The 56888-nt window shown below is 62.0% G+C and carries 53 protein-coding genes and 1 tRNA gene (1 of these 54 running past the window's edge); 29 read left to right on the forward strand and 25 right to left on the reverse strand.

Features of this window, described 5'->3' with window-relative positions:
- The 9 genes from tuf to HY921_05090 form a co-directional block, all read left to right on the forward strand.
- Positions 1 to 141 (forward strand): elongation factor Tu (gene tuf, locus HY921_05050; protein ID MBI5630232.1); only part of this gene is annotated, 141 nt, incomplete at its 5' end.
- A gap of 5 nt (positions 142 to 146) precedes the next feature.
- Entirely contained in the window at positions 147 to 299 is a 153-nt protein-coding gene (gene rpmG, locus HY921_05055; GenBank protein MBI5630233.1) for a 50S ribosomal protein L33, read from the forward strand.
- A 50-nt stretch (positions 300 to 349) separates the two neighbouring features.
- Positions 350 to 422: transfer RNA gene (locus tag HY921_05060), tRNA-Trp, on the forward strand.
- A gap of 22 nt (positions 423 to 444) precedes the next feature.
- Positions 445 to 630, forward strand: a complete 186-nt coding sequence (gene secE, locus HY921_05065; GenBank protein ID MBI5630234.1) for a preprotein translocase subunit SecE — start codon at positions 445 to 447, stop codon at positions 628 to 630.
- Positions 627 to 1166, forward strand: coding sequence for a transcription termination/antitermination protein NusG (gene nusG, locus HY921_05070; GenBank protein MBI5630235.1), 540 nt, complete (start codon positions 627 to 629; stop codon positions 1164 to 1166). Before secE ends, nusG begins: the two co-directional genes overlap by 4 nt.
- Complete coding sequence (locus HY921_05075; GenBank protein MBI5630236.1) at positions 1163 to 1498, forward strand: hypothetical protein; 336 nt, start codon at positions 1163 to 1165, stop codon at positions 1496 to 1498. The genes nusG and HY921_05075 overlap by 4 nt, the downstream gene beginning before the upstream one ends.
- 13 nt (positions 1499 to 1511) lie before the next feature.
- Positions 1512 to 1940 (forward strand): 50S ribosomal protein L11, encoded by a 429-nt coding sequence (rplK, locus tag HY921_05080; protein ID MBI5630237.1) that lies wholly within the window; start codon positions 1512 to 1514, stop codon positions 1938 to 1940.
- 53 nt (positions 1941 to 1993) lie between these two features.
- Positions 1994 to 2677, forward strand: coding sequence for a 50S ribosomal protein L1 (gene rplA, locus HY921_05085; protein MBI5630238.1), 684 nt, complete (start codon positions 1994 to 1996; stop codon positions 2675 to 2677).
- Positions 2678 to 2764: 87 nt separating this feature from the next.
- Positions 2765 to 3208 carry a hypothetical protein gene (locus tag HY921_05090; GenBank protein MBI5630239.1) on the forward strand — a complete coding sequence of 148 codons (444 nt, stop codon included), beginning with the start codon at positions 2765 to 2767 and terminating at the stop codon, positions 3206 to 3208.
- Between the two features lie 57 nt (positions 3209 to 3265).
- On the opposite strand, the gene HY921_05095 is transcribed toward HY921_05090, so the two are convergent.
- The 7 genes from HY921_05095 to secA form a co-directional block, all read right to left on the reverse strand.
- Positions 3266 to 3784, reverse strand: a complete 519-nt coding sequence (locus tag HY921_05095; protein ID MBI5630240.1) for a hypothetical protein — start codon at positions 3782 to 3784, stop codon at positions 3266 to 3268.
- A 137-nt stretch (positions 3785 to 3921) separates the two neighbouring features.
- Positions 3922 to 5055 carry a peptide chain release factor 2 gene (gene prfB, locus HY921_05100; protein ID MBI5630241.1) on the reverse strand — a complete coding sequence of 378 codons (1134 nt, stop codon included), beginning with the start codon at positions 5053 to 5055 and terminating at the stop codon, positions 3922 to 3924.
- 4 nt (positions 5056 to 5059) lie between these two features.
- Positions 5060 to 6898, reverse strand: a complete 1839-nt coding sequence (locus HY921_05105; protein MBI5630242.1) for a hypothetical protein — start codon at positions 6896 to 6898, stop codon at positions 5060 to 5062.
- A gap of 55 nt (positions 6899 to 6953) precedes the next feature.
- Positions 6954 to 7859: a nucleotidyltransferase gene (locus HY921_05110; protein MBI5630243.1), complete on the reverse strand. Its 906-nt coding sequence runs from the start codon at positions 7857 to 7859 to the stop codon at positions 6954 to 6956.
- A 142-nt stretch (positions 7860 to 8001) separates the two neighbouring features.
- Positions 8002 to 8877 (reverse strand): histone deacetylase, encoded by an 876-nt coding sequence (locus HY921_05115; GenBank protein MBI5630244.1) that lies wholly within the window; start codon positions 8875 to 8877, stop codon positions 8002 to 8004.
- Positions 8877 to 10364 carry an apolipoprotein N-acyltransferase gene (lnt, locus tag HY921_05120; GenBank protein ID MBI5630245.1) on the reverse strand — a complete coding sequence of 496 codons (1488 nt, stop codon included), beginning with the start codon at positions 10362 to 10364 and terminating at the stop codon, positions 8877 to 8879. The genes HY921_05115 and lnt overlap by 1 nt, the downstream gene beginning before the upstream one ends.
- Positions 10365 to 10424: 60 nt before the next feature.
- A complete protein-coding gene (gene secA, locus HY921_05125) occupies positions 10425 to 13124 on the reverse strand; it encodes a preprotein translocase subunit SecA (GenBank protein MBI5630246.1) in 2700 nt (899 codons plus the stop codon).
- A gap of 142 nt (positions 13125 to 13266) precedes the next feature.
- Here secA and HY921_05130 point away from each other — a divergent pair, with 142 nt between their 5' ends.
- Positions 13267 to 14085, forward strand: a complete 819-nt coding sequence (locus HY921_05130) for a hypothetical protein (GenBank protein ID MBI5630247.1) — start codon at positions 13267 to 13269, stop codon at positions 14083 to 14085.
- Here HY921_05130 and HY921_05135 read toward each other — a convergent pair.
- Complete coding sequence (locus tag HY921_05135; protein ID MBI5630248.1) at positions 14065 to 15633, reverse strand: hypothetical protein; 1569 nt, start codon at positions 15631 to 15633, stop codon at positions 14065 to 14067. The two genes, HY921_05130 and HY921_05135, sit on opposite strands and share 21 nt — an antisense overlap.
- 147 nt (positions 15634 to 15780) lie before the next feature.
- Between HY921_05135 and HY921_05140 the strand changes: the two genes are divergently transcribed.
- Both HY921_05140 and HY921_05145 read left to right on the forward strand, forming a co-directional pair.
- Positions 15781 to 16581: a hypothetical protein gene (locus HY921_05140; GenBank protein MBI5630249.1), complete on the forward strand. Its 801-nt coding sequence runs from the start codon at positions 15781 to 15783 to the stop codon at positions 16579 to 16581.
- The gene (locus tag HY921_05145) at positions 16557 to 17252 is read left to right on the forward strand and encodes a hypothetical protein (protein ID MBI5630250.1); all 696 of its coding nucleotides are present in this window, start codon (positions 16557 to 16559) and stop codon (positions 17250 to 17252) included. Before HY921_05140 ends, HY921_05145 begins: the two co-directional genes overlap by 25 nt.
- Before the next feature lie 6 nt (positions 17253 to 17258).
- On the opposite strand, the gene HY921_05150 is transcribed toward HY921_05145, so the two are convergent.
- Together HY921_05150 and HY921_05155 are read right to left on the reverse strand one after the other, a co-directional pair.
- Positions 17259 to 18845: an insulinase family protein gene (locus HY921_05150; GenBank protein MBI5630251.1), complete on the reverse strand. Its 1587-nt coding sequence runs from the start codon at positions 18843 to 18845 to the stop codon at positions 17259 to 17261.
- Between the two features lie 4 nt (positions 18846 to 18849).
- On the reverse strand, positions 18850 to 20238 hold the full coding sequence (locus HY921_05155) for an insulinase family protein (GenBank protein MBI5630252.1): 1389 nt from the start codon (positions 20236 to 20238) through the stop codon (positions 18850 to 18852).
- Positions 20239 to 20282: 44 nt separating this feature from the next.
- Between HY921_05155 and HY921_05160 the strand changes: the two genes are divergently transcribed.
- The 6 genes from HY921_05160 (at position 20283) to HY921_05185 (ending at position 24386) form a co-directional block, all read left to right on the forward strand.
- Positions 20283 to 20732, forward strand: a complete 450-nt coding sequence (locus HY921_05160; GenBank protein MBI5630253.1) for a hypothetical protein — start codon at positions 20283 to 20285, stop codon at positions 20730 to 20732.
- Positions 20729 to 21643, forward strand: coding sequence for an aspartate kinase (locus HY921_05165; GenBank protein MBI5630254.1), 915 nt, complete (start codon positions 20729 to 20731; stop codon positions 21641 to 21643). Before HY921_05160 ends, HY921_05165 begins: the two co-directional genes overlap by 4 nt.
- On the forward strand, positions 21640 to 22425 hold the full coding sequence (locus tag HY921_05170; protein ID MBI5630255.1) for a cyclase family protein: 786 nt from the start codon (positions 21640 to 21642) through the stop codon (positions 22423 to 22425). Before HY921_05165 ends, HY921_05170 begins: the two co-directional genes overlap by 4 nt.
- Before the next feature lie 3 nt (positions 22426 to 22428).
- Positions 22429 to 23574, forward strand: a complete 1146-nt coding sequence (locus HY921_05175) for an HRDC domain-containing protein (GenBank protein ID MBI5630256.1) — start codon at positions 22429 to 22431, stop codon at positions 23572 to 23574.
- A 141-nt stretch (positions 23575 to 23715) separates the two neighbouring features.
- The gene (locus tag HY921_05180; GenBank protein MBI5630257.1) at positions 23716 to 23967 is read left to right on the forward strand and encodes a type II toxin-antitoxin system Phd/YefM family antitoxin; all 252 of its coding nucleotides are present in this window, start codon (positions 23716 to 23718) and stop codon (positions 23965 to 23967) included.
- Positions 23964 to 24386 (forward strand): type II toxin-antitoxin system VapC family toxin, encoded by a 423-nt coding sequence (locus tag HY921_05185; GenBank protein MBI5630258.1) that lies wholly within the window; start codon positions 23964 to 23966, stop codon positions 24384 to 24386. The genes HY921_05180 and HY921_05185 overlap by 4 nt, the downstream gene beginning before the upstream one ends.
- On the opposite strand, the gene HY921_05190 is transcribed toward HY921_05185, so the two are convergent.
- From HY921_05190 to HY921_05200, 3 genes are all read right to left on the reverse strand, one after another.
- Positions 24383 to 26419, reverse strand: coding sequence for a hypothetical protein (locus HY921_05190; GenBank protein ID MBI5630259.1), 2037 nt, complete (start codon positions 26417 to 26419; stop codon positions 24383 to 24385). The genes HY921_05185 and HY921_05190 overlap by 4 nt on opposite strands.
- A gap of 70 nt (positions 26420 to 26489) precedes the next feature.
- Positions 26490 to 27026 (reverse strand): type 1 glutamine amidotransferase, encoded by a 537-nt coding sequence (locus tag HY921_05195; protein MBI5630260.1) that lies wholly within the window; start codon positions 27024 to 27026, stop codon positions 26490 to 26492.
- Entirely contained in the window at positions 27023 to 28021 is a 999-nt protein-coding gene (locus tag HY921_05200) for a D-glycerate dehydrogenase (GenBank protein MBI5630261.1), read from the reverse strand. The genes HY921_05195 and HY921_05200 overlap by 4 nt, the downstream gene beginning before the upstream one ends.
- A 77-nt stretch (positions 28022 to 28098) precedes the next feature.
- Between HY921_05200 and HY921_05205 the strand changes: the two genes are divergently transcribed.
- Positions 28099 to 28965, forward strand: coding sequence for a hypothetical protein (locus tag HY921_05205; protein MBI5630262.1), 867 nt, complete (start codon positions 28099 to 28101; stop codon positions 28963 to 28965).
- A 31-nt stretch (positions 28966 to 28996) separates the two neighbouring features.
- Here HY921_05205 and HY921_05210 read toward each other — a convergent pair whose 3' ends face one another.
- The gene (locus HY921_05210; GenBank protein ID MBI5630263.1) at positions 28997 to 29887 is read right to left on the reverse strand and encodes a DUF5009 domain-containing protein; all 891 of its coding nucleotides are present in this window, start codon (positions 29885 to 29887) and stop codon (positions 28997 to 28999) included.
- Here HY921_05210 and HY921_05215 point away from each other — a divergent pair.
- Positions 29886 to 30056 carry a type II toxin-antitoxin system RelE/ParE family toxin gene (locus HY921_05215; protein MBI5630264.1) on the forward strand — a complete coding sequence of 57 codons (171 nt, stop codon included), beginning with the start codon at positions 29886 to 29888 and terminating at the stop codon, positions 30054 to 30056. The genes HY921_05210 and HY921_05215 overlap by 2 nt on opposite strands.
- A gap of 79 nt (positions 30057 to 30135) precedes the next feature.
- Positions 30136 to 31158 (forward strand): tRNA dihydrouridine synthase DusB, encoded by a 1023-nt coding sequence (gene dusB / locus HY921_05220; protein ID MBI5630265.1) that lies wholly within the window; start codon positions 30136 to 30138, stop codon positions 31156 to 31158.
- A 5-nt stretch (positions 31159 to 31163) separates the two neighbouring features.
- Here the strand turns inward: dusB and HY921_05225 are convergent, their stop codons facing one another.
- Both HY921_05225 and HY921_05230 read right to left on the reverse strand, forming a co-directional pair.
- Entirely contained in the window at positions 31164 to 31856 is a 693-nt protein-coding gene (locus tag HY921_05225; protein ID MBI5630266.1) for a glycosyltransferase, read from the reverse strand.
- Complete coding sequence (locus tag HY921_05230) at positions 31853 to 33010, reverse strand: DUF1015 domain-containing protein (protein MBI5630267.1); 1158 nt, start codon at positions 33008 to 33010, stop codon at positions 31853 to 31855. Before HY921_05230 ends, HY921_05225 begins: the two co-directional genes overlap by 4 nt.
- Positions 33011 to 33075: 65 nt before the next feature.
- Between HY921_05230 and yqeK the strand changes: the two genes are divergently transcribed.
- Genes yqeK through HY921_05260 form a run of 6 tightly spaced genes read left to right on the forward strand, consistent with a single transcriptional unit; the run spans position 33076 to position 39008 of the window.
- A complete protein-coding gene (gene yqeK, locus HY921_05235) occupies positions 33076 to 34212 on the forward strand; it encodes a bis(5'-nucleosyl)-tetraphosphatase (symmetrical) YqeK (GenBank protein ID MBI5630268.1) in 1137 nt (378 codons plus the stop codon).
- Positions 34191 to 35048 carry a LytR C-terminal domain-containing protein gene (locus HY921_05240; GenBank protein MBI5630269.1) on the forward strand — a complete coding sequence of 286 codons (858 nt, stop codon included), beginning with the start codon at positions 34191 to 34193 and terminating at the stop codon, positions 35046 to 35048. The genes yqeK and HY921_05240 overlap by 22 nt, the downstream gene beginning before the upstream one ends.
- Complete coding sequence (locus tag HY921_05245; GenBank protein ID MBI5630270.1) at positions 35039 to 36124, forward strand: type IV pilus twitching motility protein PilT; 1086 nt, start codon at positions 35039 to 35041, stop codon at positions 36122 to 36124. The genes HY921_05240 and HY921_05245 overlap by 10 nt, the downstream gene beginning before the upstream one ends.
- Before the next feature lies 1 nt (position 36125).
- Positions 36126 to 37040, forward strand: coding sequence for a cyclic nucleotide-binding domain-containing protein (locus HY921_05250; protein ID MBI5630271.1), 915 nt, complete (start codon positions 36126 to 36128; stop codon positions 37038 to 37040).
- Complete coding sequence (gene rsfS / locus HY921_05255) at positions 37024 to 37374, forward strand: ribosome silencing factor (protein MBI5630272.1); 351 nt, start codon at positions 37024 to 37026, stop codon at positions 37372 to 37374. The genes HY921_05250 and rsfS overlap by 17 nt, the downstream gene beginning before the upstream one ends.
- Positions 37371 to 39008, forward strand: a complete 1638-nt coding sequence (locus HY921_05260; GenBank protein MBI5630273.1) for an arginine--tRNA ligase — start codon at positions 37371 to 37373, stop codon at positions 39006 to 39008. The genes rsfS and HY921_05260 overlap by 4 nt, the downstream gene beginning before the upstream one ends.
- 13 nt (positions 39009 to 39021) lie before the next feature.
- Here the strand turns inward: HY921_05260 and HY921_05265 are convergent, their stop codons facing one another.
- The 6 genes from HY921_05265 to HY921_05290 form a co-directional block, all read right to left on the reverse strand.
- Positions 39022 to 40398: a hypothetical protein gene (locus HY921_05265; GenBank protein ID MBI5630274.1), complete on the reverse strand. Its 1377-nt coding sequence runs from the start codon at positions 40396 to 40398 to the stop codon at positions 39022 to 39024.
- Positions 40399 to 40660: 262 nt separating this feature from the next.
- Positions 40661 to 42277: a hypothetical protein gene (locus HY921_05270; protein MBI5630275.1), complete on the reverse strand. Its 1617-nt coding sequence runs from the start codon at positions 42275 to 42277 to the stop codon at positions 40661 to 40663.
- A gap of 286 nt (positions 42278 to 42563) precedes the next feature.
- Complete coding sequence (locus tag HY921_05275; GenBank protein ID MBI5630276.1) at positions 42564 to 44522, reverse strand: hypothetical protein; 1959 nt, start codon at positions 44520 to 44522, stop codon at positions 42564 to 42566.
- Between the two features lie 349 nt (positions 44523 to 44871).
- Positions 44872 to 46425: a tetratricopeptide repeat protein gene (locus HY921_05280; protein ID MBI5630277.1), complete on the reverse strand. Its 1554-nt coding sequence runs from the start codon at positions 46423 to 46425 to the stop codon at positions 44872 to 44874.
- Positions 46422 to 49343 carry a DUF3488 domain-containing protein gene (locus tag HY921_05285; GenBank protein MBI5630278.1) on the reverse strand — a complete coding sequence of 974 codons (2922 nt, stop codon included), beginning with the start codon at positions 49341 to 49343 and terminating at the stop codon, positions 46422 to 46424. Before HY921_05285 ends, HY921_05280 begins: the two co-directional genes overlap by 4 nt.
- Before the next feature lie 15 nt (positions 49344 to 49358).
- Entirely contained in the window at positions 49359 to 50315 is a 957-nt protein-coding gene (locus HY921_05290) for an AAA family ATPase (protein ID MBI5630279.1), read from the reverse strand.
- Positions 50316 to 50487: 172 nt separating this feature from the next.
- Here HY921_05290 and HY921_05295 point away from each other — a divergent pair, with 172 nt between their 5' ends.
- Positions 50488 to 53064 (forward strand): hypothetical protein, encoded by a 2577-nt coding sequence (locus HY921_05295; protein ID MBI5630280.1) that lies wholly within the window; start codon positions 50488 to 50490, stop codon positions 53062 to 53064.
- 21 nt (positions 53065 to 53085) lie between these two features.
- Here the strand turns inward: HY921_05295 and HY921_05300 are convergent, their stop codons facing one another.
- The 3 genes from HY921_05300 to HY921_05310 are packed head-to-tail and all read right to left on the reverse strand — an operon-like array spanning position 53086 to position 56752.
- Entirely contained in the window at positions 53086 to 55284 is a 2199-nt protein-coding gene (locus HY921_05300; GenBank protein ID MBI5630281.1) for a DPP IV N-terminal domain-containing protein, read from the reverse strand.
- A 14-nt stretch (positions 55285 to 55298) separates the two neighbouring features.
- Positions 55299 to 56042, reverse strand: coding sequence for a hypothetical protein (locus HY921_05305; protein MBI5630282.1), 744 nt, complete (start codon positions 56040 to 56042; stop codon positions 55299 to 55301).
- A 29-nt stretch (positions 56043 to 56071) separates the two neighbouring features.
- Entirely contained in the window at positions 56072 to 56752 is a 681-nt protein-coding gene (locus HY921_05310) for a hypothetical protein (protein MBI5630283.1), read from the reverse strand.
- A gap of 69 nt (positions 56753 to 56821) precedes the next feature.
- Here HY921_05310 and HY921_05315 point away from each other — a divergent pair, with 69 nt between their 5' ends.
- On the forward strand, positions 56822 to 56888 hold the 5' portion of the coding sequence (locus HY921_05315) for a cytochrome c biogenesis protein CcdA (GenBank protein ID MBI5630284.1). The gene runs 665 nt beyond the window's last position; the window shows 67 of its 732 coding nt (coding positions 1-67); the start codon lies at positions 56822 to 56824; its stop codon lies off the right edge, out of view.

A 56888-nucleotide genomic window follows, 5' to 3' on the forward strand; every position in this document is an offset into this window, starting at 1 on the left:
GAGATGGTGATGCCAGGCGACAACATAGACATAGAGGTAGAACTCATCGCCCCCATCGCCATGGAGAAGGGCCTGCGCTTCGCCGTCCGCGAGGGCGGCCACACGGTCGGCGCAGGCGTCGTCAGCGACATTATCGCGTAACGGCCATGGGAGATCGAGTCATCGTCACCTTGGGCTGCCCCGAGTGCAAGAACAAGAATTATCACTATCAGCGCGGAAAGAAGAAAGAGTACAAGGTTGAGATCAAGAAGTTCTGCAGATGCTGCGGAAAGCAGACAAGTCATAAAGAGGTCAAGTAAGAAATGATCTAATGACCCGCGCGCGGAGGCTTCGCCTCCGCTTACAACTTGGGGGTGTCGGTTAATTGGTTAAACCATCGGTCTCCAAAACCGAGACTCCAGGTTCGAGTCCTGGCACCCCCGCGCGGGACGTCTTGTCAATAAAATGAACACAGCGACACAGTTCGTCAAGGAAGCTTATTACGAGTTGCGCAAATCCTCCTGGCTCTCGCGCAAGGAGGCGGCGGACTCGACCCGAGCCGTGCTCCTGCTCGTGATCCTCATGTCCCTCTACGTGGCCGGAATCGATTTCGTCCTATCCATCATACTAGGAGCCCTATTAGGCCGATGACATTGCTACAACGCGGCTGGTACGTCGTTCACACGCAGTCCGGCTTCGAGGATCGGGTGAGAACCCTCCTCCAGCAGAAGATCGACACGGACAAGCTCCAGGAAAAGATTTTCAACGTCCTGATCCCCACCGAGGACGTCGTGGAAATCAAGAAGAACAAGAAGAAGATCTCCAAGCGAAAGTTCTTCCCCGGCTACGTCCTCCTCGATATGATGGTCGACGAACAGACTTATTGGCTGGTCAAGGCCGTCCCGGGAGTCACGGGATTCCTGGGCGAGCCCCGCCCCACCCCGCTTCCCGAGGAGGAGATGGGTGCCATCATGGAGCTCACCAGCACCTCCGCCGCGGGCAAGCCCCGCCCGGCGGTGCAGTTCGAGAAGGGAGAGAACATACGCATCATCGAGGGCCCCTTCCGCCATTTCGTGGGCATCGTCGAGGAAGTCAACGAGGCCAAGGCCAAGATCAAGGCCATGGTCACCATATTCGGCAGGCCCACCCCGGTCGAGCTCGACTTCCTGCAGGTCGAGAAGCTGTGAACGGCGCCCTGGAGGCCGAGATCATTTCCCCAGAAAACGAGGGGCCCAAGGCCCATAGCCGCGTCGAGAAGGCGCGCGTCCTCGGCCTCTTCGGCACGGTCCTAGCGCTTCTCACCATGGTCGCGGCCTTCGGCTTCGGCTTCATGGCTTTTTTCAGCACCACTTTGGCCTCGGCGGCCCTCTTGTGGGTGGTCTGGCCGCAGATATTCAGCCCCCAGTTCACGGCGTGGCTGTTCGGCTCGGAGCAGGTCTCGTTTTGGAAGCTGTTCCTGATCTTCCTGGCCCTTGGAACCATCGTCAGGCTTTTTCGCCCCATAGCAAAGGGGCGCTAGTGGAGGCCGTATCATGGCAAAGAAAGTAAAGACTCAAATCAAGCTGCAGATTCCGGCCGGGGCCGCGAACCCCGCGCCGCCCGTGGGCCCCGCTTTGGGACAGCACGGCGTCAACATCATGGATTTCTGCAAGCAGTTCAATGAGCGCACGAAGTCCGGCGAGGCCGGGATGACCATCCCGGTCGTGATCACGGTATACGAGGACCGCTCCTTCACCTTCATCACGAAGATGCCCCCGGTTTCCTCGCTCTTGAAGCGCGCGGCGGGACTGGCCAAGGCCTCCGGAGAACCCAACCGCAACAAGGTGGGCAAGGTGACCTTGAAGCAGGCCGAGGAGATCGCGGCGCAGAAAATGCCGGATTTGAACACCAAGGACCTGCAGGCCGCCGTCCAGATGGTGAAGGGCACGGCCCGGTCCATGGGCATCGAAGTCATACAGTAAACGGGAAGACCGAGCTCCGCTTTAGGAGCGCTTGAAGGTCAAGGAGAATTAGAATGGGAAAAAGACTCGCCGCAATCGCCAAGGAAGTCGACTTAGAGAAGCTGTACTCCCTCGAGGAAGGGGTGCCCCTCGTCAAGAAGTGCGCCACCGCCAAGTTCGACGAGACCGTCGAGCTCCACGTCCGCCTCGGCGTGGACCCCAAGCAGGCCGACCAGCAGGTCCGCGGCACCGTGGGCCTCCCGCATGGACTCGGCAAATCCAAGAAGGTCGCGGTGGTGACGAGGGGCGAAAAGCAGAAGGACGCCCAGAACGCCGGCGCCGATCTCGTGGGCGGAGACGACCTCCTTGAGCAGATCGCCAAGGGCGAGCTCGATTTCGAGATCCTGGTGGCCACCCCCGACATGATGAAGGACCTCTCCAAGCTCGGGAAAGTCCTCGGCCCCAAGGGCCTCATGCCCAACCCCAAGAGCGGCACCGTCACTTTGGACGTCGCCAAGACCGTCAAGGAACTCAAGGCCGGCCGCGTGGAGTACAAGGTGGACGACTACGGCATCATCCACGTCCCCGTGGGCAAGGCCTCCTTCGAGTCCACCAAGATCTTGGGCAATGCCAAGACCGTCTTGGAAGCCATCATAAAAGCCAAGCCCGCGGCCTCCAAGGGAACGTATCTCATGAGCGTCACCCTCTCCTCCAGCATGGGGCCCGGAATTCACCTCGATCCAAGCCAGAAGTTTTGACGAGTCATCAACAACAAGAAAGCCCTCCTGATGGAGGGCTTTCTTGTTGGCCTTGACAGATTGCCTTTTCAGGACAATAATTGGGCTATGAAAATACTCCTTGCGCTTTTCTGCCTTGTCTTATGCCTAGGCTCGGGCCACGCCGCAAGCAATGCTTCCAGCCTTTTACAATGGACGAAGACGCTTTCCTCTGAACTGTCGGTTAATTCCGTGGTAATCGCCAAATTAGGATTAACGGCAGATTCTAACAGAGTAAAAAAATGGCTCGAAACGGCGACTGAACAAATTAATAAAAAGAGTTTCTCAGAAGCCGAGCATCTTTTGGCTGTCGCCCAACAGGATTATGATCAGAACATCAGACCGCCGGTGGAATCTTTCCTTCGGGATATGAAAAGGAAAGAATGTAAAAAAATACACGAACGATTCGTATTGAACCCCTCGCGTGGCGTGGACTGCATAAGAGGTCAAATGCTCTACAATATTACCGACCAGCCAACCTATCCAGAAACAATGCCGGACGTTAAAGATTAACTGCCACAGGCCTAGAAAGCCCCCCGTCAGGAGGGTTTTCTCTGTTCGTAGCGAGTCTTATTTCGGCCAATACGCGCGCTCAAGCACGAAATGCCTGCTCTGCGGGTCTCCCTTGATGCTCGCCTTGCAGACGAGGTTCTGGACGACGGTCCGGCACTCCAAGATGTAGTGCCCAAAGAAAACATCGCCCATGGTGAAATCAAGGACCAAGGAGCGCGCGCTCTCGAGGATGGGCAGCGGCCCCGCCTCCCCCTGATAGGCCACGTACTGGACCAAGGCCGTACCGTCCTGGCTGATCACGATCTGGCAGGGCTTGCCGTTCATGGTGTAGCCCTTGGGAACGTAATTGAAGCCGTCGTCCACCCATTTCCAGGTCCCAACCACTTTCGCAAGCTCGGGCTTGCGCCCGAGCGCGTCAAAATTCTTGACGATTTGCTCGTAGCGCTCCGGAAGCTCGTCCTCTTTCTGGCTTGCGGCCACCAGTTTCTTTGAAACGGCGGGAATAGCTTGGCCGAAGGACGGCAAGGCCAAAAAAGCGGCGAAGGCGGCGAGCACGGGCATTTTCATGGTTTTCATGAGAGTATTAGACCAAGTGCGCGATGGGAGTGAATGGGACTTAAGCGCAGTTTGGCGCAGGATTAAGGCCTAGAAATACCTGGGCCTAAGGACCCATGCCGGCCAACTTGGTCCGTCAGCCGCGGAGCCGCCCTCGGCTATTCTTCTTCCGCCTCGCGCGAGCGCGGCGGGCGGCCGGCCGCGTCCCAGGCCAGATAAGCCTCGATGAAGGAATCGAGATCCCCGTCCATGACTGCCTGGATCTGGGAGGTGCTGTGGCCGGTGCGCAGGTCCTTGACGAGCTGGTAGGGCATGAAGACGTAGGAGCGTATCTGATGGCCCCAGGCGATGTCGCCCATCTCGCTGTAATGCTTCTCCATGGTGGAGCGCTTCTTGTCGAGCTCGATCTCGTAGAGCTTTGCCTTGAGCATGCGCAGCGCGTTCATCCGGTTCTGCAACTGGGAGCGCTCGGTCTGGCAGGCGACCACGAGGCCCGTGGGTATATGGGTGAGCCTGACCGCCGTCTCCACCTTGTTGACGTTCTGCCCCCCGGCCCCGCCCGAGCGAAAGGTCTCGAGCTTGATCTCGGAGTCCGAGACCTGTATGTCTATGGTGTCCTCGATGTCGGCGAGCACGTCCATGGAGGCAAAAGAGGTGTGCCGCCTCTTGTTGGAGTCGAAGGGCGAGATGCGCACCAGGCGATGCACCCCCATCTCGCCTTTCATGAACCCGTAGGCGTTGTCCCCCCGGACAAAGGCCGTGGCGCTTTTGACCCCGGCCTCCTCTCCCTTCAAGATGTCGGTGACGGCGAACTCAAAGCCGTGCGCCTGGGCCCAGCGCGTGTACATGCGCAGCAGCATCTCCGCCCAATCGCAAGCCTCGGTGCCCCCGGCCCCGGCGTGGAGGCTCACGATCGCGTCGAACTTGTCGAGCTCACCCGAGAGCTTGAGCTTCATGTCCATGGCCGAGAGGGCCTTCTCGGTCTCGCGCAGGCCCTTCTGAACCTCGGAAAGCTCGCCGGAGTCCCCGGCCTCCTGGGCAAGCTCCAAGTGCGCCTTCAAGTCCTCAAGGGCTTTCCCGGCCTTTTCCCAATCGCCGAGGCGTCTCTTCAAACCGTTCAGCTCCTTGGATTTCTTCTTGGCCTGGGAGGAATCGGCCCAAAAATCGGGCCGGCCGGCCTCGGTCTCGCGGCGCTCGATCTCCTGGCGGAGCCTGCCCGGGTCGAGAAGCTTTCCGATTTTTGCCAAAAAAGCCTTGCCGGCCTCGATCTTATCCGCGGTTTCCTTGAACACTCGCTTATTTTAGATTTTCTGGGATCGGCCAGCCCAGGCTTTTTATCCAGGACTTGAAGCTTTCCCCCGAGGCGAACCTCGCGGCATCGCCCTGCTCCACCGGGAGATCCCGCAAGATCCGGTCAACGACCGCCTTCCAAGCCGCTTCCAACTCCCGGATGTCGCGGGACAGGGCCGCGGCGTTTGCTCGCGCCGCTATGAGGCCTTGATCCATCACCTCGGCGTCATGTATCCGGATCGCCGGCGCGGCGAACTGCTCGGGCCGCGGCCCCCATCCCCAGCGGGCCAGGCCTCGAGAGAACATATAAAACGGATACGCCTCGGCAAGGCCCAAGCCGGCACGGTCGGCGCGCAGGCTGAGCTGGGCCAACTCGGCCAGGCGGCCCAAAGTCCAGACGAGATTGGCGTTTCTCCGGTCAGCCCGAGCCCTTTTAAAGGAGGAAAAGAGCCCCCGGCCCGCGGCCCATATCTCCCCGAGCCCGAACAACGGAAGATTCTCCTGAACGTCGAAAAGAGCGGCCGCCACCGCATGAGGCTGCAGGAAGCCGTTCTCGTTCTGGAAGCCCATCAAATCCTCCCGTCCGTCCCGGAGGGCGCGCAAATGCGCCGTCAGGCCCCGCTCCAAAGTCCCGGCCGCCCGCGGGGAAAGCTGGGACGGATCGTGACGCAAAGCACCCAGAATTCTCACCGCGGCCGCGAGGCGTCTCGCCTCCCAAACATGGGCGTCCGCGAGGTTCTCGGCCTCCCGGTCCATATCCGGGAGGGGGCGGGTGCAGCACTTCTCCCAGTCGGGAAGAAACAACTGGTGCAGGGCCAAAACCGGATCGCCCCTATCGAAGCCCGCGCGGGAAACAAGCTCCCCGTCCTTGAAGGCCATGGGCGGCAATATCTCCAAATGCCGGGCGTCGGCTTGGCCGCGTTCGAGGAGGCGCAAGCCCTCCTGCCAGCCGGAAACGCGGTGCACTCGGAGCGTCCCGGCCCGAACGGCGTCATAGCTCCCGCGGCTAAGCTGGCCCAGGTACAGATTCGAGACATATTGGGGGATAATGAAATCCCAAGCCTGGCCGGAGGCGAAAAGCTCCTCGATATAGGCCCCGGCAAAGCGCGAATAGCGGTCCTGCTCGCTCTCCATGCCGGCGTTCTTGCCGAGACGGCCCAAGCTCCGGCTCACCCACGCGCTTTGCCGGCGGGAACCCATGAACCGCTCGGCGGGTCGGCGTAGGCCTTGCCAAAGGCGAGTAGCCACCCCCCGGGCGGCGGCGGAGCCCGGGGAGGAGCGCACCGGGACTTCCCAGGTGCGGCTCATGCCCGCCAAGACCTCTTCCTCGGTCATGCCGCGCCCCTGGGCCGCATGCCCGGCATAAATCCTCAAAAGCGCGTCATAGGCTTGGGGCAAGGCCCGGCGATTGGCGCGGTTCAAGAACTCAGGATGGGCCATGAGCGCCCATATCTGCTCCGTGGACTCCCAAATCCCGTGCTCCTCCAGGAGAGCGGGTTCTCGCGGCACCCGGACATAAAGGCCGGCCCTTTGGTTGATGGACCCGGCGAACGACGCCTCGGCGGCCTTGAATAGGCGGGGCTGGGTCTCCAGCTTCTGCACCAAGTTGTCCGCCGTAACGCCTTGGGCTTCGAGCTCCGCCAAGAAATCCTGGGCGCAGGACAGCCCCAGGGGGCTCCCGCCCTGCATCATCTCCACGACCTTCGGCCCGAGCGCGGCCTGGAGAGCGCGGGAGCGGGCCAAGCCCCAAAAAGTATCGGCAAGAAGAGGGTCAACACCCCGAACCGAGGCCCAAGCGGTCGGGGCGGCTAAAATCGCCGCCGCCAGAAGCGCGGATTTCATCATTTATATGATATACGCTCGCCCCTGCGGGGAGCAGGGGCCTTCGGCCCAGGCGGGCCTAGGAGAAAAGACCTAGGTAGAATTCCAGAATTTGTGGCCGGCCCAAGTCCTCGGCCATGGCCTTAATGAGAGGGTCGAGATAACCTCGGTCGAGGCGCTTGCCCGCAACCCGGACGATGCCTTTGACATCATCAAGATCCTTCACCCTTTCTGATATGATTTTGTGGATGATCAGGTCCTCGGGAGAGCAGACCTTCACCGAAACCCCCGCCAGCTCGACGCTCTGAGCCCTCCCTATGGCGCGCTGCTCGTATGGCAGCCCTCCAAAAATCACGTCTACCCGGAAGTCCAGCACGCGCAGAGGCAGAACCCGCGTTTCAAGAACAAACTGAGCCGGAGAGGAAACCAGGCATGAATATCTTTCGGCCAATCTTTCCGCCAAATCCTGCTCTTGGCCGGGATCCACCCAAATGGTCACGTCGATATCCAAGGTCGCCCTAGGCAACCCCCAAACCAAATTCGCGATGCCGCCGATGACCATGTAGGGCAGGCGTTCGGCGTCGAGAAAAACTACGAGAGCCTCAAGGGACCTTTCCAACGCGGTCCCGGAGTCGGCAAGCAAAGAGACCCCTTCCTGCCTGGAATGAAACAGCTGCGCCAAGGCGCCCGCCTGGGCCAAGGCCTGCGCCGGGCTTAAGCCATCACGGAGGGATTCCTCAAAAGCTGAGAAATTCCTCCATTGAAGAGCTCTTCGCTCGCAAGCCGCCTTGAAATTCATCTCCTTGAAAACGATCTCGCATCCCAAGGCGCTCAACACCTTTTCCAAGGTCCCCCATTCCGCCTTGATTTTACGGTTTTCAATAAGGGAAATATGCTGTTGGCTAAGCCCCGCCCGCTCAGCCAGAAGCCCTTGGGACCAGCCTTTGCTCTCCCGAATTTCTTTTATTTTTTTGCCAATTTCCACTCAACTAGTATAGCAGCCTCAATAGTAATTTTCAATACATAATTTAATATGTAAACTAAACACAAACGCCTCAAAACATCTCCTGCACAAATTGATAAAATGGGCGCCGGTCACATGGCCTGCCGCGTGTGGTATATTCTTGTTACGCGCAAAGGAAGACTGACAACGTCTGTTCGTGAAGTTCGGCCGTAACCTCGAGACGCGCGGCGTAGCCTCCCCCCAAGGTAACGGCCACTGGCATGCAGCGCCGGCGGCACTCCTCGAAGATGATTTCGTCGCGGCGCTTAAGGCCCGCCGCGGTCAGCTTGAGCCCACCCAGGAGGTCTCGCTCATAGCAGTCCACCCCGGCTTGGTAGACCACGAGCTCGGGCTCCAGTTCGAAAACCCTCCCCACATTCTGGCCGAGCAAGGCCAGATACTCCTCGTCGCCAGTTCCAGCCCTCAGGCCGACGTCGAGGGAACTCTTCATTTTCACCTCGGGGTAGGCGTCCTCCTGGTGCATGGAGAAGGTGAATACGTCGGGATCCCCGGCGAAAATGGAGGCGGTGCCGTTTCCTTGGTGCACGTCCAAGTCAATGACCGCAGCGCGGCTGATCCTTCTCTCCTGGCGCATCTTGAGTATGCCCACCGCGATGTCGTTCAAGACGCAAAAGCCCTCGCCGCGGTCCGCGAAGGCGTGGTGCGAGCCCCCTCCGATGTGAAGCCCCACCCCTGTATCCAGCGCCTCGCGGCAGGCCAGAATCGTTCCCGACGCCGATAATTGATGGGCGAGTGAAAGCTCCTTCGAAAAGGGAAGCTCCATCAAGGTCTCATCGTTGAGGACCATGCGACACTGGAGCACTTTCTCCACCCAAATCTCATTATGAGCCAGGAGAAGCTCCTCGCGGGAGGGCAAAGCTGGCTCCGCAAACTCGCACTTGCCCTTGAGCCTATCGGCCACCATGGCAAACTTTTGGGTGGGAAAAACGTGCTCCCCGATATTCACCGTGTATTTCGGGGAGTAGAAAATGCGCCGCATCAGGCCCGCCGAAGCCTCAAAAGAGCCAAACCCGCCAAGCCCCATAGGCAAAAAGTCCCCAGCAAATCCCCGTGCCGGGAGTAGAAAGAGCCTTCTGGAAAGCTCCCCGTCGCCATTTCCACGTCGAGCCGGCCGCGACGGTTCAAATCCAGGCGCGCCAAGACCACGCCCCAGGGGTCTATCACCGCGGAGATCCCAGTGTTGCCGACTCTGATGACCGGAACCCGGTTCTCGATGGCGCGGAATATATTGGCGTAAAAATGCTGGTAAGGGCCCCAGGTGTCCTTGTACCAGCCGTCGTTGGTGAGATTGACGATAAGCCGGGCCCCGCGCGCGGCGTCCCGCCGGGAGAGGGTTGGGAACATCGCCTCGTAGCAAATCGTGGCCGCGGCCGGACCCAAGGGGGTGGGCAAAAGCTCCTGATCGAGATTTCCCGGGGACAAGTCACCCATCTGCTGTAGAAGGCCCACGAATTTTTTTAAGAAAGGGAAAGGAAGGAACTCTCCAAAAGGCACCAACTGCCTCTTGTGGTAGATCCCCCTGACAGCACCATTGGGGCCGAGGAGGAAGGCCGAATTGTGGCTCTCCCCCTCTGCGGAGCGCGACACAGCGCCCACGAGCTGGAAGGCTTGAAGGGCGGGGCTTCCCGCTTCCCGAATTGGCGTCCCTTCCCGGACCCAGCGCGGTAGGGCCGATTCCGGCCAGACCACGAGGTCCGGCTTATCGGCCCGAGCCCCATCCAGGAGCTCGCGGAAATTCGCCTCTATGGCTCCTGCCCAGGCCTCGTCCCATTTATGGTACTGGTCCACCGCGGGCTGGAGAATCTCGACGCGCGCGCGCGGCAGGGATTCGCGCGGCTCCAGGAAGCGCCAGGCCAAAACGATGGTCCCATAGCCCCATGCCAGCAGGAACAGGAACGCGGCGGCGGCCGCGTTCCTGGCGAGAAATGGGTCCTGCCTGCGGCTTTCCAACCCCTCCCAGACCTGGGCCAACACCGCGTTGCAGGCGACGATCAGCAATCCCAAGCCGAAAGGCCCCAGGATGGAGCCTATTTGCAATAGGTTCAAATTTCGGTATTGGGTGTAGGCCAGCAAATCCACGGAAAGCCGCGGGGTCCAGCGCTCCCAAGCCGCCGAGAGGGCGATCCAAACCACGGCCCAGGCCCACGGCTTGAGCCACTCGGGGATGGGCTTTAAGGCCCAGGTGCCGACCCCGCCGACCAAAGCCCAATGCAAAGCCAGAAAGGCGGCCAAGGCACCCCAAGCTAAAATGGCCAGAGGAATGGGGATTAAAGCGAATCGGCAGGTGCTGTAAATCCAGTGAAGCGCCAAGCCGTGAAAGCAGAATCCCGCGGCGAACCCAAGCCCCGCGGCTTGGCGCGGGCGCGAACGGCTCCAGGCTCGAAATAAGGGCGCCAAAGCGAACCATGCCAGAAAGCAAAAACCGGGGCGGGGCAGGCACAGGGCCAAAAGGAAACCCGACGACAACGAGAGAGCTACGACGTTACCCCCTCACGGCTGCGCGCCTCCCCACGGGGAGGCTTACGACTAGCCATGGCACTTCTTATATTTCTTCCCCGAGCCGCAGTAGCAGGGGTCGTTGCGGCCGATTTTCTGGATGTCGGGGACGGTCGCAGCCGCCTTCTTGAGAGCCGAGGCTTGGCCGTCGCGGCCCGCCGGGGCCGAGCGCGCCTGGCCCGAGGGCGCCTCCATGTCCGGCCCCTGTAAGGACATGGGCGGCGGCGGGGGAGGCTGGCGCGGGGCCTGGACCCTGAAAACGTACTCGACGGATTGCTCCCGGATGCGGGAGAGCATGGCCTCGAAGAGGCCGAAGGACTCCTTTTGGTACTCGATCTTGGGGTCCTTCTGCCCATAGGCGCGAAGGCCGATGGACTTCTTCAAATGGTCGAGGTCGTAGAGGTGGTTCTTCCAGGCCCTGTCTATCATCTGAAGGAGAACCATTTTCTCGATCTCGCGGAAATCGTAGCCCTCGAACTCCTTCTCGCGATGAGCGTAAAGCTCCTTGATGGAGGAAAGCAGGGCCTCTCGCAAGGCCTCCCGGTTAAGTTTAGACACCTCCTCCTGGGCGGGATTCCACTCGAGACCGAAGGTCCTCGATAGGTATATCTTGAGCGCGGAGATGTCCCAGGCCTCCGGGAAGGAGTCCGGCGGGGCCGCGGCCGCGAGCTTGTCGTCCAGGTCCTCCGCGATCATCATCTGCATGCGGTTGGAGACCGCGTCGCCGTCCAGAATCTCGTTGCGCAGCTTGTAGATGACCTCGCGCTGCTTGTTCATGACGTTGTCGTAGTCAAGGAGTTGCTTGCGGATGTCAAAATTGTGGGTCTCGACTCGCCTCTGGGCCCCGGCGATCTGCCGCGATACCAGACGTGACTCGATCACCTCCCCCTCCTTCATGCCGAGCTTCTCCATGAGGGGGGCGAGGCGATCCGAGCCGAAAAGCCTCATCAGCTCGTCGTCCAAGGCCAAATAGAAGCGAGAGGAGCCGGGGTCTCCCTGGCGGCCGCAGCGGCCGCGCAGCTGGTTGTCTATGCGCCGGGCCTCGTGGCGCTCGGTCCCAAGGACGTGAAGCCCGCCCAGAGAAACCACCTGTTTGTACTCCTCGGAATCCTGGGGGTTGCCGCCGAGAAGGATGTCGGTGCCGCGGCCGGCCATGTTGGTGGCGATGGTGACGGCACCCTTATGCCCGGCCTGGGCGATGATCTGGGCCTCCATCTCGTGGTACTTGGCGTTGAGGACCTTGTGGGGGATCCCCTCCCGGCGCAGAAGCGCCGAGAGCTTCTCGGATTTCTCGATCGAGCGCGTGCCCACGAGCACGGGCCGGCCCTTCTTCCACAACTCCTTGACCTCGCCCACGATGGCGTCGTACTTCTCCCGCTCGGTGCGGTAGATGAGATCCGATTCGTCGATGCGGACCATCTTGTTGTGGGTGGGAATCTCGCAGACCTCCAGGTTGTATATCTCCTGGAACTCGTCGGCCTCGGTCATGGCCGTGCCGGTCATGCCGGCGATCTTGTTGTAGAGCTTGAAGAAATTCTGGAAGGTAATGGTGGCCAAAGTCTGGTTCTCTTCCTTGGGAGCCAGGCTTTCCTTGGCCTCGACGGCCTGGTGCAGTCCGTCCGACCAGCGCCGGCCGGGCATGAGGCGCCCCGTGAACTCGTCGACGATGATGACCTCGCCGTCTTTCACCACGTAGTCCACGTCGCGATGGTAGAGGTGGTGGGCGCGCAGGGCCTGGGTGATGTGGTGCACCCACTCCCCCTCCAGGTCGTCGTAAAGATTCGGGATGCCGAGAAGCTTCTCCGCCTTCTGGACGCCGTCCTCGGTGAGAACCGCGCAATGGTTCTTCTCGTCTATGATGGCGTCGTAGCCCTTGCCCAAGTCGTCGCCGGTGTACTTGGCCTGTATCTCCTCCTCCTCGGTGATCTTGCGCACGTTGAAGAGGGGCATGAGGCGGTTGATGATGGCATAGCGATCCGTGGATTTCTCCGCGGCCCCGGAGATGATGAGCGGGGTGCGGGCCTCGTCCACCAGGATCGAGTCCACCTCGTCCACGATCGCGTAATGGAGGGGCCGCAGCACCCGGTCCTCGCGGCGCACCACCATGTTGTCGCGCAGATAATCGAAACCCACCTCGTTGTTGGTGACGTAGGTCACGTCGCAGAGGTAGGCGGCCTGCCGGTCCTCGTTGGACATGTCATGCTGGACGTAGCCCACGGTGAGCCCCAGGAAGCGGTAGACGGGGCCCATCCACTCGCAGTCGCGCTTGGCCAGATAATCGTTCACCGTCACGACATGGACTCCTCGCCCGAGAAGACAGTTGAGGTAAACCGGGGCCGTGGCGACCAAGGTCTTTCCCTCGCCCGTGCGCATCTCCGCGATGCCCACGTCGTGGAGTATCATGCCCCCCAAAAGCTGGACGTCGTAATGGCGCAGGCCGATGGAACGGCGTCCCGCCTCGCGCACCAAGGCGAAGGCCTCGGGGAGGAGTTCGTTCAAGGACTCCTGCCAAAGCTTCTTGCGCTCCGCCTCCGGAACATCGGCGGGCAAGACGGATATCTTCTCCCGCAGGCGAGCCCGGAAAGCCTCGGTTTTAGCGGGGAAATCTGCGTCGGAAAGGGCCTTGACGCTCTCCTCAAGGGAGTTGATGCGCTCCAAGACCGGACGATAAACCTTAAGCTTGCGTTCGCTGGACGTGCCGAAAACGGCCTCGAATAGTTTCTTGATCATGACCGAAGCCCTGATTTTAGCATTTTGGATTACTTCCGGCGGGCTGCTGCCCGGAGGATGCGTTATGCCGGATCATGCTAGATTATATATTCTTCTTCCGATGGCGAATAGGTTGCGGGTATTAAACAAAAATAGGTTTTGCTTGACGCTCTTGGCAGGAACAGCGCTCCTGGCCTCCTGCGTCTCCTTGGAGGAGGCGCGCCTGGCACCCGGCGCCGTGCGTCCGGGGCAAAAAACCGTTCTCCTTCTTTACGCCGGACCCGGGCCCCTCGTCTCTGCCGCCGACAGCAACGTCGAATCCGCCGCCAAGATCGTGCCCGGCCTCGGCCTGGTGGTGCAGTCCGCCCAGGACGACAGGGACCTGGCCGCCTCCAAGGACCTGGCCCGCTACCTGCCGGCCTGGACGCCCGAATCCGCGTTCTACCCCCGCCTTCAGGAGGCCCTAGCCGTAAGCGGACATCCCGGCGCCTTTATCGCTCAGGAACAAACGGACGTTCCGGCCGACAGCTTACGCAAGCTCAACGAGGCGCGGGACGCCTTGGACTGGAGGAACCGCTACTTCCTGCCCGGCTTGGAAGGCGCTCACGGGCGAAACTACGCCGCCTTCCTCTCCCTAGATGACGCGCTCATCTTCGAGGTCAACCTCCTCTACGGCGTGGCAAGCGACGAGCAAGGCCTCATGGTCCCGATCTTGGGCGCGGCCGTCAAGCTCCTGCGGCCCGCCACGCTCAAGACCTTGTGGAGGCAGGAATTCCTGGCCGAGGACAAGCCCGCGGCCAAATCCCTGTACGATTTCAAGGCCGGGCCGGCCCAGCTCACGGCGAATTGGGAGAAAATGATGCCGGAACTCGCCCAAAAGATCGCGGCCGGCTACCGCGACAATCTGCAGAAGGCGGGGGCCTATAAGGCCCCCGCCGTCGCCGTGCCGGCGCAACAAGGCCTACCGCCGGGCGGTGATTAGGATATTCCTGCCGTAGTTCTTGAATGCGTAGGGCTCCAGAAAGGCCTCGATTTTAGGAATCAAGGCCTGGGCCTCGAACAAAACCCCCCGCTTCACTGAGAATTCAAGCCTTGCCTTTGGATCGTCGTCCGTCCGGGAATGACCGAATTGCCTGATGTTATTCCAGCCGAGAGCCGGGGCCAAGATTTGCCGGATTATGGTCTCCTGCAGCGCCGCCACGTCCACCTGGCGGATGAATTGCACGCGGGAGCTGATTCCCATGCTTCTGATATCGGACTCCAATTTTTCTTCGTAACCGCGCATAGTCCCGAGGCGTTTGACCCCCGCGACAACGTCCAGCTCGATTTCTATCCCGCCCAAAGGGCCTCCGTCCACGCTGACAATCTCGGGACGGTCCAGAATCAGCAGATCAATGCCGATGACGGCCTCGATTTCCTCTAGGGAAAGGATTCCCCTCACCTCCGGCTGGGCCGCGGCCAAGGCCGCGGCCGCGATGGCCCGGGACTTCCCGCCCAAAAAATCCTTGAACCTGGACGTCTCGAAATACCAGCGTCGGGACGCGGCCTTGAACCTGGCGATGCTCTCGGCCATCCGAGGCAGAGCTTCGCTTTTGATGCCCCGCTTGATATGGTCCAGCTCTCCCGGGCCGATGGTCCCGACTTTCGAGGCATGTATCATCAGCTGGAAAATCTCCAAGTCGCGGAAAAGGGCATCGCTCATCCGCCGGGCTTCGCGCGCGAATTGCTCGAGGGCCTGCGCCGCCGCGGGCTCGGGTTTGGCCCGGGACGGAGCCAAAGCCGCCGGGCCCCGCGTTTTGACGGCTTTCGCGCCGGCAATTTCCACGGCCTCGGGAGCCTGCCCGACCGCGAGGGACCTCAAACGCGGCTCAAGAATCGCCGCCAGGCGCAGATTGCGCAGATCCCCGAGCTTGTTTGAAATCCAGCCCTCTTCCTCGGCGAATATCTCTCCGCCGTATATCCCGAACTTTAACACCAGGTCCCGCGCCGCCTCGACCTCGCGCAGGCGGGCTTCCAGAGCCCGAAGATCGCCACGCGGCTCGTCCTGGCCGTTGCGGTAAACCACGTCCCGCATGGCTTGGCGGACAGTCCCACGGATCAAGCCGGAGCCCGCGGCCTTGGCCCTGTCCATCCGATGCGCCAAAGCCTGCGCCTGCTCCAAGGTAGTCGCGTCGCGGCCCTCAGAATCGAGCGCAGCCAGCATATTCCTCTTGAGCGCCTGGTCGCGCCCAAGCTCAGCGGCTAATGGGGCCAAAAGCGCACGGTCCGAGGCCTTGCGGAGATCAAGGCTCGCCCAAAAACGCCTTTCCTCGTAAACCCGCGCGGTCCCCGCTGCCCAACGGGTGTAAACCTTGAGAGGCTCCAGCCACCCCGATTTTTCCAAAGCGGCGGCGCTGAAGCTCTGGGCGGCAAGCGCGATCCGCACCGCGCCGCTTTGATTGACCCTGAGCACGCGCACCTGAGCGCCGGCGGAAGCGGCAAGCAGGCACGCGCACAAGCTCAAAAAAAGGCGGAAGCAAACTCTCTTCATGAATCCTCCCGAACTCCAGGGGATTCAATCACTTGCGCTGAAAAGCCGAATGGGACTTTCAGCTTAGGCGGGCCCATTCTTTGGGCCTAGGCCGTATTAGGCCCTTTGGCTCATGTAGAAGCCGAAAAACGCCTTTAAAATAGGGGAATGCCTCGGCTCCGGACGTCGCTTGGCGCGATCCTGATCTGTCTTTGCGCGAGTCGCTCTCCAAGCCTCGCCGGCGGAACGCGGCTCGGGGACTTGTCCCCCGCGGAGCGCCTGCAGTTTGTCTCCCATGTGAGCCAAATGGTCGCGGGCTCAAACTTGACGCACCCGGCCGCCTTGGTTTCACTTGTGAAGCCCGTCATAATCGAGCCAGGCGCCGCGCCGATGCAGGTGGCGGCGGCCAGAGCCATCCTCGGCACGACGGCCGATCCTGAGGCCCTAGCCCCGCTGATGAGCGCGGTCAGGGACTCTGCGTTCACCTGGCACCAAGCTCTTTCCAGGGACGCGGCAAGGGGTCTCGAGCGCTTGGGACGCCACTACCGCCGCCGCGAATCGGCCCGGGCCGAGCTCCTGCGAGCGGCCGACAACGCCGGCATCCTCATACCCAGATCGGATTCCGCGGTCTTCGATGGGCTTAAATTCGACAGAACCGGGGCCGACCTATCCGAGGCGCCGCAGCCTTTCCTCAGAGCCCCGAGCCTATCCGTGGACCCCGCGGTAAGATTCTCGGACCCTTGGTGGAAAGGCGACACGACCCGGAACTGGTCCAAGATCACCTTCCTGGGTTTTACCCGGCATTTCTTAACGGATCCCCCGGTCACCGCCGCCGTGGCGGCGCAAATGGGCCTATATCCCGGCGGGGCCTGGAGCTTGAAGTTCCGCGTGCTGGGAAAAAGCCCAGTTCCGGACATCATCGCAACACGGTCAAGGTGGAGGCCGTGGCCAGATCGGGACGGGAGCTAAGAAGAGCCTATTTCGCGCTCAAGATGTTCTTCACCAGCGACGGCATGAAGCCGGACGACGCCTGGGTGGAGCTTCAAATCAGCCGGCGATTCTCCAAAGAACCTTTTTTCAACGAACATTTTTCCTCCAATCACGCATTTAAAATATTCGGCCCAAACTCCGAGGTCATTCTTCAACTGGACCGCTGGGTGGAGGGGCCGACCGTCCAGGCCTGGCTCGGTGATCTCGCGAAAAGCAGCCTTCCCCAGGAACGAAAGAGGGAGCTCGCCTCGAAAATGGCCGAGAACATCCTCCGGACCGCTCTGCAGGGCCTCTCGCGCCTCACCAACGGCTACCGCGGCTTGATATACGATCTGGGAACCGACGATATCATCCTGGAGGGCGCCGCCGGCCTGGACCCGGAGAAGGCCGTCGAGGAAGGGCGCATCGTGTTCATAGACGCCGACGGCGGAAAGAAGCGCGGCAGCCCTGACTTGGTATTCACGCGAATGCTCATGTTCTTGGAAGAGTTCGCTCTTGAAGCGCCGAAGGATAATTTCTTCGACCTAGTACTGGAAGTTTTTGGCCCAGACAAGGGCCTGGCACTTATCCAAAAGATAGCCGCGGATACAACCCTCGCCGGACTTGAGGCGAGATCTTTTCTAAGACAGCGCTTCCCGCAAAAGCTCTAGAGCGACCTACCGCGGCAAGTCTGAGATCTCGAACATCTTCTCGGCGGGTACCACGCGCGCCCGGTCGCGGGATATCCCCAAGGAATAGTCAGCCCACAGGGCGTCGCGGCGCAGGATGTCGAGCTTGGGTTCGGGGACGAGGTATAGCTTGCGCCCGTCCTCTTCCTTGACGTCTATCTGGTAGTCGGCGGGGGTCTTTCCCCAGACCGGCGCGTCGGAGACGATTTGCTCGATGATCTTGGGGGCCTGGGCCGAATGGGTGACGATCAGGTACTTGAGGTCCCGGGCCTGCAGGTACTTCTTGATGGCGGCGTTGACCTCCGAGCACTTCACGGCCTCGATGCGCGAGAGATACCCGGGCAGATAACCGGGGGACATGCCGTAAAATTCGTCGTCCAGGCGGCTGGCGAGCATCCGATCCGCGGTCTCTGCCAGGCTCAGGTAGAGCACCTTGGCCTTGTTCTTGGCCAGCGCGCATTCCTCCTCGCTCATGCCCCGGCGGATGAAATTCTCGAGCTCCCATGTGATCGCCCTCAGGATATGCCCCGCGTAGGCGTGGCCCACGGGTCTGACCCAAACGCTGAAGCACTGGGAACGGCGCGGGGTGTTGAAGGGCGGAAAAAGGTTGGCGGGCCGGCCCTCGAAATGCTCGATGTAGGAGTAGTCCCCGTAATTGTAGCCGCGCTCCTCGCGCACCACCTGGTAGAGGTGCGAGAAACTGTCGCGATGGGTCCCGAACCAGACGTTGCCCACGTAAAGGGGCCAGAAGTCCTCGTCCTTGCGCGTGAGCGGCAGGGGAAAACCGGCGTGGATGCCGGTCGAGATGGCGTTGGGCAGGCCCACGACCAGGACCTGACGCCCGGAAACCGGTGCGGGGACGGCCGCGGGCTCCGCCGGAAAGGGGCCGGCCTCGGCCTCGCCCATGCCCACGGCGATTTTCTCGAGCCGCGCCTTCAAGCCCGAGTCCTGTATGCTCAAGCCGATGACCACGTTCTCGGGCCGGTAATAGGTCCGGTAAAAGCGCATGAGGCCGTAGCGGTCCACGGTCTTGAGCCCCGCCTCGGTCCCCATGTCGGGGTGGGCGTAAGGAGTGCCCTCGTAAATGTAGTTGTCCAAGGCCACGAGCCCGAGATTCTCGATCTGCTGGAAGCGCAGGTCGGAACGCAGGCTTTGGAGGAACTCCTGTCGCACCCGGTCGAGCTCCTTGGCGTCGAAAAGGGGCTTGGTCATGAGAGGGGCCAGGACTTGGTCCAAGTATTGGCTCAAAGCCTCGCGAGGAATGGTGAAGGAGAACACCGTCGTTTCCTTGGACACGGAAACCGTGGGATAGGCCCCCGAGCCCCAAGGCCGGGTGATCTCCGCCAGTCTCTCCTTGGTGAGGGGGCGGGCGGGGTCCCCGGAGTTTCCCTGGATGGCCAAGAATCCCGTGAGCGCTGCCGCTCCCTCCAGTCCCTTGGGATCCTGGGCCGAACCGGCCTTCACCATGATCTTAATCTTGACCAGAGGGGAGGGCGAGTCGAGAGCCACGGTGGAAACGGCTCCCGAACGGGAAACGGCTCCGCTGAGGAAAAGGCAAAGAATCAGATTTTTCATGGGACTATTTCCCCTTCTCATACGCCAAGGTCAGGATCGCCCGGTTCTCCGGGATAAACCACGCCTGCGCGAACTTGTCTATGTCCTCGGGCTTCAAGGCCTCCACCGAGTCCAAGAGCTGATCCAGGGCCGAGGGGCTGCGGTTGAAGCGGTAATACCAGGAGAAGGCGCCGGCGATGTTCCCCGGGCTCGAGAGCACGGCGAGGAAATCGTAGCGGTACTTGTTCTTGAGATTTTTCAAGAGCTCCTTGGCCTTGGGGTCCTTGGAAAAGCCCTTGAGGGCGTCGAGCTCGGAGACGATCTCCTGGGCGACCTCGCTGAAATAGGCCTTTCCTTTTTGGGCGTGCTTCTCCTTATATAGCTCGGCGCTCACCACTAGGGCGCGTGGGTCGAAGCTCTCGAAACCGCGGGTCCCCTCCTCGAAGCCCAGCGAGCTCGCCAATTGCTTCTCGTAGCGCAGCCTCTTATAAAGGGGTGCCGCTGGAGAGACGAGAAGCTCGCTCAAGAGCTCGGCCGCGGCCGCGTTTTTGGAGCCCAGCTCGAAGGCGGGCATGCGGTAGGCAACCCAGACCAGGGGTGCCACGTCCGCGTCCCAGGCGACATGTTCGCGCAGTTCCTCTTTCTGGGAACCGCGCGCCTGTTTGACGGTCGGGATGGGCTGAGGCTTCCACTCCTTGTAATAAGGCTCGACCGCTTTGAAAATCTCCCCGGCCTTCACGTCCCCGGCCACGATCAGGGCGCAGTTATTGGGGCGGTAATAAGTCCCGTAGAACTTCTTGGCCGCCTCGAAATGGTTGGGCATGTCCGCGACGTCTTCGTAGTAGCCCATGGTCGTGTGGCCGTACGGATGGTTCGGAAACATCAACGCCGCGAGCCTCTCGGACATCTTCTCGGAGGGAAAGGAGGCCAGCCGCCGGTATTCCCCAAGCACGGCCCCGGATTCGGTCTTGAAGGTCTTCTCCGAGAAATCGAGGGCCGTGAAGCGGGATGACTCGAGCTCCGCCAAGCCGGGAAGTCCGGCCTTGCCCCGGCGCTCCAGGTTGCGGGTGAAGGTCAAGGGGTGGTAATAGGTGACGTCGAACCAGGTCCATGCGTTGTTGTCGGTGCCGAGCTTGCCCATGCGGTCGTCGTAGCCGCCCTCCTCTGCCGCGTAGCGGTGCCGGAACAGAATGTGCTCGAAAAGGTGGGCCAAGCCCGTCTTGCCCTTTTCCTCCTCGCGGCCCGAGCCGGCCATGACCATGGTGTTGTAACTGAGGACGTCCTTGAACTCCGGGGTCTCGATGACGACCACGTCCAGCCCGTTGGGCAAGGTCTTCTTATGGACCGGGTAGGGGAACACCCCGGCCGAAGCCAGGCAGGCCAAGAACAGGAAGAGGGTTGCCGATAATTTCATTGCGCTATTATAGAAATTTCACTTGCTAGTTGCTAAGATGACGTATGCGCATTCCCTGGGCGAGGGTCTTGTTTTTGGCTCCCGCTCTCCTTCTGGCCGGCTGCCGGCACATCAGTTTCCAGCAGAAGGTGGGCACGGACGCGTACATCCTCGAGGAGGAGGTCAAGGCCTTCTTCAACGAGGTCAAGACGGCCTTCGCGGGAGGAAACGCCCAGGCCCTCGCCTCACTGTTTTCATCCTCCATCACCCATCCCATGACTCAAGCCCAAATCCTGTCCTGGGGCCAGAAATTCTTCGCGGAGAACAAAAGCGCGCGCTTCGTCGTGGAGAAACTCTCCTTGGACTCCCTGGGCCCCTTGCAGGCCACCGTCACCATGGCCTACCGCGTGGAGACTCTTGACGGGAAGGGGAACTTCGGCGGCGTGGAGCGGGATTCCCTGGTCAAGAAAGGGGGGCGCTGGTATATTTCCGCTTGGGATAAGACCGGCGATTGACCCACATGCGCGTCACCGTCATGAAATTCGGCGGCACCTCGGTGGCCGACCCGGAGAAGATCCTGCGCGCCGCGGACAGGGTCGTGGCGGCCCGCCGCAAGGGGCTGGCCGTCGCGGTGGTGGTCTCCGCCCCGGGCGAGATGACCGATGAACTCTTGGCCCTGGCCAGACGGGTCTCGCCTCGGCCCGAGCCTCGCGAGCTCGACCAGCTCCTGGCCACGGGAGAGCAGGTGAGCATCGCGCTTTTGGCCATGGCCTTCCGGGCCCGCAAGGTCCCGGCCCTGTCGCTCACGGGCCCCCAGGCCGGGATCGAGGCGCGGGGGCCGCATACCTCGGCCGAGATCTCGCGCATCCGCCCCGCCAAGGTCTTGAAAGAGCTCTCCCGGGGCCGCGTGGCGGTCATAGCCGGCTTCCAGGGGCGCGATCCCCAAGGGGACGTGGCGACCTTGGGCCGCGGCGGGTCGGATCTCACGGCCGTGGCCGTGGCCGCAGCCCTCAAGGCCGAGTCCTGCGAGATCTTCACGGACGTGAAGGGAGTCTACACCGCCGACCCCCGCTTGGTCCCCCAGGCCCGCAAGCTCTCCCAAATAAGCTTCGAGGACATGCTCGCTCTAGCCAAGGCCGGAGCCCAGGTCATGCAGGCGCGCTCCCTTCAGGTGGCGCGGCGCCACAATCTCCCTTTGCACATCCGCTCCGCCTTCCACCCCCAGCCGGGCACCTGGGTTTTGCCCCGCCAGTCCCTAAAGCGCCCCGCCGGCAAGGTCACAGCCTTGGCCCTGGAAAAAAACGGCCGGCGGGCCCGGATCGCGTTGGTGGGGCGCGGGCTCAGCCGCCACGTCCATGTCCCCGCGGAGAACGCCGAGGCGGAGCTTCGCTCCCTGCACAGGGCCTATTTGGGGAGCCCGGGATGACGCCGGCTTTCCTCGTTTTCCTGGCCGGCCTTGGGCTGGCCGCCCCCTCCCCGGCCCCTTGGCCCCGGGGTCCGGTCCTGGATCTGACCTATCCCTTGGATGACAAAACCCCGGCATGGCCGACCGAGGCCGGGTTTTCCCTCAAAAAACTCCACGCGAGCCTCGCCCCTGGGGGCTACTATTACGCAGCCAATTCCTTCTCCATGCCGGAGCACCTGGGCACGCACCTGGACGCTCCCCGGCATTTCCGCGCCGACGGCCGTTCGGTGGACGCGGTCCATTTGGAAGGCTTGCTCGGCCCCGGCGTGGTCCTGGACGTTTCCGAGGCCTGCCGCAGGAACCGCGATTATCAGATACGCCGCGAGGATTTCCTGCTCTGGGAGAAGAAAAACGGCCGGATCCCCGCGGGAGCCCTGGTGTTCCTGCGCACGGGCTTCGGCCGCAACTGGCGGGAGCGGAGACTGTATCTCGGCACCGCGGCCCTGGGGGAGAAGGCCCTCTCCCAGCTCCATTTCCCGGGGCTCGGCGCCGACGCGGCCAGGTGGCTGGCGGAAAGCCGCAGGATCGGAGCCGTGGCCATAGACACGGCCAGCATAGACCACGGCCCCTCTCGGAATTTCAAGACCCACCAGGTCCTGGCCGAGAAGAACATCCCAGTCATCGAGAACGCGGCGCGCCTCGAGGACTTGCCGGCTAAGAAATTCACCGCGATAGCGCTTCCCCTCAAAATCAAGGGAGGGACGGGCAGCCCCATCCGCCTGATCGCGGTCCTGGATAAATAACAGATGAGCCAACACCATTCCATTCCCGAGCCGGTCATCGTCACGGCCCGCGAGCACCTCGAGGAGCTCGGAGCCGAGCTGCGGGAAACCCGCCAGCTCGCCCTCGACATCGAATCCAATGGGTTCTACGCCTACCGGGAGAAGGTCTGCCTTCTGCAGATGTCCACGCCCTCCTCGGATTACATCGTGGACCCCGTCGCCATCAAGGATCTCTCACGCCTGGCCCCCCTCATGGCCGACCCCGCCATAGAGAAGATATTCCACGCGGGGGAATATGACGTCCTTTGTCTTAAGCGCGACTACGGCTTCACCTTCGCCAACGTCTTCGACACCATGATCGCGGTGCGCCTGCTCGGGATCAAGGAGATTGGTCTCGCCGCGACCATAGAGAAGTACTTCGGAATCAAGCTTTCCAAGAAGCTCCAGCGCTCGGATTGGGGGCGGCGGCCGCTTACCCCGGAGCAGCTGCGCTACGCCCAAATGGACACTCATTACCTCATCGCCTTGACCAGGCTCCTGAAGGCAGACCTCGATCAAAAGGGGCGCGGGGCGGACGCGGCGGAGGCTTTCGCGGAACTCGCGGCCCTCGAGCCGGAGGAAAAGGCCTTCGATCCCGAGGGATACTGGCGCCTGTCCGCGGGGCACAAGCTCGCCGGCGACCAGATGGGCGCCTTCAAGGCCCTCTACCTCCTACGCGAGGAGAAGGCTCAGTCGCGAAACCGCGCCCCCTTCCGCATTCTCCCCGAATCCCTGATGCTGCACCTGGCCCAAGGGCTTCCGGAGGACATGGATTCCTTGAAAAACGCCAAGGGAATGACTCCCTACCTTTTCCAAAGATACGGGCGCGAGCTTCTGGAAGCGATCGAGAAGGGGCGCCACGGCCCTCCCCCCACCGAGCCGCCGCGCCGGCGGGGTCCGAGCCGCAACAGCCAGGAGTGGAAGCTCTTCGAGGCCCTGCGCCTTTGGAGGAAGGAACAGGCCCTGCGCGAGGATGTCGAGCCAGTGGTGATCATTTCCTCGGAAACCCTGCGGCGCATCGCCCGCGCGGCCTGCGAGGAAGCCGACCCCCTCCAGTCCCTGAGTTCCCTCAAGCGCTCCCGCTACGGGGCGGCCCTGGAAGGGGTGCTGAAGAAGAAGGACTCCCTATGAAATGTCCCATTGGAGCCTGGACGAGATTAACGAAAAAGCCGTAGCGGCTCTGAAAGAAATTGCGGCAAACTAGCTCTTGACTTAAGCGTTTGGCCCTGTTATAATAAGTCTAGACAGTCTAGCTATATTGGAGGCGGACCTATGGACTCCGACTGGCAGCTTCAAAACGCCAAAAACCGCTTGAGCGAGCTCGTCGATCGGGCCCTGCGCCAGGGCCCCCAGACCATTACTCGGCACGGCAAGCCGGCGGCCGTCGTGCTTTCGTTCCAGGATTACCAGCGGATTAAAGGTGCTCAAAACAGCCTCTCCTCCTTCTTCTCGCGCTCGCCTCTGCGAAGCCAAACGCTGGACCTGGAGCGCGCCCGCGACCCCGGACGGGACCTGACGTTGTGAAATACCTGCTGGACACGAGCGTCATCTCGGAGCTCGTAAGGCCCAAGCCTGAAGCCGGGGTCGTGCGCTGGCTCGATGAGAGAGATGAGGAGAGCCTATTCCTGAGCGTTCTCACGCTTGGAGAGCTCCACAAAGGCGTGGTCCGCTTGCCAACGGGACCTCGCAAGAACAAGCTGCAGTATTGGATTGACGAGGATTTGTCGCGGCGCTTCTACGGGAAAATTCTGGACATTACCGTGGAGGTCGCCGCCGAGTGGGGCCACCTCCAGGCTCACGGCCTCAACCGCGGAGAGCCTATTCCCGTCGTAGACAGCCTCATCGCGGCCACGGCCATCGTCAATCACCTCACCGTGGCTACGCGCAATACCAAGGATCTCGAGCGCTGCGGCGCGCCCGTTTACAATCCTTGGCCCGCCTAACGCCTTAGGCCCTTTAACCGCCTCGCGGCGGCCAAGGCTCCCTGGAAATCCTCTCCCCCCGGCCCGGCCGCGGCCCGCTCGAGGCGGGCGATGGCCGCGGCGTAGGCGTGCCGGCTCATATCCGCGGCGAGCCAATGCTCGAGCCTGGCCCGGGAGGGCGCTAAGCGGTGGGCCTTCTCGAAGGCGAGGCTCGACCGCTCGAGGGAGCCCTTGACGAAAAAACCGAGCCCCGCCCGGTCCCAATCCTCGGCCTTCCCGCCGGGTGTTGGCACGCGGGCCTTTTTTTGCCGCAGGGCGGCAAGCCCGCGCTCGGCCCGAGCCCTGTAAACCCATGCTCCGGGCGGACGACCTTCCTGAAAATACCAGGAGTACCAGAGCGCCGCCTTGCCATCGTCACCCCGCTCGGACAAGACATCGGCGTAGTAAAAAGGGGCGTGGACGTTTGCCGGGTCATGGGACACCGCCCATGCGAATTCCTCTTCGGCTTTACGGTCCTGGAAGGACAGGTAATAGGCCATGCCCAGCATGTTCCGGATCCTCGCGTTGGCGGCGTTGGCGGACTTGGCCTTCTCCAGCATCACGATAGCCCGGGGAAATTCCCCACGCGAGAGGGCCTGGTGGGCCGCGCCCAAAGGCGAGGCCGGGTCCAGAACGCTTTCGTAGAGCCTCAGGCGGCCAAGGGCCGGGCCGGCTTTAAGGCCGGACACATAGTTCCAGATTCCCGTCCTCTCCAGGGCTTGGCGGGCCTGGGGCTCGTCTTGAGCCAGGACGAAATAACGGCCGCGGGCAAGATACGGGTAATCGGCGTGAGGCATCAGCTGCCAATAAGGCTCGAGATTAGCCTTGAAGCCGTAATAATCCCAGTTCACCTCTCCCGCCAGCCCCGGCTCGTCGCCGCGGTCGGAATAGATCGCGCAAAAATCGTCCGTGTCCGCGGCCTTGGAAAGAACCTCTTGAAGAGCCCGGCCAGGGTCCAGGCCCCTGTTCCAGCTCAAGAATCGCCGCATCTGGGGCAAAGCCGCCAGCGCCGTTAGGAGACAGGCCACAGTCCAGGCCCTGCCCCGGCACGCCCGCTCCGCCGCCAAGGCGTAGGCCAGGGCCCAGAACGGGAGCGTGCTCATGTACACCCGAGCCGGAGGCGCGGTGCCTTGAAGGGTGAAAACGGCCGTGGGCAAGCCCAAGTAAAGAAGGATGAGAAAACCGACCATCCTCCTTGAAGGAACAAGCAGTGAGAACGCCAGGCCGGCAGCCGCGCCAAGGCCCAGGATCAAGGGAAAGAGTCGGCCATAGCCCAAGACATGGAAATATTCCCCTAGCCTCGGCCCCATCCCGGCCCAGGCCCCGACATGGGCCAACTGCGTGCGGGAAGATTGGAGGAGCTGGGCCCTCACCGGCCAATAACTCAGGCCGGCCAGGAAGAATCCTCCCAGAACCGCGGCCGTTAACATTCTCCTCTCCCGGCCTCGGCCCGCGGCCAAGCCCCACCCGAGCAAGGCCAGGCTGTACACGGCGTTGGTGGGCATCAAATAGTGAGCCGCCCATGTCCCGGCGGCGAGGAGGAGGAGTTCCGTTCTGCTCCCGTACCGCAGGAAGCGCAGGACTAGCCAAAGATTGAATAGGTTGAGGTACAAGGAAAGGCTGTAGCCCCTCAGCATGTGGCTGTAGAGGAGTGGCCAAAAAGAAATGCTTAGGACGACGGTCGAAAGAAAAGCCGCGGCGGGCCCCGCGAGTTCTCCGGCGAGCGAGGCCATGAGAAAGAGGGAAAGCCCAGCCCCCAGGATGGAGGGCAGTTGGAGGACGCGGATATCGGCCGGCCCCAGGGCGTGCAGGATCAAGGAGAGGAGCACGTGGTTGTTGGCGAAATCGTAGGTGGCGGCGATGTCTAAGGGGGAGAGGGGCGCGTAATGGCGCAAGGTATAGGCCTCATCAAAGGTGAGCGGAGCCCCCCAATGCCAGAAGCGCAGGGCCGAGCCCAGGACCGCGGCCGCCCAGATCGGCCAAAGGCGCTTAGCGCTGGAAATAGTGGCTTGCATTCCCTTGATTTTGGCATTTTGGAAATGGGACTGCTCGGCCCGAAAATCTTCCCGGTGTTCGCGAAGGGGCTTAATCTGCGGGCGGCCGCGGCGAAGGCGCCGAAAGGCGATTGACGATCGCCGCGCAGAAGGCGGGAATGTCCTCCGGCTTGCGGGACGTCACGAGGTTTTCGTCCACCACCACCTCTCGGTCCACATACTCGGCCCCGGCGTTTTTGACGTCGTCGGCGATGGCGTAAAAGCAGGTGACTTTCTTCCCCTTCAAGATCCCGGCCGAGCAGAGGACCCAAGCCCCGTGGCAAATGGAGGCCACGAGCTTGCCCGCTCTGAACATGTCGGCCACGAGCCGGGCTGGCTCGGGGTAGCGGCGCATGAAGTCCGGAGCGAAGCCCCCGGGGATGATCACGGCGTCGAGGCTTTCTGCCCGGACCTGACCGTAAGACAGCTCGGCCTGGGCCGGGTAGCCGTATTTGCCCTTGTAGACCTTGCCCGCCTCCTGGCCGACGAAGACGGCCTCCACCCCGGCCTCCTTCAGGCGAAAGTAAGGGACCCAAACCTCGAGTTCCTGGTACTGTTCCTCGAGCAGGACGGCGGCGCGCTTTTTCATGAGGCCGCGGCGCTTTTGTCCCAGGCCTGGGGATTGACCAGATAGGCCGGCTTTCGCCGCCGGGCCAGGACGTCCACCAGCCCCTCGGCCGCCATCATCCCCATGCGCGTGCGCGTCTCGTGAGAGGCGCTGGCGATATGGGGCACGATCACGGCGTTGGCAAGCTTATCGAGCCCGGGGGCCATTTTAGGCTCGTTCTCGTACACGTCCAAGGCAGCGCCCCGGATGCGGCCGGCCTTGAGCGCGCGCACCAAGGCCTTCTCATCCACGATGGGCCCGCGCGCGGCGTTGACGAGATAGGCCGAGCGCTTCATCAAGGCGAAGGCCTTGTCGTCGATCAAGTGGTGCGTGGTCTGGTCCAAGACCGTGTGCAACGTGACGAAATCGGACTCGCGCAGAAGCTCGTTAAGCTCCCGGAACTTCGCGCCGAACTCCTTTTCCACCTCGGGGAACAGGCGCTGGGTGTCGTAGTAAAGCACTGCCATCCCGAAGCCCATGGCGCGGCGCGCCACGGCCTGGCCGATGCGGCCAAAGCCCACGATCCCCAAGGTTTTCCCATGCACATCGGTGCCGAGGAGCATTAGGGGATCCCAGGCCTTGTATTTCCCCGCGCGCATGAAACGGTCCCCTTCGGCAACGCGTCGGGCCGCGGAGAGCAGAAGCGCCCAGGTGAAATCAGCCGTGGTCTCCGTCAGCACCCCCGGAGTGTTGGTGACCGCGATCCCGCGCTCCGTGCAGGCCTTTACGTCCACATGATCGAAGCCCACGGAGTAGGTGGAAACCGCCTTGAGCCTCGGGGCCCTCTCCAACAGCTCGGGGTTTATCTTCTCGGTAAGCAGGCACAAAATCCCGTCCTTGTCCTTGATTTTCGAGAGCAGCGCCTTGCGGGCGATAGAAGTGGGTTTATTGTGATGCTCGATCTCGAAATGCGGCGAGAGAAGCCTTAACGCTTCCTCAGGGATGCGGCGAGTGATCAGAATACTAGGGCGCGCCATAGCTAATTATAACTTCCGGGCTCTTGACAAATCAACGGGAACCGTTAAACTATGCCAATCCTGGAAGGAGCCATGACATGACAACAATGATTGCCTTCGTCTCGTTGCTCACTTGCGCATTTTCTCACGCGCCACAAGCCCGCGCTCAAACACGTCCCTATTACAACGAGGAACACAAGGCCTGGATTATCGCTTATCCGGATGATGTCCGTCAGGGCTATGTCGTAAGCACGAAGTGGTACTGGGGATATGCGGAAGATTACAATTTCCAGGAATTTGACCCACAGCCGCTTGGAATCAAGGAGAATGGGAATCGCCTCACTTTAGACTGCCCCGAAGACCATCATCTGACTTTTTCGATTGGATCGAAGCATCCTTCCAAAAAATGGAGGGACCAAGCCGCTAAAGCGCCGGCCGCCGGGGGCTGGGAACAGTATTACAAGGGTCTAAGAGGAGACGACAACAACCCCGAGTACCTCGGAGTTTTCCGATGGTCGGGACAGGGCCCAGCGCCAAATGGGCATGCTTACAGGGGGGATTTCGTGGTGGCACGGGCGAAAGGGCGAACGACAGATGGGGTAACGCGCATACAGACGATCGACGGGAACACCACGGTACACGCTTTTGATACGTCTTACGTTAAAAATCCAAAGATCACGGCGGATGGACTTAACTTGGCCTATTATGACTCCGGCTTGCAAAGGTATAGGTACATTACGATCTTCCATGAGAAGGGGACGTTCGGTAAAGTTAAGGTATTCGAGGGAGATGTAGATCCCAATCAACCGGGGCAGATCATCAATATGAAGCCGGCGGATTACAAGGCTCTTGATTCAAGGTTGGCCTTTGAAGCCGGACGCTATGACCCGATCAACAACGCTTTTGGGAAACGAAAAGTACAGCACAACCCTTGTGACGTTTTCACTTCGGGGAAGGAACCGTGATTAAAAATCCGAGCGCGCGATCCGTGTCGAGCTAGAAAATAAAGCAGAAGCCAAGATCATAGCGACAAGCTCTTTTCTTCCCCCAGTCCTTCACGTCGCACAGCCAGTAAAACGCCGCGAAAAGGGCGCAGGCTTCTCCGGCAGTCACCAAGGCGAAGCTCGCGGTGGCCTCGTCCTTGCTGATGCCCTGCCAGGGCCGAAGAAGCGAGCCCGACAGCCAAAGCCCTAGTCCCAAAAAGACCATGAAAGAAAACTTTGCGGCCGGAGAACGGCTTCTTTCCGGCACGAAATGACTGCCGACCAACACTCCGGCCATGGCGATGGCGGCCTGCGAGCCCAAGAGATCTCCCAGGGGCGTGCGCGCCAGGTAATAAACCAGCATGAGGATGAGCGCCCCAAATAAGACTTGAGTTTTTCCCTTTGCCGCGACATAAACCGCGGCGCAGACTCCATACGCCCAGCCGATAATGCCCAAAATCCCCAGTCCCAAGAGACGCGAGCCGCGTCCGGAGCCAGCGCGCCACAGCAGGATCACGCCCGCGTAGAAAAGAAACGTCCACAGAGGCTGGCTCATGCCCGAGGCCTGCTCCGAATAATTCTCCAGGCTCGCGGTGACGGCGCCTAGGAAAAGCAGGGAAAGAACGCGGATAGTGACTTTCCCCAGGATCGCGCTACGGGGTTCTTCTCTCTTTAAGCGCGGGCCCAAGGACAAGGGGATGGCCAGCCCCGACATGAAGAGGAAGGCCGGGAATACGAGGTCCACGGGAGTATAGGCGTCTCGCCCGGGCGGGGCGTGCTTGAGCCAGTAAGGGATCGCCTCCAGGCCCGCGCAGTAATTGACAAACACCATGGCCGCGATGACAAAACCTCTGAACAAATCCAAAGCGGCCAAACGCGGAGGCTTGCTATTGTCTTTTTTCATGATCGCCGCCCTTGCGGAATTTCCCGAACTCGGCGCGCCCATGGCCGGTCCTTTCGCGGGCTACCGGGCCTTCGTGGTGGACAACTATCGGGTGATATATCATCTTCACCCCGGCCCGGCCATAGAGATCGCCTATATCCGAGACTGCCGCCGAAAACCATTGGCCTAAGGAAATAGCAGGTAACTGACTTATACGGCAATTGCCTGTTATTTAAATTCCCAGTCTGCTTATCTTGGTAAAATATAACATGCCTTTAAAGCTCGGCCATTTGGAGCTGTCCTTGAGCATTATCCAGTCCCCCATGGCGGCCTGCACGGACCTGCCTTTCCGGCTCATCGCCCGGGAGAAGGGGCTGGGCTTCTCCTTCCTTGAGATGGTCTCGGCTCAGGCCCTGGTGCGGGAAAGTGAGAAGACTTTGCGCCTCCTTCAAAAAACCCCGGAGGACAGACCTCTCGGGGCCCAGCTTTTAGGCTGCGACCCAGACAACATGGCCGAGGCCGGGCGCATGATCGAGGGCCTGGGCTTCGACCTTCTCGACCTCAACCTCGGCTGTCCCGTTAAGAAAGTGGTCTCCAACGGCGAGGGCTCGGCCCTTCTTCGCGATCCTCGCAAGGCCGGGGCCGTGTTCTCGGCCGTGCGCAAGGCGGTCAAGAAAATCCCGGTCACCGTCAAGATGCGCAAGGGCTACCAGGACGAGAGCGGGGAAGAAGCCGTCATCCTCGCCAAGGTCGCCCAAGACTGCGGCCTCGACGCCGTGACCGTGCACGGCCGCACCCAGGCCCAAGGCTACTCCGGGAAGTCCGATTACGCGGCCATCGGCAAGGTCAAGGCCGCCGTCTCGATCCCGGTGATCGGCAACGGAGACGTGATCGCCCCCGAGGACGCCCGGCGCCTCAGGCAAACGAGCTCCTGCGACGGAATCATGATCGGCCGGGCTGGGCTCGGGAACCCCTGGATATACAAAAATCTCGATAAAGCCATGGCGGGAAATGCGGAGCCCGCCTACCTTCCCAGCGTAGAGGAGAGGTGCCGCACCGTGCTCAAGCACCTCGAGCTTGAGATCCTCCACCAGGGCGAGCGCCAAGCCGCGCTCAACATGCGCCGCATCGCGCTATGGTACACGGCGGGGCTGCCCAACGCCAAGGCCCTGCGCGTGGCCGTCTGCCGCACCATGGATGTGTCCGAGATCGGGCGCCTCATCGAGGACTTCTTCGCGGCTCTTCCGGCCGACGCCCCCCCGCCCCGCGCTCCGCTGCTTCTCGCGGAATAAACCTTCTACAGCCCGTTGTAGCTGCGCCAGAGGGACTCGGGCGAGGCCCCGAGCTTATAGCGCAGCTTGAGCCAGGCCTGGCTCGCCGCGGAATTGAGGGGACCCAGGCGGCGCAGGCGCCGGGCGGCCGGATGCAAACATTCCTTTAGAAGGACCATCTTGCCGTGCTTCTTCAGGCACTTGCAGAAGGCGTGGTCTTCCTGGAAAGCCAGCGGAGGGTACCCTCCGCTGGCGCGGTAAACCTCCGGGGTCAGGCACAGGCCGTGCTCGCTGGAGAAAAGCCCACGGGCCTCGGCCCAGGCGTTGGCGAGCTTCGCGGCCCAACGGAGCGTCCGGCGCGAGCCGTAATCCACTCGGAAGGCCGTGGCGGCCACCTTCCTCGGGTGTGGAGACAGCCAAAAATGCTCGAGGGCCTGCTGCCAATTCTCAGGAGGCTGGCTGTCGGCACGCAGGAAAAACAGGAGATCCCCGGTCGCGATTTTCGCGCCCGCGTCGAGCTGGAGTCCGCGATTGGGCTTTTCCTGGGACACCACCTGATCGGCCCAGGGAGCGGCGAGCTTGGCCGTGCCGTCATCGGAGCCCCCGTCCACCACGATGATCTCAAGCGCGCTTGAGGTCGAGACCTGCCTCAGCCTTTTCAGGGAGGAGGCGATCTGGACCCCTTCGTTGACCGCGGCGATGACGACCGAGAATTTCACAGGCTTTTGAAGACGAGCCCTGTCGCAATCTTCGGAAAGAAGTAGGTGGATTTGGGAGGCAGAAGCCCCACGGCCTTGACGGCCTTGCGGACTTGCGAGATCGGGGCTGGCTTCACGAAAATCGCCGTCTTGCCGCCATGGGCCAAGGCCTCGGCCTTCTCCGGATCCGGAGTATATTGAATTTGGTCCGGCGTGATCGCCCCCAAAATATTGCGCCCCAACCACTCCACGCAAAGCCCGCTTTTGCAGCCGCCGGCGCTCTTGGGCTTGGCTAAGTTAAAGCCCCTATCGGCGATCCCGAAGGCGTAGGGGCTGGGTGAGCGCGCCAGCTTCTTAAGCAGGACTTCCCGGGAGGGGCACGGAATCAACCGGCAGAGCTTGAGAGAACCCTCTGCCAGCGGCTCGGAGACCACGCGATGGGTGGGCAGCATGATGAGGCCCGCATCCTCCTCGGGGCAAAGATAGGCCAGCACCGTCGAGGCTGCGGCGGAGCGGGTCTCCTCGTAATAGGCGCGGCTCACCTCGTAGCGGTGATGACCGTCCGCGATGAGGATGTTTTTCGAGGCCAGAACTCCCTGCAGGGACTTCACCAGCGCGGGATCGTCAACGCGCCAGAGCCGATATTCCACCCCAGCCAAAACCCCTTGCGCGATGGGTTTCCCCTCCAGGGCGCGCTTCAAAACGCGGCGCGCGCTCCCGCTGGAGTCGGGGAAAATCCCAAAAATGGGGCTGATATTGGCGCGCACCGACCTCAGCAGGTTCAGGCGGTCGGTTTTGGGCTTTGAGAGGGTCCTCTCGTGGGGGATGACGAAGCGGGCGGCCTGAGGCGTAACACCGAGCGCCGCGAGAAATCCCATGCGGCGGTGGGCCCGGCCGTTCAAGGAGAAGCGCTCCTCACTGGCGTAAAAGGCCGGCTCCGGGTCCTGGATGAGAAGGCCGGACTCCTTCCACTTCGTCCACAGAACGGCGGCGCGGGCGTATTTCTCCGGCCCTTCCCCCTCGGGAAGCTCGAGGTGAATGGCGTTGCAAAGCTCTCCCCTTAAACGCGCGGCCTCCTCGGCCGGGATCACGTCGTAGGGAGGGCAAAGGGCCCGGGAAAGCCCCGTTCGCGCCGGATCGAAGCGTAGCCCCCTAAAAGGGCTGATTTCCGCCATGATTTATAGTCCCGCATTTAGCCCCACTTTGTCAAGGACGGCCGATAAAGCTAGAATCTGTAGCCATGAAAATCCTGGTCATAGGGGGGTCCTTCGACCCTCCCCACCGCGGGCATTTGGCCCTGCTCTTGGCCGCCGCCGGGAGGATAAAACCCGAGCGCATCCTTATCCTTCCCGCCTACCAGACCCCGCTCAAAAGCCATGCGCCGGGATCCTCGGCCGCCGAGCGCCTGGCCATGGTAAATCTCGGGCTCGTGGCACCCCTTCCCCGGCCTTGGAAAAATCGAGCCAGCGTCGAGCGCTTCGAGCTCTCCCGGCGACGGCTAGTCTACACTTTGGAAACCCTCCGGCACATCAGGAGAAAATACCCGGCCTCGGAAATCCATTTCGCGGTGGGCTCGGACTGCGCCGCCTCCTTTTATAAGTGGAAAAATCCAGAGAAACTCCAGGCGCTCTGCCAATGGTGGGCGGCTGAGAGGGCCGACCGGCCCGGCGCCATTCCTGATTTCTTCAACCGCATCAATGATCCCATGCCGGAGATTTCCTCGACAAGTCTGCGGAGCATGCTTTTCTTGGGAGAAATCCCCGGGGACGCCGTCGTCCCCGGAGTAATGGCGTTCATAGAAAAGAAAAAGCTGTACGGCCGCGGTCTCCTGGATTCCCTTAAAAAAAGCTTAAGCCCTGTTCGCTTAGCTCACTGTCTGGCCGTGGCCCGCCTGGCCGAGGCCTTGGCCGAGCGCTGGAAGCTCGACTGCGACCGAGCCCGCCTGGCCGGCCTTCTCCATGACTGCGGCCGCGCCGTGGCCGTGCCCAAGATGCCGGCCTACGCCCGCAAGCATGGACTCGAGGTTCCGGAGCTCGATCAGGCGATACGGTTTGCGCCCCTCATCCTCCATGCCTACATCAGCGAGCACCTGGCCCGGACCCGCTACGGCGTCCGGGATCCGGCAATCTTGAGCGCGATACGCAAGCACACCTTGGGCGACCTCTCGATGTCGGCCTTGGACAAGGTTCTCTACGCGGCCGACGCCGCCTCGGAGGATCGCCTCTACCCAGAGGCCGCGGAGCTGCGCCGCGCCGCCTTCGAGGACTTGGACAAGGGATTCCGGGAGTGCGTCCTGAACAAGCTCCGCCACGCCTTGAACGCATCGCATTGGCTGCACCCCCTCACCGTGGGCCTATGGAACAGCTTGCAAGAATAGAGCGCGGCCTGGCCCTGGCCCTCCTCCTTGCTTTAGGCGGGGTGGCCTGGCTCGAGAGCCGCTCGGAACTCGCCTCCTGCATCCGCGGCGGGTCGGCCTGGAGCTATTGGCTCTCCCTCGAGGGAGATGGAGCGGCGAAGATTTTTCTCGCCCTTTACCACCCGGCGCGGCGCACCCTTGATCTCGTGTATTTCCCCAAAGCCACGGCCGAGACGGCTCGGGCTTGGCTGGCATCCTCCGGACTCTCCCCGGCCGGACCCGTTCGCGTCGAGCGCTGGAAAGCCGGCCCCCCCGCCGGGCTCGAGCCGCCTCTCGAGGCCAAGGAGCGCTTCGCCCGGCAGAGCCGCGGGCTCGGATTCTTGAGGCATCTTGCGGGGCTGAGGCGCCAGGCAAGCGCCCTGCCCCTCCTTGACCGCCTTCTCCTGGCCATCGAGCTCGAGCGCCTTTCCCCGGATTCCCTGCGCGCCTCCTGGCTGCCCGACACCGAGTATGCGCGCGCCTTCCTGGGGCGGCTTTTGAGCGGTGCCGCCCCCCTCCCCGCCCCCGAGACCGTCACCGTGGAGATATTCAACGCCTCGGAGCGCAAGGGGTTGGCCTCGCAGGCGACAAAAGTTCTAAGATCAAAGGGGGCGGACGTCATCAGCGCCGCCAATTTCGACTCGCGCAGAGCCAAAACCATGATCTATGACCGGACGGGCAGAATCGAGAACGCCCAGGCGGCGCGCCGCTGGCTTGACTGCCCCGAGGCGGAAACCGTGACTCAAGCCGATCTCAAGAAATTGATAGACGTGACCGTCGTCCTGGCCGGAGACTGCGGGGGGGCCTCATGGAATTAGTGGACATACTCAAGGCGGCCGTGCAATCGGGAGCCAGCGACGTCCACATCGTCGTGGGCAAGCCCCCCATGATGCGCTTGAACGGCGAGATCGCGGAGATCCCGGGAGGGAGCCCGCTCGACGCGGACCAGGCCAAGCGCCTGGTCTACTCCATACTCTACGAGGAGCAGAGGGCGAAGTTCGAGGACCATTGGGAGCTCGACTGCTCCTTCTCGGTGCCAGGCCTCTCGCGCTTCCGCGTCAACGTCTTTCTGCAAAAGAACGGGGTCGAGGCGGTCATGCGCGTGATCTCCTCGAAGATCCCGACCCCGGACCAGCTCCGCCTTCCGCCTCCCGTCGTTGGCTTCGCGGACCTCCCGCGGGGCCTCATCCTCGTGACCGGGCCGACGGGCTCGGGCAAGAGCACGACCTTGGCCTGCCTCATGGAGCTCATCAACCAGAAAGTCACAGGCAACGTCCTCACCATCGAGGACCCGATCGAGTTCGTCTACGAGTCCAAGAAAAGCATTTTCCGCCAGCGCGAGGTGGGGCAGAACACCAAGTCCTTCAGCGCCGCCCTCAAGAGCGCGCTCCGGCAGGACCCCGACGTGATCCTGGTGGGGGAGATGCGGGACCTAGAGACCATTTCTCTGGCCATCACCGCGGCCGAAACCGGGCACCTCTGCTTCGGCACTTTGCACACCCAGGACTGCCCCTCCACCATAGACCGCATCGTGGACGTGTTCCCCCCCCACCAGCAGGCCCAAATCCGGGTCCAGCTCGCCATGGTCCTGCAGGGCGTGGTTTCGCAAATCCTCCTGCCGCGCAGGGACGGGCAGGGACGGGTGGCGGCCCGCGAGGTCATGGTCATGACCCCGGCCATCTCCAACCTCATCCGGGAGGGCAAGACCCACATGATCTACGGCGCCATAGACACCGGAGCCAAGCACGGCATGGTCCCCATGGACAAGTCCCTAGCCGACCTCGTGCGCCAGGGCCTGGTGGCTCCCGAGGAGGCCCTCATGCGGGCCCACAACGCGGACAGCTTCAAGATCCTCATCAGCATGGCCGCCAAGAGCTCGGCCAGCATGATGTAGCATGGCTTCCACCGCGGCGGAAAAGCTCAAGCTTCTCAAGTCCCTGCGCCTCTTCGACCGGGTCCCGGAGAGGCAGCTCGAGGCCTTGGCGGAGTTCTTGAAGCCCAAAACCCTCGGGGACGGCGAAGTGATCTTCGAGGAGGGGAGCGTCGGGACGAGCCTTTATTTCATCTCCCAAGGCTCGGTGAGAATCTCGAAAGAAACCTCGGGCGGGAGCTTCAAGGACCTGGCCTTCCTCCGGCTGGGGGATTCCTTCGGCGAGATGGCCCTTCTCGATGAGGTCAAGCGCTCGGCCAGGGCCTCGGCCGCCGGCCAAACCGTGATCCTAGAGCTCGACCGCGAGGAATTGCGGCGCTGGCTCAAGTCCCGGCCGGAACTCGCTGTGGATTTTTTTTCCCAGCTCGTCCAACTCCAGTCCCGGCGCCTGCGCACGACTTCGAGAGAGCTCGCACTCCTATTCGACCTTGCCAATCTTTTCTTGGAGCCCATCCCTTCCCAGACCGAACTGCTTCAGAAAGCCCTGGACCGCATACTCCCCCATCTCGAGAACCCGTGGTCGGCGATCGCTTGCCTCTACAACATATTCAACGAGGAGATGGAGCTGGCCGCCGCTTTCGGAAGCCTGGATCCGGCGGCGCTCGCGCCCAAGCTCCCTCCCCCCACGCACATGACCACCACCTGGATAGAGCCCAACTGCTGCTACTCGACCTTGCCCGGGCCCGAGCGCCCGCAGGGCTACCTCGTGCTGCGCTGCGACTCGCCCTTAAGCGACGACGAAAGAAGCGAAATCGGCCAAATTCTGGGCACCGCGGCCAAGCTCCTGGGCTCGGCCCTGGAGAACATCCGCTTCAGGGCCGAGGAGGCCATGAGGGCGCGCCTCGACAAGGCCTCGCAAAACTATGGCACGAGCATTTAAAAGCGTCGCCCTGGCCGCGGCCCGGGCCGCCCAGGACAAGAAGGGCGAGGCCGTAACACTTCTCCACGTTTCCCGCGAAAGCCCGATCACGGACTACATGCTCATCGTGACCGCCCTGTCACGCCCGCACCTGCAGGCGCTCGAGCAGGCGGTGGAAGAGGCCTTGGAAGCCCTGGGCGCGCCCTGCCTGCACCGGGCCAAGCCCCAAAGCGACCAGTGGCGGGTCCTCGACTTCGGCGGGCTCCTGGTCCATGTCATGAGCCAGGAAACGCGGGAGTACTACGCCCTGGAGAAGCTCTACCACGGCTCTCCCCAAGTAAAGCTCAAGCCATGATCCTATCCGCCTTGCGCGAGGGCCTTGCGCGAAGCGCCCGGGCCTGGGCCAAAACCGCGGGGCTCCCTCCGCCCGAGAGCTTCCCTCTTGCAGCGCCCCCGGCCCACGTGCGGGCGCATCTGAGCCTGCCCTGGGCCATGGCCTTGGGCAAGGTCGCGCGCAAGAACCCGCTCGAGCTCGCCAAGGCCCTGGCGCGGGCCTTCGAGGGCCTGGCGGAGATAGAAAAAGCCGAGGCCGTGCCTCCGGGATTCGTCAACCTCACTTTAAGGCCCGAGGCCCTGGCCGCCAATCTCAAGGCCCTCATCGCCGCTCCCGCGGCCTACGGCCGCGACGGAAACTTGGCCCAGCGCCGCATCCTCTTGGAATACGTCTCGGCCAATCCCACGGGGCCTCTCCACATGGCCTCGGGGCGGGGGGCCACCTTGGGCGACTGCTTGGTCCGGATATTGCGGCGGATCGGGCATGAGGTGCAGACCGAGTACTACGTCAACGACGCCGGAGGGCGCCTCGAGATGCTCGGCAAATCCCTCCACGCGCGCCGGCATGGAGCCGAGCCTCCCGAGGGCGGCTACCACGGCCAGTACATCGCGGATTTGGCCAAGTCCTTCCCACCTGAAGCGGATTCCTGGACCCCCGAACAGTTCCAGAGGCCTGGAGTCGAGGCCTTCCTCGCCGGCCACAAGGCGGACATTGAGGCCTTCGGCGCGAGCTTCGATCTCTGGCTTTTCGAGTCCGAGCTCCACGCCCAAGGGGCGCTCGAGGCGGCCATGAAGCGCTTAAAGGAGCGCGGCATGGTCTACGAGAAGGACGGGGCGGTGTGGCTCGGCACTGCCGCGGCCGAGGGCTCGGAGGATGACAAGGATCGGGTCCTCATCAAGGCCGGGGGCCAACCCACGTATTTCCTGGCCGACATCGCCTACCACGAGAATAAATACGCCCGGGGATTTTCCGAGGTCATAGACATATTCGGCGCCGACCACCACGGCTACGTCCCGCGCCTGCGGGCGGCGATGGCCGCCCTCGGCCACCCGCCGGAGTCCTTCCACGCCATCGTCCACCAGCTTATCCACCTCTATCGGGGCAAGGAGCAGGTCAAGATGTCGAAGAGGGCGGGAGAGTTCGTGCGCCTGCGCGAGGTGGTGGACGAGGTCGGAAAGGACGCCTGCCGCTTCTTCTTCGCCATGAGGACCCCCGAGGCGCACCTCAACTTTGACTTGGAGCTGGCCAAGAAGCAGAGTTCGGAGAACCCGGTCTATTACTGCCAGTATGTCCACGCGCGGATTTGCTCGATCTTTAGGGAAGCAAAAAAGCAGGGGCTCATCCAGTCGGCGGATGAAGTCACAGAGTCAAAAGGAGCACTTCTGGCCGCTTCTGAAGAAGCGGCCCTGCTGATGAAATTAGCCTGGTTTCCGGAAGTCTTGAAGACTTGCGAGGAGGTCTTATCCCCGCATCCCCTGGCCAATTACATCCTGGAATTAGCCGGGCTCTTCCATCCCTTCTACGAGAAATGCCGGGTGGCGGATGCGGCCGCACCCGAGCTCTCCAAGGACCGGCTTCTCCTTTGCGCGGGTGCCCGCGACGTCATCGCCCAGGGCCTGGGGCTTCTGGGAGTGTCGGCCCCGGAGCAGATGTAGCGGCAGAAACATCTTATCGGAGCAGAGAATTTCTCAGGAATAAGATTGCCGCATCGGCAATCCCAGCAATTCTTGATGACACCAGGCCGCATAGACAGCCCGAACCTATCGCCACTATTTGAGCTAAACTAAAAGGCCTCAAGAAAAAGATTCCCCACAACACGAGCATGAGAAATGCAATATAGGTCAGAACCATAAAAAATCCTAAGGCGGAAACTGCCGAACCAAAGACAACGATCTTAATCGGGCGCATCCACGGCCTCGGGATCGCGAGACGCCGTTGGCGCGCTGGAGTCGCGGCTTTGGCGGTCTTTGGCGCAGGAACATCTGTATCGAACGATTTCTCGCCTTCTCCGGCCATTCCATACTGGTCAAGAACCTCCCCGAGCTTCCTCGAATAGGAGCTCTTCTCCCCCGGATCCTTGGAATGCTTGGCAATGGCTCCCATAATTCCTGGCGCCGGCATCGTTAACTCCCGCGGGAAGACTTGGGCGGGCCGAAGCAACCGCTCCAAAAAATCGGAGAAGAGAGCCCTCTCCGCGACCGGGCTTAATTGCCTGCTTTTCACTACACTGTCGACAACGCCCAGCGTCAGCGCGGCCCGCTCCGGCTGCGGTCCTGTCCTCGAGAAATCCCAGGACGAAGCGACCAATCTCCGCATCACGGCAGCTTGGCCTTCATTGTCCTCCCCTTGCAGCTCCCTTCCCGTCAAATCCTGGAGGGCGGGGCTTCCGTGCCCTCGAACGGCCAACCACAGATCCTCATTCCGCGGTCCGCCTGCAGGCTCCTTGGCTTGAACGCTATTGACGGACGACCGGCCTGCGAAAGCCGTCCACGCATCGTAGAGCTTCCCCTTCACGACCATGGCCTGGTCCTTTCGCGCCTGCTCGGCCAAGGCCAGGCCCGGCGCGACCACGTCCCGAAACTCGTCCGTGCCCGCAAGCGGATCGAGGCCAAGAGCGTTGACCTTGCTCAGAACGTCCTCGGGAGAGAGCTCCCCGCGCGCCGTGGCCCTAGAAATCCTGTTGATCCTGGCGCTGATCATGCGCCTGATCCGGGGCGAGGCCCCTTGACAAGCCTGCTCGGCCAGACTGATCAGCAGCTTGAGGTTATTATGCTTATGCCGGCCCTCGGCGGCGGCCAGTCGAGCCGAATACTCCTCCAAACCCAGGGGTATATTGCGCCCGACAATTTTGCCTATCCCTCGAGAGAGAGAAGAATTCCGCTCAAGAGCCTGTAACGCCGGAATCGGGGCTCCGCCCAGTTGGGCGTTGAGCCGGGAGACATCCCTCAAAGTGGAATGCCATGATCTTCCGGCCCAAGCCCGGCCAGGAGCCAGGGCTGCGGCCAAGGCGAGCGAAACAAGCGCGATTCTGAAAATCGTTTTCATGAATTCTCCGTTATCAATAGTTCTGAAACTCCCTCAAGGCATCCTGCAGGTGCCGCTCCAAGCCGTCCATGTGCTGGAGGAACATCCGCGCGAAAATCGAAGAGGGCCAGAGCCGAGAAATGCTCGGAGCCTTTCAGGGCTTGGCGAAACCCAGCCGCCATCTCGGGTTTCCCATTTCCTAGGAGGAAGGAGCGCACGTCGGGAGCGGCTGCCGCTCGACCTCGGCCCGAGACGGACAACGCAAGGCAGAGGAGAATGGCTCTCACAACACGAAAGGCGGCCGGCGGAACTCCACCCACCTCCGGACCTCGGCGTCATATTGGTAATGCTTGCCCTGCGACTCGCGGTAAAGATTCCCGTAATCAATGTAAATGCGCTCTCCTGACTGGGCGAGAGACTCCTCCTGCCAAGGCGCCATCTCATGGGCGGGGATCAAGGCCTCTTCCCAACGGTCCGTCTTGGGATGAAGGGTGTAAAGGCGGCTGTTAATGTAGACGTACTGGCCGTATCCGGGCGCCGTCGCCGGACTGGTGGTGAACCTGGGCCAGAGCTCTCCGATGCGCCGTGCCAAGGCGTCGCGCCAGGAAATCGCAACCAACCCGATAATGCCCAATCCTCCGGCCAGCCCCAGCGAGGCCATCCCAAGCCTATAATAACCGAACTGAAGGGCGGCCAATCCAACCGCGACCGCGATCACCGCTCTGACGGCGGCCAGGGGTATCAGCTTGGGATACTTCCGAAACACCGCCTGCAAGACTCTCAGCCTCTCGCCCGATCGGATGGACTGCAGCCCCCACAGATACAGGACGCCCGCAACAAGAGCCAGAAGGCCGAAAGGCAAAGCCACCGCAAGCCAGCTCTCCGGCCCGAGCCACTCCAGGCCCGCCGCGTAAGAGGCCACCACCGATAGAGGACTCGCCGCGAAAAACGCGATATGGTTCGGCCCCGGCATCCTGGAGGTATCATTCAAGGCCAGGACCTCGGCCGGAATCGGCCGGCCCACCCGGTCAAGCTGCTCCTCGAGCGCTGTGGTCGCGGCCTGGACTTGCTTGGCGGGTACGGGCCATGTATCTGCTCGCATCTGATGCAGGGCCGCCTCGGCCACGTCCTTGTTCCTAGCATTGAGCGCGATGGAGGCGTAAATCTGGAAGACCTTCCGGTTGTACTCCTCGTTCTCCGGCGAATCCGGCGCGAACCCCGCCCTGAGCGAGCGCAAGGCCTCTAGGCGCTCCTCAATGGGGAAATAGCCTTCCTCAATCGCCTCCTTGACGACTTGAAGCAGGCCCCCGGCGTAATGCCCGTAGCCCTGCCAATGATCGCTGTACTCCCGCGCCCGGCTGACCGCCGCGCCGACGAGCGCGGCCCGCGCTTGAGGGTCATACGTCTTCTTGAATTCCGATCTCAGACTCTCCGGAGACTCCAAGGCCTCCGCGGGAGCTTGGACCTTCTCTGGTGCCGGCGCTCCCTCCCCTCGAACCGCCACAGCTTCTGAAACAACCCCCGCTTCCACTCCGCCGAAATGCTCTAAAAGGATGCGGGCCGTTTTCAGAAGACCGTCCACGATTTCTCCCTCTTGGGAAGCGCGCGCCGCCGTCGCCAGCATGTTGCCTCCCAGGACCGTTTCCTCGAACCCGGCTATGTTCTCCAGGGGCTTGATCCAAGCATTCACCGCGTTGATGGCCTCAGGGGCGTCGATTTCTCCTCGCTTGACCGCGTCGGCAAGCTCGACCAGGGTCCTTCTCGCAACGTCCTGCATGTCGGGCATGGCCTGCCCCGAGGCGGCGGCGACCTCGGCGACAAGCTCCTCGAATAATATGGGATCTCCGCCGTTCATCGCCTTGATAAGGCGTCTATTGAATTCCGGCAAGGATGCCGACATCGCTTTCCCCAAAACGACCAGCATATGCCAGCTAAGGGGCGAGTTGATCCTTATCGCCTGCAATCCCGGGATCGCGGCGCCGCCCCTGCGCGCATTCTCCTTCGCTATGTCAAAAAATGTGGAACTCCAATCCGGGCCTTGCCCCGGCCGGAAGGAAGGCCCTCGCCAGGAAGATGTCGGCAGGGAGGAAGACCGCCCATCGGTCGCGGCGAAGCCCTGTTGGACGCAGATAAACGCGGATAAACCTAGAGCTAGGCAAAGGGAACTCTTCTTCATGCTGTTCTCCTTAAAGGATCATGGGCGGAAGCGGCGCTTTAACCCACTGCCGCGAGGCCGCTTCATAGGAATAATGCTTATCCCCCGAAGAACGGTAGAGCCTGCCGTCCTGCATATAAACTCGGTTGCCGTCGCCGTCACGCAAGTACTCGGCGGGTCGAGGGGCCTCGCCTCCGGCCGCGATAGGCACTTGCTCCCATTCATTCCATACCCCGTTGGGTTGATGCCTGTAAAGCCGGCCATCAACATAGACGTAGAGCTGATCCCCATCTAGGAAAGGCTCAGAGTTGAATCTCGGCCAAAGCTCGAAAATGCGCCGAGCCGCAGCAAAGGCTGTTTCGTTCCCGATCGTACCCGCGACGCCGCCTGAGATGCCACCAAGACCCATAAATAATAGGGTCAACGCACGGGAATCAAAATAATTGGCCGCCAATGCGGCCACGAGAAAAACCCCTGCCGTTCCAAACGCGATTAAACGGTCGCTATTGTTAACGGCCTGCCGGCGCTCCAGAAAGCTCAGACTGGACTCGGACGTAAAATCAGCGAGCCTGAACCCAAGCAAAGCCAACGCGCCGAGGACAAGCCCTACTGCCAAAGAGACGACTCCGTAAGACATGGCTGCCCCCCCGCTCAGCCCAGCCAGTCCCGCGGCAATGGCATGGCCGCCGGCCCAAGACATGGCGACGGCGATAAGCCTGGCGGGCACGCCGTCGCGAGCGCTGGTATAGCGCTGGGCGCTTTCCGCTTCCTTGGGGATGGGCCGCCCGACGCGGGCGATCTGGCCCTGGACCGCCGTTATCAACGGCTCGACCGTGGAGTCCAGGACCTCGCGCAGATTATAAAGCAGGTGCAAGCCGAATCGCTTCACCCTGGGGCTGCGGCTATTGAGAACTATATGCTCAAACACAGCCAAGGCTTCTTGCGTGATGCCGGGGGAATACTCCTCATTATGAAATCTATCCGGCTCTAAGTCTCTTGTATGAATTTCCATTTCCCACTCTTCAATTCCAAATTCATTAAGAGAAACGAGATCAGAAAAACCGTTCGCGATGGACTTGAGCGCCTGCTCCTGGGCTTCAGGAGAGAACCATGGTTCCCCGAACTGCTTGAGGACTCCGAGGACTTCGCGCGCGGCGTCCCTCTCTTGCGATGACAACAAATTCCGGGCCTTCATGACCAAGGCTTGGGCCAAAATTCTCTGGCTTTTGGGAGTCCCCAAATGATTATTCGCCAAACTGCGCAGCAAGGCAGTCTCCTCGGTAGCCAGGACGTGAGCGTCTGCTATTTGGCTCAATGGAGAGGAAAGTGCTTGCTTTGTCCCAACAACTTCGACAACGGGTTCGGGGCTTTCAGCCGAGACATAGGAATAACTTTCCTTCATCAAAGCTTGGGCTGTGCCGCGGAGATCCATGCCAATGCCCTGCTCTTGAGAATGCCGGGCTTGAGAGGCCAGCTTAATAGCCGGCGTGACGATATCCCTGAAATCCGCGTCATCTTCAAGAGCCTTAATCCCATCGACGGCCAAGAGGACCTGGCCGGAATCCATCCTTCCCTCCTCCGCGGCTGACAAGATGAGGGCGACATGCCTTGATACGATGCGCCGCATCTCCGGTTTGGCGGCACCGACCGACTCCAAAATAGCCTTTACCAGAGCGTCGCGCCTTGTTGGATCGTCAACGTCTGCCGGTTTTAATCCCTCAGGCAGATGTTCAATGACGGCCCGCAACAACTGATTTGCGAGAACCGCATCCAATCTGAGATTGGTGATGCCCGGGATGGAAAGCGGCGCATGAAGCGATGCCCCGCCGGCCATGCTGCCCCTTATGGCAGAGACCCAGGCTCTCGTAGGATTTGGAAAGGCATGAGCGCCGGAAATACCGGAACCCTCCCCTCTGTCGCCGGCGAACGCCCCTTGTACGCCGTTAAACATGATTAAAGCCAGCGCCAAGCGAAGCAATCCCTTCTCCATGCGTAACCCCCGATAATTCCTAGAAAACCCAACATAAATAGTGTAGACGGGATCGCGGGCGGGCACCTGGGCCGGATGGGGAAGCCCGGGAAGGAAATCGGCCTAGCCCTTTCTTGGGCCTTAAGGCCTAGTGCTCCCACCGGCTCATAATGCCCGCTTTGGGGGCCCGGATTTGAACTGGATGCCGGTTATCCACAAAACTTCCCGGGAAGTTTTTGTGGATAACGGATATGAACGAGCTGGCGCGACGCCGCAGGCTGCCAAAGCCGGGCCCCCGCTCTATGGAGGAACTGTCTACGCTTAAGATGTCGGAGATTTCCTTAAGAAGAGCGGCCGGCCAAAGCGGGCATTATGAGCCGGTGGGAGCACGAGTGCCAGGCATTAAGGCTCTAGCCTTCAACTCGAGCCTGCGGGACAAGGTGGGGTTCTTTTTTCTTGCTATCCTGGCGGCGTTGAGGTAGGGAAGCGGCCAGTCCGGCTGGAGCTGCCAGGCCCTCTCGTAGTGGCGGTAGGCCTCGTCCAGGCGGTTTTGGGCGGCCAGGGCGTTGCCGAGGTTGTTGTGGATGGGGGCGTCATCGGCGAGATTCAGGGCCTTCTCGAAGGCGCGCTCGGAGCCCGGGTAGTCCCGCCGCTGGTAGCGGGCGATGCCGAGATTGTTCCAGGCCAGCATGAAGCCCGAGTCCAGAGAGACCGCGGTTTCCAACTCCATGGCGGCTTCCTTATATTCCCCCGCCGAGAGGCAGGCGCTCCCCAAAGCCATGCGGGCTCGCGGGCTTTGCGGCGCGCAAGAGACGGTTTGCCGGGCCAAAGCCCTCTCGTCGCGGTAAAGGCTGTTGCGGTTGATGGTGACTAAAGCCCAAGCGGCGAGGAGAGCGTACGGCAGGGCCCGGGCGCACCCGCTCGGCCAGGCCAAAATCAGCCATAGGCAGAAGCCGGCCGAGGCGAAATAAAGGTAGCGGTCGGCCACGGGATTGTAGGCGTCAAAGGGCAGCAGGCGCAGAAAGGGCAGAAGCCCGAGCGCTGTCCAAGACAGCGCGAGGACTCGGGCGGGCGAGCCCCTGCTGATGAAAATCAACGCCGGCAGCAATAACGCCCCGCTCCAGCTCCCCAATTGGGCCGGCGTCCGCTCAAGGCAAAGCGGCGCCGGCCAGACGAGGGTTCTCATGTACCAATCCAGGTACAAAAGGGGATTCCCAGGCAAAACCGGGCGAGGGACGGGGAAGCGATGAAGGAAAGTAAATCTCATGACCAGATACGCCGCAGTGACGGCGATAAATGGGAGTATGGCTCTTCGTGATTGTTTATTTTCTTCTTTCAAGCACCGCTCCCATGCCGCGATCAGTCCGACCGTCAGCACTCCGGTTTCCTTTGATAGTAGTGAGCCTGCGCAGCAGGCGAGCGCCAGAGCCCTATTGCCTCCGATCCATGCCAATAGAGCCATCAATGAAAATGAGAAACTGAAGAGATGCCCCTTGAAGGACGAGAAGTTCAAAGTCTCGGTGTGGGTCGGGAAAAGAGCGAAAAGGAGGGCCCCGCTCAACGCGGGGCGGTCCTCTACTCCCAAATGGCGGGCAACCAAAAACACCAGCCAGGCGTTGAAGCCGTGCAAAAGAATCCCCGTTGAGCGATAGATGAGCGGAACCCCGTGCGTAAAATAATGGAAAAGCGTGACCAGAGGCTGATAGGTGGATTCCCGAGTCAAATCAAAGTACCGCCGGGAGCCGAGCTCCCGGATGAAGTCCCAAAAGCCCATCCGGAAGGCCGCGTGGTCCCGAACATAAGAAAGGTCGTCGCCCAGGATGGGGCCGCGCAAAACCGGGCCGTAAACCAGAAAAACCACCGCCAGCAGGACGAAAAATACCGGGCCCGATCGGGGCGAGAATTTTCGTCCGCCGTCCGTCATAGGCGAGACGACAGCTCCCGCCAGAGCCTCCGGGCCCGGAGGCTCTCCTCAGCGCTCAGCCCGCGCGGGCTGAAGCGCTCAAGGTAATAGAGCTCGGCCAGGGGGCCCAAGGCCGCCAGGTCCGGGCGGAGGCTCATGACCTCCCGGGCGTACTCCCGCGGAGTCCAGAAGGCCTTTCGCGGCAGGCCCGCCCTTTCCAGGGCGGCCTGGGCCTTGTGGAAAAGGCTTCGCGGGGCCGCGGACAAGAAGTGGCGCAAGAACAGGCGCGCCCGGGTAAGTCCCCACAGGAGAAGGCCTCCTGAAAGAATCCAAAGAGCCCTCTCTCCCAGGGACGCGATGACTTCGGGCCTAAAGACCAAGCGCTTGAAGGTGTTGCTCTGGGTCTGCTGGTCGTAGCCGATGACCCGGCGGTACCACTCGACCTGGAGAGCGTCCCAGTAGCGTTCCAGGCGCCTGGTGAAGACGTCGGCCGAGGCTGAGAAGAGGCTCTGGCCCGGAGTGGGATCCAAGGCTACCCAGCCCTGGCCCTGGATATAGGCCTCGACCCAGGCGTGGGCCTCCTCCTGGCGCACATCGTAGAATTTACCGAACTCGTTCCAGTTGTCGGCCAGAAATCCCGTGACCAAGCGCGCCGGGATCCCGGCCTCGCGCAGGAGCACGACCCCGGCCGTGGCGAAATACTCGCAGTTGCCGCGCTTGGAGTTGAAGAAGAAGTCTTCCAGGGATTTGTCCTTGGCGTCCGAGAACGTCGAGTAATGGTACTTCTTTCTAAGATGCGCCTCTATGGCCCGGGCCTTTCCCCAGTCGCTGGAAATATTTCCGGTAAGGGCCTGGGCGAGCCCCTGTACGCGGCCATCCTTGAATGGCGGAAGCTGGAGGAATCTTTCCGCCACGCCTGGATCCGAGGCAATCTTGAGCTCCAGCCTTCCCGGCTCGGGATCCGAGTAAACCCGGTAGCGGACGCCCGAGATGTACGGGGCCGCGAAGTAGGCGCTCCCCATGTGGTCGAAGTAGGCGGCCGCCTCGCCCGTCTCGACCATCCAGGGGGTGCCCACCGAGAACAGCACGGACAGGCTCATGGGGTAGATCATGAACTCGTAGGACGGGCCTCCCCCGGACGGGGGACGGGTCGGAAACAGGAGTTGGCCCGGCTGGCGCAGGGCCCAGCCCCGCCCCGAGGTGCTGGCATAGACCCGGCTCTTGAGCTGGTAGCGGAAATCCCGCGGTTCCTTGCTCCAGCGCGCGCCGTCGAAATGGTCCAAAGCCGATCCGCGCACGCGCAGGGGAGGCGGGTTGGCGGCCTGTATTTCCGGATAGGGCTTCACCTTCATGACCCGGGCCGAGGATTTCTTGAGCCTGCCGAAGAATCCCAGGCTCACGTTCTCCGTGAACCCCATGACCGAGGAAGACTTGACCTGGAGCTTGTCCACCGCGCTCAGGAAAGGATTCATCCGCTTAAAGCCTTCGACGCGCGGAACCGAGGCGAAGAGAAGGGCCGAGCAGGCCAACACCGCGGCAAGGCGGCAGGACAGGGGCCCGCGCCATGCCCGCAGGGCCTCCCAGCGGCCCCCGTGGGCCAAGGCCAGCCACAGAGCCGCGAAGCCCGCGTAGAGCAGGAAAAAGAGGAAATACCAGGGGCTGATGGTGAGCCCGGAGATCAGGAAAAAGGCAAGCAGAAAAATGAAGAAGCTCTGGCCGAGTTCATGAGTCTTGACCTCGTCCAAGGCCCGGTTGGCGATAAGGTAGATCAAGAGGTGGATGTTGGCCACCACCACGCCCGAGCGCTGAAGGTCCACGGCCAAGAGGTAAACAAGCACCAGAAGGGAGAGAGCGTTCCAGGCCCCGCGGGGCACCCGGGGCCATTTCCTCTCGTAAAGCAGCCAGCCCAGGAGAAGCACCGGGAGAATGGCGGTCGGCATCCAGGTCTGTATCTCGTCCACAAGAAAAAGGCCGAGGGAGACAAGCCCCGCCCCAAGGAAGGTCACGCGCCTCAAGGCCGTGGAGTCAACTATAGCCGCCGGCCAGGCCGGCGGCGGGGAGGAAGCCGCTCGCGGCTCCTTGCCGGGGCCAAGAAGCGCCAAGGTCTTGAGAATTCTCTCCAAGTGCAGAAGACCTTTGCCATAGTTCATACTTTCTTCCGGCGTCACGAGACTTACCTCGGCCCCGGCGTCGATATAAAAACGGCAGGCCGCGGCCGCGGCCTCGATGCAGCGCTCGCCCTCGGGCCCGGAGGCCGTCTCGACTTTCACCGCGACGCGGCCCGTCTCGAAAGAACAAAACTCGTTGATGAGCGGCCTGCCGCTCCGCGCCGTCAGCTTCCAGTTGATGAGGCGGGAGTCGTCGGAACGGTCGTACTCTCGGATGCCGAAAAGCTCGTCGCCCCTTCCCCGGCTCAAGGTTGGCCGACCCTCGGCCCGAACCCCAGCCTCGACCTCGGCGCCGGAGCGGACCTCGGGCATTCGGGGCAGGGCCAAAACCTCCAAGCCGGAAACGGCGCGGCGTATTAGAAGAAGCCCGAAAGGGAACAGGCTTTCCAAAAACACGCCCTCGACATGGTTGCGCCCCCGATGGAATGGCCTAAACCGCAAGGTTCCGGCCGCGAGGCCCTTCGCCGAGACTTCATCCCAGGACAAGCGCTGCCCACCGTGCGAAAGAAGTATTCCGTAAGAGGACCATCGGTCGGTATTTTCCACAATCACGCTCAGGGAGCATTCGCAATCGTGGAAGGCCAGGCCCGGCGGCTCGGCCGTCACGCGCAAATGCTTGAGATTGGCGCGGCCGGCCAGAAATGGAATCAGGAGCGCTGACAACAGGAGGGAGAATAGGAGATAGAGGAGATTATTCCCCGTGGTCGCGGCCGACATGAGGCTCAAGGCCGCCATGAACGCGCACGCCCAGCCTGAACGGGTCAGTCTCATATAATTGGAAGAAGTCTACGGGGCGCTTACGGCGCGCAGGATCGTGCGCACGGTTTCCTCCGACTCGGCGATGCGCGCGATCCCATAAAGGCTCGAGTCGAGAAGGAGGCGATGGGCGACCACCGGCGCGGCCACGGCCTTAATATCGTCGGGAACGCAGTAGTCCCTGCCCGCCACCAAAGCGTGGGCGCGGGCGGCCCGGGCCAGAGCCAGGGCTCCGCGCGGGCTCAGCCCCAGGCGAATGGAAGGGACCGAGCGGCTGGCCTCGGATATCCTCACGATGTAGTCGAGGATATCCTCGTCCACCTTGACCGCGTCGGCCTGCTGCTGCAAAGACAGGACATCGTCCTTGCCGAGGGCGGGCTTGAGGCTTCTAAGCTGGACGGACAGGTCCTTCTCCCTTAATATTTTTTTTGCGTCCTCGGGCGAGGGATAGCCGATTTGCAGGCGCATGAGAAAACGGTCGAGCTGGGCCTCGGGCAGGGGGAAGGTGCCGTGGTACTCCACGGGGTTTTGGGTCGCGATCACGAGGAATGGCGAGGGCAAAGCATGGGTCTTGCCGTCTATGGTCACCTGCAAATCGTTCATGGCCTCGAGCAGGGCCGATTGGGTTTTCGGGGTGGAGCGGTTGATCTCATCGGCCAGGACCACGTGGCTGAATATCGGCCCGGGCTTGAACTCGAACTGCGTGTCGCGCTGGTTGAAGACCGAGAGCCCCAGTATGTCGGAGGGCAGGAGGTCGTTGGTAAACTGGACTCGCCGGAAGGAAGCCTCGATGGAGTGCGCCAGGGCCACGCCGAGCAAGGTCTTGCCGATTCCCGGCACGTCCTCGATCAGGAGGTGCCCGCGCGCGACGAGAGCCGTGACGGTGAGCCTCACGACCTCCGGCTTGCTCACGAAGACCTGGGAGATGCAGCCCATGAGCCTTTGGATCTTCTCGGCGGCGGGCGCGGCAATGGTCCTTTCCGGCATTTCTAAAGTATGTGCCGAATCAAGATTTTTGTCAATGGAATTTACAAGAAATTAAGCCTGACACCGGTCTTTAGGCCTACGCCCGCATGAGACCCTTGCCTTGGAACTCCTGGGACCAAAGCCCCACTTGAAAGCCAGGCGCTTTTGGCAGAATTCCCCCGCGGAGGAATCCATGACGATGAAACTGACGAGAGTCTTTTTAGCTTTTCTGCTTCTTTCCCAGCCCCTTTCCGGCTGGGCCGGCCTGGCGGGACGCCCTGGCGCGCCGGGCCAACCCCGCAGTTTCGCCGAGATCACCGGAGCGGCTCTGCGCCACGCGCCGGACCCGGGGCCGGTACAAGGCACGATTTGGTACGTCTACTCGAGCCCCGCCGAGCTCAAGAGGGCCTCGGCCATGCTGGAGCGCGTCCAAAAGGACAATCCCAACGCCAAAATCGTGGCCTTGGAGCAGACGAGCGTCGTTCCCTTTACTTATTCCCGCAAGACCAAGCAAACTCACCCGAACACCACTCCCGCGGCCTATGAAGCCCTCTGGAAGCGAATGCAGGCGGAGCAAGTGGACGGCGTGCTGGGCTCCAACCTCGACATTTACGAGTACTTCGACGGCTTGAGGGACAAGGAAAAGGAAATAGCCTTCGACATTCCTTTCGGCATCGTCGGCCGCCGTTTCGTCTCCATAGACCGCCCCCGAACGTCCCTCGACCCCAAGAAATTGAGCGACCCGAAAAGCCTTCCTCATGAAAAAGCCCTCCATCTCACCGCGCGCCCCGAGGCCTTGGTCGGCCGGCTGGGCGGGCTGGAGGTCCGCGGGTCCAGCCTCAAACAGGTGGCCTCCGAGGCGGCCGGAATCAAGGGCGAGGGAGACGCCTACGCCGATCTCTCCGGCTTGAAGGCGGCTCTGTCCAACATCAGCCTGGCGCTGGCCGGGCAGGTGGACCCAAAGCATGTCAGGACCATCCGCGAGAAGGCGCATCTCTTGGCAAAGTACATCGACCACCATAACATAGACGTCCTGGTCATCGAAACCCAGGAAGACTCCGAGATCGTGGGGCTCATGAAGAAGATGGGCTACCACACGGGCATGCCGGTGATCTGGAACCACACCAACGCCCCGGCCGACCCCAGCGGATTGAACATGGCGGCCTATCCCGGAGCCTGGCTCGGCCAGGCTCCTTACGTCCAGGCCGCGTCACGGCCCACCCTCGAGGCGGCGCTCAAGGAAGCGCCCTTGGTCGAGCGCCTTCCCTACAATTTCATGGACGTCGGGGGAACGTCCATCGAGGATTTCGAACACCAGCTTAACGGCATTCTTGACCGAATCATCCCGCCTTCGCGCAAGTCCGGAACCTACGATATCCACCTGATGCTCACCAACGGCAACGGCCAAAAGAAGAAGGGAGACCTCAACGCCTACGGCCACTTCGCCATGGCCGTGAGAGGTCCGGACGGCAAGATTTGGGTGTGGACCGTGCAGTACAACGATGGGGGCTCCTTCACCGGCGGCCTGGGGCCCATACAGCAGATGAGCTTGGCGGAGTACCTCTACGCCATGTGGCGCCTGCCCGGAGCCACGGGGCAGCCTCCCGCCTTCGGCCAGACTTCGACGGCGGACGTGCTCGACTTCATCCTGCACGGCATCACCGAGTCCCAATACGCAGCCCTGCTGAATATGGCCATGAACCTCAACTCCCGCCATTTATCAGGAAAGGCCCATTACGACTTCACGGGATTCGACAACTGCATTGGCATCATCACCCAGCTCCTGCGGGCGGCGGGATTCGCCATCGTGGAATCCGGCACGCAAACCCCGGCCGACAAGACCGTGGAATTGATGCGGGGATTCACGAGGCGGCTCCTCGACAACCTCATCGGGCCCATGGACTTCAGCTTCATCGTGTTCGAGCGCCCGACCCACGCCAGCCCCAGCGGCTGGCGAATACAGAACACGCCCCTGGGCACTCCCTACCTTTATTTTGATAAGCCCTGGAAAAACATGACCTGGTGGGAGCGCGTCAAGACCGTGGCGAGGATCGCCGTCAATCCCCTGGGATTTACCAAGGTCCCCGCCATGATAGAGGCCTTCGCCGGCATGGCCCCGCACCGCGTCGTGGTGGGCCCGCAGAGCCGCACGCTCGAGGTCAAGGACAATCCAAGCTCCCCCATCGTCCTCCTCCAACGCACCCAGGCCGAGCTCGAGGGCTTGGAGCCGGAGATGGCCGACGTGGGCCGGCGCTTCTATGCGGCCCAGCAAGCCATACTCAAGCGCCTACGGGAAGATACCTGGAAGCACTGGCGCTACATGGGCATCTCGGCTGAGAAGCTGCGGGATCTCGTCCCCGCTGAGGAGCAAGCCGACCTCGACCGGGAGCTCGCCGATTACGATAGGCTGCGCGCCGAGCAGGGTCTCAAGCTCCTCGACCAGCAGATCGCCCTGCGAAAGATAGACTTCCTGAGGCTCGAGATCGCCGACCCCATGCGCTGGCACTCAAGCGAGATGGAGCCCGTCCGACGCGCCGCCGCCGAGGCCGCCCGCCTGCGCGAGACTTTGGCCCGCGCCCGGCGCGCTCCGACCCGGGCCGAGGTCAAACGCCTCGACGACATCAACGCCATGGTGCACAACCGCCTGGAGAGGCTGCGCCGCAAAATTCTCCAAGAAGTCGGGACCGTGCCGCCCAATGACCTCATCCGCGCCTTCAGGCCGGTGTCCAACGACCTGCTCCGACAGTTGAGCAATATGCGGTTGAAGTAGCCCTGGCGGTGTTGGCCACCGTCACTGCAGGTTCTGAATAAAGAACCTCGCCAGGCGCTGGTTGAGGAGGACGATCACCTGCGGGTCGGGGACCATGTGGGTGAAGCTCGCCAAGGGCAGGAACTCGTGGTCCCTCCCGGCGCGGAACAGGGCGTCGGAGAGCTTCAGGCTGTGCATGAAGTAGACATTGTCGTCGGTGGTGCCGTGGATGAGCAAAAGGGGCCGGTTCAAGTCCTTGGCGTAGCTCAAGGCCGAGCTTTTGGCGTAGCCCTCGGCATTCTCCTCGGGCAGGCCCAGGTAGCGCTCGGTGTAATGGGTGTCGTAGTCGAGCCAGTCGGCCACCGGGGCCCCCGCCGCCGCGGCCTGGTACACCTCGGGGCGCTGCATCGCGGCCATGGCCGCCATGTACCCGCCGAAGGACCAGCCCATGATCCCCACCCGCGAGCAATCAAGCTCGGGGTAGCGCTCGCATAGGCCGCGCAGACCCTGCACCTGGTCCTCCAGGGGAACTTGGATGAAATTGCCCTTTATCGCGCGCTCCCAGTCGCGGCCGCGGCCGGGAGTCCCCCTCCCGTCCAGGGAAACCACCACGAAGCCCTGGTCGGCGAACCACTGCGGGAGGAGATAGCGGTCCTGGGCCGCCAAGACCATCGCCCCCCCGGGGCCGCCGTAAACCTGCACCAGAACGGGGTAGCGGCGGCTCGAATCGAAATTCTCAGGCCTGACCAAGGCCGCCCGGAAATTCTGGGGCGCGGCCGCCTCGGTCAGCTCCACGTTGGGAGGGTAGGGCGGGTTCTCCGCCAAGGAGTGTAGTTCGGCCAAGGCCTTGCCGTCCTTGTCGTGGACCGTGTACTGGGGCCCCTGGAAAAGCCCGCGCGAAATCAAGACATGGCGCCCGCCGTTCTCGGCGAAAACCGCGTCGTGGAGCCCCGGCTCCTGGGTGAGGCGCAGGACCTCTCCCTTGTTCGGCGGCAGGGAAACGCGGTAGAGGTGCCCCTCCAAGGGCTCGGTGCTGGCTTGGACGTAGACAAAGCCGTCCTGGGCGTCCACGCCCGCCACCTTGCGAAAGCCGAAACCCTTCTTCGCCAAAGTCCGCTCCAGATCCCCCTTGGCCGAGCGCAGCTCGAGCTCCCACTCCCCCCGGCGCTCGGAGGCCCACAGAAATCCCGTGCCGTCCGCCAGCCAGCGCGGCATCCCGGGGGCGAGGTTGAGCCAGGTCTTGTCCGTCTCCTTGAGGAGAACTCGGGTGGTTCCGCCGGGAAGATCCACCGCCAAGAGCTGTTCCTCGGTCTGGGGCCGGTTCTGCACCAGAATCGTGAGGGGAGCTTGGCCCTCCCACTCGACGGCGGCGAGATACGGAAATTTCTCGCGGTCCCAGTCTATCCAAACCGTGGGTCCGCCGGTGACCGCGATGAGGCCCAGGCGCACCTTGGCGTTCTTCCTGCCCGTTCTAGGGTAGAACCAAGATTGGACCGCCTTCTCTGGATTCTTCAGGTCGGCGATATGGAACTCCTCCAACCCCTCGCAGTCGGTTTGCTGGTAGGCGAGCCATTTGCCGTCCGGAGACCACCAGAAGCCCCGGCCGCGCCCCATCTCCTCCTGGGCCACGAACTCGGCCTCGGCGTTGGAGACGGTCTTGCCGGCGCCGAAGGTGATCTTCTTTTCGGCTCCCGAGGCGGGGTCGGCCACGTAAAGCTCTCCGTTCTTGGCGTAGGCCACCTTGGAGGCGTCCGGGGAGAACTGGGGATCTATGGGAGAGCCCGGGTCTCCCTTGAGTTCCAGTATCTTCCCAGAGGAGATCTCATAGACGAATAGCCTGCCCGAGAGCGGCACGAGAAGGCGCCTGCCGTCCTTGGAGAGCCGGTACGAGGCGATGCCCTTGGCGACCAGCCTTTGACGTTCCCGCCGGGCCGCTTCCTCGGCCGTCAGAGTCTCCTGCTGGCCGGCCAGAAGCTCCTCCGCGCTCAAAAGCCTGCGCTCCTGTCCCTTTTCGACGTCGAACTCGTAGAGATCGCGCGTGAAGCTCCGCGGCCCGGAGCGCAGGAAATAAACATGGCGGCCGTCCGGTGAGACCAGGATCTCGGCCGGACGGCCGAGCGCGAATCGGTAGGTAGCGGCGTACTGCTCCAAGTACTCGGCGTTCTCGAGAGTCCAAGCCCGCGCCGGGCTTAGGAACGGCAGGAGGACCAGGCCCGCCAGGAAACGGCGCCTTGCCAGCATCAAGCCGCCGCGTTTTAGAAGGAAACCGTGATCTGGCCGCCGCCGGGGCAGACGTACTTGACCTGATCGTAAGGGCTGTTGGGCAAGACCAGCTGTATCTCCCGCCGGACCTCGCGTCCGTCGCCGCAGCGGTAGACGCAATCATGGCCAACGATGTCCTTGAGAACGCAGACAGCGGATTGGGAGGCGGGGGCCGCCTGGTTGAGCGTCCTTCCCTCCTCGGAAAGGGCCACTTCCAAGGATACCTCGGGGCGGCTGTAAATAGAGGCGTCCCAATCCCGGGACATGCCCCAGACTTTCACCGGAACTGTGATCGCCGGGACCTGAAGTTTCCGCCCTTGGTAAAATAACTCTGGCTTTCCCGCGATCTCCTGGGTCTCCGGACCCGAGACTCCCCCGCTTCCGCGGTGCCCGAAGCCGGCCACGAAAACCTCTTGGTCCAGAACGACGAAGCCCTGGATGCTGTTGTCCGCGTTCTTGAGCTCGATCTTCCCGTAAAGGGGAAGCCAGCCGCTGAAGTACTGGCTGTCCGGGTTCGAGCTCGCGTACAGGCTGCCGTAGCCCTGGAGCTCCCCGGAGCCCGCGACCTTGACCACTTTTGCCACGGCGACGGCCTTGGGAGCCTCGATGCCGGCCTCATGGCGGCCCTCGCTTAGGATGTGGCGCAGTCGGGTCATTACATCCACGGCGGGCTCGGCGGCGGAAGCGATCGAAAGGCCCAGGCTCAGGACGGCGGAGAAAATCAAGGCTCGGCGCATAAAGATCCTCCTAAATATGCGGAATAATATCATATACCACTTTTGCGCCTCCCCAAGCGAATCCTCACCGCGGCGCCTCCGCCCTCGGCGCCGCGAACTTCCAGCTTCCCGCCCAAGGCCTCGATGGTTCTTCCGGCCAGGGCCAGGCCCAGGCCCAGGCCCTTGGGCTTGGTTGTGAAGAAAGGCTCGAACAGGGAGGCCTTGGCCTTTTCGGAGAACCCCGGCCCGGAGTCGCGTATCTCGATCACGGGCGCGGCTCTCTCTTGAAAGACGCTCACGCGCAGACGCCCCCCCTCCGGCATGGCCTCAACCGAGTTGTCAAGGATCCTGCGCAAGGCGTCCTCGAAAGCCATGGAGTCCATCGGGACCTCGCAGGCGCCCGCGCCGATCTTTTTCTCCACTCGAATGTTCTGAGGGAAATGATAACGGCTCAAGGCCTGCTCCACGCAGGGCTTGAGCGGCAGGGGGACGAGCTCGAACTGGACGGGCCTGGCCCAGGACACGATGTCCGATATTAGGGCGTCGGCGCGGGCCACTTCCGAAGCGATGATATCCAGATGCTTGCGGACCTTGGGGTCCAGGGATCCGCCCGCCTCCAGCTTCGCCTTCAGGAAATACCCAGAGTTGTTGATCACGGCCAAGGGGTTCCGGAGTTCATGGCCCACAGCGGAGGCCAGGCGCCGCAAAAGGGCTTCATCCATGGCTGCCATGGGAATATGATACAGAAAAGGCGTGGGCGGGTGCATGCCCCGCAAAAATGTTACACTCATCCCTCGGTCATGACCTTGAGCGTCTCTGCCGGAACCGCTTTTGCCGCCGGAATCGCATCCTTCCTTTCTCCCTGCG

The organism is Elusimicrobiota bacterium, from assembly GCA_016218575.1.
Taxonomy (GTDB): domain Bacteria; phylum Elusimicrobiota; class Elusimicrobia; order UBA1565; family UBA9628; genus JACRDN01.

Bases quoted from the DNA above. Each gene is read 5' to 3' on its own strand.
- rpmG (MBI5630233.1), top strand. From the start codon at position 147: ATGGGAGATCGAGTCATCGTCACCTTGGGCTGCCCCGAGTGCAAGAAC.
- secE (MBI5630234.1), top strand. From the start codon at position 445: ATGAACACAGCGACACAGTTCGTCAAGGAAGCTTATTACGAGTTGCGC.
- nusG (MBI5630235.1), top strand. From the start codon at position 627: ATGACATTGCTACAACGCGGCTGGTACGTCGTTCACACGCAGTCCGGC.
- rplK (MBI5630237.1), top strand. From the start codon at position 1,512: ATGGCAAAGAAAGTAAAGACTCAAATCAAGCTGCAGATTCCGGCCGGG.
- rplA (MBI5630238.1), top strand. From the start codon at position 1,994: ATGGGAAAAAGACTCGCCGCAATCGCCAAGGAAGTCGACTTAGAGAAG.
- HY921_05090 (MBI5630239.1), top strand. From the start codon at position 2,765: ATGAAAATACTCCTTGCGCTTTTCTGCCTTGTCTTATGCCTAGGCTCG.
- HY921_05095 (MBI5630240.1), bottom strand. From the start codon at position 3,784: ATGAAAACCATGAAAATGCCCGTGCTCGCCGCCTTCGCCGCTTTTTTG.
- HY921_05105 (MBI5630242.1), bottom strand. From the start codon at position 6,898: ATGATGAAATCCGCGCTTCTGGCGGCGGCGATTTTAGCCGCCCCGACC.
- HY921_05115 (MBI5630244.1), bottom strand. From the start codon at position 8,877: ATGCGGCGCATTTTCTACTCCCCGAAATACACGGTGAATATCGGGGAG.
- secA (MBI5630246.1), bottom strand. From the start codon at position 13,124: ATGATCAAGAAACTATTCGAGGCCGTTTTCGGCACGTCCAGCGAACGC.
- HY921_05135 (MBI5630248.1), bottom strand. From the start codon at position 15,633: ATGAAGAGAGTTTGCTTCCGCCTTTTTTTGAGCTTGTGCGCGTGCCTG.
- HY921_05140 (MBI5630249.1), top strand. From the start codon at position 15,781: ATGCCTCGGCTCCGGACGTCGCTTGGCGCGATCCTGATCTGTCTTTGC.
- HY921_05150 (MBI5630251.1), bottom strand. From the start codon at position 18,845: ATGAAAAATCTGATTCTTTGCCTTTTCCTCAGCGGAGCCGTTTCCCGT.
- HY921_05155 (MBI5630252.1), bottom strand. From the start codon at position 20,238: ATGAAATTATCGGCAACCCTCTTCCTGTTCTTGGCCTGCCTGGCTTCG.
- HY921_05160 (MBI5630253.1), top strand. From the start codon at position 20,283: ATGCGCATTCCCTGGGCGAGGGTCTTGTTTTTGGCTCCCGCTCTCCTT.
- HY921_05170 (MBI5630255.1), top strand. From the start codon at position 21,640: ATGACGCCGGCTTTCCTCGTTTTCCTGGCCGGCCTTGGGCTGGCCGCC.
- HY921_05175 (MBI5630256.1), top strand. From the start codon at position 22,429: ATGAGCCAACACCATTCCATTCCCGAGCCGGTCATCGTCACGGCCCGC.
- HY921_05180 (MBI5630257.1), top strand. From the start codon at position 23,716: ATGGACTCCGACTGGCAGCTTCAAAACGCCAAAAACCGCTTGAGCGAG.
- HY921_05190 (MBI5630259.1), bottom strand. From the start codon at position 26,419: ATGCAAGCCACTATTTCCAGCGCTAAGCGCCTTTGGCCGATCTGGGCG.
- HY921_05195 (MBI5630260.1), bottom strand. From the start codon at position 27,026: ATGAAAAAGCGCGCCGCCGTCCTGCTCGAGGAACAGTACCAGGAACTC.
- HY921_05200 (MBI5630261.1), bottom strand. From the start codon at position 28,021: ATGGCGCGCCCTAGTATTCTGATCACTCGCCGCATCCCTGAGGAAGCG.
- HY921_05205 (MBI5630262.1), top strand. From the start codon at position 28,099: ATGACAACAATGATTGCCTTCGTCTCGTTGCTCACTTGCGCATTTTCT.
- HY921_05215 (MBI5630264.1), top strand. From the start codon at position 29,886: ATGATCGCCGCCCTTGCGGAATTTCCCGAACTCGGCGCGCCCATGGCC.
- HY921_05210 (MBI5630263.1), bottom strand. From the start codon at position 29,887: ATGAAAAAAGACAATAGCAAGCCTCCGCGTTTGGCCGCTTTGGATTTG.
- dusB (MBI5630265.1), top strand. From the start codon at position 30,136: ATGCCTTTAAAGCTCGGCCATTTGGAGCTGTCCTTGAGCATTATCCAG.
- HY921_05230 (MBI5630267.1), bottom strand. From the start codon at position 33,010: ATGGCGGAAATCAGCCCTTTTAGGGGGCTACGCTTCGATCCGGCGCGA.
- yqeK (MBI5630268.1), top strand. From the start codon at position 33,076: ATGAAAATCCTGGTCATAGGGGGGTCCTTCGACCCTCCCCACCGCGGG.
- HY921_05240 (MBI5630269.1), top strand. From the start codon at position 34,191: ATGGAACAGCTTGCAAGAATAGAGCGCGGCCTGGCCCTGGCCCTCCTC.
- HY921_05245 (MBI5630270.1), top strand. From the start codon at position 35,039: ATGGAATTAGTGGACATACTCAAGGCGGCCGTGCAATCGGGAGCCAGC.
- HY921_05250 (MBI5630271.1), top strand. From the start codon at position 36,126: ATGGCTTCCACCGCGGCGGAAAAGCTCAAGCTTCTCAAGTCCCTGCGC.
- rsfS (MBI5630272.1), top strand. From the start codon at position 37,024: ATGGCACGAGCATTTAAAAGCGTCGCCCTGGCCGCGGCCCGGGCCGCC.
- HY921_05260 (MBI5630273.1), top strand. From the start codon at position 37,371: ATGATCCTATCCGCCTTGCGCGAGGGCCTTGCGCGAAGCGCCCGGGCC.
- HY921_05265 (MBI5630274.1), bottom strand. From the start codon at position 40,398: ATGAAAACGATTTTCAGAATCGCGCTTGTTTCGCTCGCCTTGGCCGCA.
- HY921_05270 (MBI5630275.1), bottom strand. From the start codon at position 42,277: ATGTCGGCATCCTTGCCGGAATTCAATAGACGCCTTATCAAGGCGATG.
- HY921_05275 (MBI5630276.1), bottom strand. From the start codon at position 44,522: ATGGAGAAGGGATTGCTTCGCTTGGCGCTGGCTTTAATCATGTTTAAC.
- HY921_05280 (MBI5630277.1), bottom strand. From the start codon at position 46,425: ATGACGGACGGCGGACGAAAATTCTCGCCCCGATCGGGCCCGGTATTT.
- HY921_05285 (MBI5630278.1), bottom strand. From the start codon at position 49,343: ATGAGACTGACCCGTTCAGGCTGGGCGTGCGCGTTCATGGCGGCCTTG.
- HY921_05290 (MBI5630279.1), bottom strand. From the start codon at position 50,315: ATGCCGGAAAGGACCATTGCCGCGCCCGCCGCCGAGAAGATCCAAAGG.
- HY921_05295 (MBI5630280.1), top strand. From the start codon at position 50,488: ATGACGATGAAACTGACGAGAGTCTTTTTAGCTTTTCTGCTTCTTTCC.
- HY921_05300 (MBI5630281.1), bottom strand. From the start codon at position 55,284: ATGCTGGCAAGGCGCCGTTTCCTGGCGGGCCTGGTCCTCCTGCCGTTC.
- HY921_05305 (MBI5630282.1), bottom strand. From the start codon at position 56,042: ATGCGCCGAGCCTTGATTTTCTCCGCCGTCCTGAGCCTGGGCCTTTCG.
- HY921_05310 (MBI5630283.1), bottom strand. From the start codon at position 56,752: ATGGCAGCCATGGATGAAGCCCTTTTGCGGCGCCTGGCCTCCGCTGTG.